This window comes from Mycobacterium sp. PSTR-4-N, assembly GCF_022348085.1.
Classification (GTDB): Bacteria; Actinomycetota; Actinomycetes; order Mycobacteriales; family Mycobacteriaceae; genus Mycobacterium.
The window spans coordinates 1-49,436 of sequence record NZ_JAKRFN010000033.1 but is presented as its reverse complement, the minus strand read 5'-3'; the positions used below and the strand labels follow the sequence as shown (position 1 = coordinate 49,436).

Sequence of the window (49,436 nt, the reverse complement as noted above, 5' to 3'; positions counted from 1 at the left end):
CCCGCCGCATCGAGGTGGCCTCGGCGGCGGTGGTCGCGCTCGCGCTGCCGGGCGGCACGCCGCTGCCGGAGCAGTCCGGTGTGCTGGTCGCGGGTCGCAGCCGTCTGCACACCAAGGCGGTGACGCTGTCCTCGCGCAAGTGGGGCCGGCGCGGCAGCGTCGAGATGGTGCGGCTGTCCTACGGCCGGTTCGGTGACGATCTGGCCCGGCGGGCCGGCGACGAGGAGTTGCTCACGTGGGCCGAGCAGGACCTGGCGACCCTGTTCGGCATCACCGTGACCCCGGAGGACAGCAAGGTGGTGCGGTGGCTCGACGCGATGCCGCAGTACGGACCGCGGCACGCCGACCTGGTCGCCGAGTTGCGTGCCGGGTTGCCTCCGGGGCTCGTTCTGGCCGGTGCCTATCTCGACGGAATCGGGGTGCCGGCCTGCGTGGCAGCGGCGACCAGGGCGGTGGCTGCCATCGCAGCACGATAGACACCCCGTGGCACCATAGGTGACATGGCCAAGCTCGACTTCGACGCGATCAACTCCACCGTCCGCTACCTGATGTTTTCTGTGTACGCCGTCACGCCCGGGGTGCTGGCCGACGGTGACGACGCGCGGGCGGCCGTCGTGGACGAGACCGAGGCGTTCCTCAAGCAGCAGCAGGACAACGGCGTCGTCGTCCGGGGCATCTACGACGTCGCCGGCATGCGGGCCGACGCCGACTTCATGATCTGGACGCACGCCGACAACGTGGAGGCATTGCAGGCCACCTACTCCGACTTCCGTCGCACCACCACGCTGGGCCGAGCCTCGACGCCTGTGTGGAGCAATGTCGCGCTGCACCGGCCTGCGGAGTTCAACAAAAGCCACATTCCGGCGTTCATGGCCGGAGAAGAACCGGGCGCCTACATCTGCGTCTATCCGTTCGTCCGGTCTCTGGAGTGGTACCTGCTGCCCGACGAGGAGCGCCGGCGGATGCTCGCCGAGCACGGCATGGCCGCCCGCGGCTACAAGGACGTGCGGGCCAACACGGTGCCGGCCTTCGCGTTGGGTGACTACGAGTGGCTGTTGGCTTTCGAGGCCCCGGAGCTGCACCGCATCGTCGACCTGATGCGTGACCTGCGGGCCACCGACGCCCGGCGCCACGTCCGGGAGGAGACCCCGTTCTACACCGGGCCCCGTGTGTCGGTCGAGCGCCTTGTCACTTCTTTGCCATGATTGTTGCTGGCGATGAGAAATTCGCACGAAGCCACAGGAATTCTGCAAATTATTGACAGTAGCGTCGATCGACGTCGAAGGGCCATAAGACCTTTATTTGTCGGGAAAGTGCCGTGTCAGCAAACGACTGTTGACCCGTACATCTTGTTTTGCCACAGGCCGTCGATTGCTAGTGTCCCTGCATGCCGAAAACCAGGGGGGTGGCGGCGGGCGCTCTGATCGCCGGCGCCGCCTACGGCGCATGGTTGTGGTTTGGGTGGGGCGGCCCGACGCTCATCCGCGTCGTCGACGACGTTGGTCTCGCGGTGTTCGCTGCGATCGCCGCAGGCTGCGCCGCATGGGCCGCGATCTCCCTGCGTGGTTCTGACCGCGCGGCGTGGGCCTCCATGGCGGCCGGTCTGACCGGGTGGGCCGCCGGTGAGGTGGTGTGGTCGTACCTCGACCTCGTCGTCGGTACCGATTCCTCGCCGTCCTGGGCCGATGCGGGTTATCTGTCGTTCCTGGCCGGTGCCGGGTTGTGTCTGATCGCGATGCTGACCGCGGCCCCACCCAGCACCCAGCTGCGGGTGGCGATCGACGGGGTCATCGTCGCTGCCGCGATCTTCGGCGCCGTCTGGGTGATCTGGCTGGGGACGGTCTACGCCGCGCAGCGCAATGATGTCCTGGCCGTCGCCGTGGCCCTGTCCTATCCGGTGACCGACATCGCACTGGTGACCATCGCAGGAGTGATGCTGCTGCGGACACCCGCGGTGCGGCGCGGACAGATGGCCCTGCTGACCGCAGGCCTGGTCGGTATCTCGTTCTCCGATGTGGCGTTCGCCTATCTGACTGCGACGGACTCCTACAGCGGCCAGCGCCATCTGTCGTGTGGCTGGGCGACGGGCTTCCTGCTGATCGCCGCCGCAGCGCTACGCGCCCGGCAGGTCGGCTCCGAGGGGTCGAGCGCACAGCCGCCGGCGGTGTCGGGCTGGCTGCCGTACGTACCGGTGCTGCTGTCGGCGGTGCTGTGCACCCCGGTGCTGATCGCCGGGTTGGGACCGGTGTTCGTGGCCGTCGCCGTGATCGTGATCGCGGTGACCGTCCGGCAGTTCGTCATCCTCGGGGAGAACCGAAGGCTGCGCGCCGACCTCGCCGACAGGCGCGACGCCGGCCCACCACCGATTCTGGGTGAGCTGCAGCGTGCGATCGACCACGGCGAGCTCCGTGTCGTGTACCAGCCGCAGTACGACCTGTTCACCGGAGAGATCATCGGCGCCGAGGCGCTCGTCCGCTGGCCGCATCCGCGCCGAGGGCTGCTCAACCCCGACCAGTTCCTGCCGCTGGTGAATCAATGCGATCTGATGATCTCGCTGACCACGGCGGTGCTGGAGCTGGCCCTCGGAGACGCGGCGATGTGGCACCGCAGGGGCTTCCGAATCCCCGTCGCGGTGAACGTGTTCGCACCCGTCATCAGCGATCCCGCGCTGAGTGCGGGCATCGCCGACGCGCTGCGCCGACACCGGCTCTCACCGGATGCGCTCACCGTGGAGATCACCGAGGACAGGTTGCTGGCCGACATGCCGGGCACACGGTCGGCTCTCAATCGACTGCGCGCCAGCGGCGTTCAGGTCGCGCTCGACGATTTCGGCAGCGGATACTCGGCGCTGTGGTACCTGCGTGACTTCCCCGTCGACCAGGTCAAGCTGGACCGAGAGTTCATCGCACCGATCCTGACGCACGGGCCGTCGGCGACCATCGTGCGCGCCGTGATAGAGATGACGCATGCGCTCGGCCACACCCCGGTGGCCGAGGGAGTGGAAAGCGCCGAGATCGCCGACCGGTTGCGGCAGTACGGTTGCCGGGTGGCGCAGGGGTTCTACTTCAGCCGGCCGATGCCGGCCGACGAGATGCTGGCGTTGCTCGAGGCGCAGCGCCGCGAACCGACGCTGACGCCAGAACCTCACTGAGCGGTGGGCACCAGCCGCAGCGAGATCGAGTTGATGCAGTACCGCTGATCGGTCGGGGTCGGGTACCCCTCGCCCTCGAACACGTGCCCGAGATGGCTGTGGCAGTTGGCGCACAGCACCTCGACGCGGTGCATGCCCAGCGAATCGTCGGACCGCAGGATCACCGCGTCGGAATCGGCGGGATCGAAGAACGACGGCCAGCCGCAATGGGATTCGAACTTCTCGGTGCTGCGGAACAGTTCGGCGCCGCAGGCCCGGCACTGGTAGACCCCTTCGGTCTTCGTGTCGGTGTACTCGCCGGTGAACGGACGCTCGGTGCCGGCACGGCGCAGCACGGCGAACTCGTCGGCGCTCAGCCTCTCGCGCCACTGGTCGTCGGTCAGCTGCAGCTTGGGACCTGTCATGACGCCAGGCTACTCGGCGGCACGGCTGACGGGTCGGCTGTCGCCGGCCATCCAGGGCGGGTCGATCCCGTCGGCCAGCCGGCCCTCGCGGCGGGCGTCGAGGTAGCGGAACAGCAGCACGCAGAACACCACGATCACCATCAGCGACCAGCCGTAGGTGATCTTGAGGTACTCCAGGGCGCGTCCGGTCGACGGGAGCTGCCACAGCAGCCAGCGGTCCATGGTCAAGAACCCGTACGTGGCCAGCCAGGCGACCCAGTTGCGCAGCACCGAGTTCGGCAGCACGACCGTCATCAAGAACGGGAACAGCGCGATCGAGTAGTAGCCCTGACCGAGCGAGAGCACCAGCCACGAGGTGACCAGCAGGACGCCCGAGGACGTCAGCATCCAGAAGAACTGGTCCCGGGTGCGGTAGTACCGGTACAGCAGCCACAGCGCCGCCGCGCCGAGTGCGGCGAACACGATGCGCAGCGCCAAGATCAGCCACGTCGGCAGACCGAAGTAGAGACCGTTACCCAAAATGGAGCTGTTGAAATAGTCGCGGGTGGAGAAGATGTAGGGCACCGTGCGGGTGATGAAGCTCATCGGGTCCGAGATCAGCGGCCAGGCAGCGAGATTGAACACCACCGGCACAGCGATCGCGGTCACCAGGACCCGCCACTGCCGGTTGAGCACCGGCAGCAGCAGCAACGGGGCGAGCAGGGGTTTGACCACCAGCGTGAGCCCGATGCTCACCCCGGCCCACCACTCGTGGCTGCGGTTGCCGTCCAGCAGCCAGCGGAAGAACAGCACCTCGAGCAGCAGCATGACGCCGTTGATGTTCCCGAACACCAGGGTGTTGGTCACGGACTCGGTGCAGAACATCGCCAGCAGCAGCGCGGGTGCGGCTACAGAGCTCAACGTGAAGCCGAACAGGCGCAGCAGGAAATAGCCGGCCAGGATGATGGCCACGGTGTTGAAGAAGATGAACCAGTTGCGCGAGGCCACCTCGGGCAGATAGCCGAAGGGCGCCATGATCAGCGTGCCGCCGGGCGGGTACAGGTAGTGCGGATCGACGTAGTCGAAGTGCTCGTTGTAGATGTCCCAGCCGAACTTGAAGTTGATGACGGCGCGGTAGACCGGGGCGAAATCGTCGGTGATGTAGCGGTTGAACACCAGCACGTAGCTGCGATGGATGACCGACAGGATCGCCAGCGGCCACAGGACCGAACGCACGACGGCGGCGGTGGTGGGCGGGGAGGTGCGGGGCCTGAACGCTTTCATCACAAGATCACGCACGTCAGGCACCGTACCGTAGCGGCAGGTAGCCGAGTCGTCAGGCCGGGCAGTACGTGTCGGTGGCGGGTAGCGCGCCGCTGTCGAGATAACCGAGCACCGGGGGCAGCGCACACGCCGAATAGATCGTCGCGCCGTGGCCGACGCCCTGCCACATGACCCGCTTGTTCGTCGACCCGGCGTTGATCGCGGTCGCCGCGACGGCGGCGACGCCCTCGTTGCCGACGATGGGGTCGTTCTGCACTCCCAGCAGCAGCGTCGGCGTGGTCAGACCCTGCGGTTCCTTGGGCGCGGTGCCACTGGGCCAGTTCAGGCACTTGACCATGTCCAGCGCGCCGACGGTGCCGAACTGCGGGTAGCGCTTGCCCCATTCGACGACGAGTTCGCGGACCCGGTCGGGGGTGGGACGGTTCAACGCGTCGCTGCAGGAGTTGACGAACTGTCCGTCGGTCTGGCGCAGCGTCTCGGCGGTGTTGATCAGGTTGTTGATCCGGTTGGTGTCGCCGGCGTTGGCGTCGGCGATCGCCTGCGCGAGGTCCCGGCCCGCGTCCACGCGATTGCCCTGCGGGAAGGCCAACGCGGTGGAGATCGCGGCGGCGACCGCGGCCACCGACGCCCCTCCCGGCCCGTTCCCGGCACGCGCCGCGTCCAACAGGGTGTCGACGGCGCTCTTGGGATCGGGCAGCGGGCAGTCACTGGCCGCACACTGGGCGGCCCACGCGTCCAGCGCGGCCTGCTCGCCCTTGACGCGCTGTTCGGTCGCGGCTTCGGCGCCGATGCCCAGCGGCAGGGGCGAATCCAGGATCAGGCGGGCGACCTTGTTGGGATGCGAACCGGCGTAGGCGAGTGCGACCTGCGCGCCGTTGCCGACGCCGAGAAGGGCGAGCGCGGGCACGTCCCACGTGGTGCGCAGGCGCTCGAGGTCCTCGGCGGCGTGGGCGTTGTCGTAGGCCGAATCGCCGGGGGCGATCGTGTCGGTGCAGCTGGTGGTCGCGGTCATCGTGATCGCGCCGAGGTTGGCGACCGGGTCATCGCCCGACTGGAACTGGGCCTGCTCGAACATCTCCTGGCGGTCGAACACGTCCCGGCAGTCCAGGGCGCCCGACATGCCGATGCCGCGCCGGTCGACCGCGACGACGGGGTGTTTGGCCAGCACGTCGGTGCCCGCGCCTGCCAGCCACGCCGGCAGTTGCACCGAGGACGGCAGATCGGAGCCGGTCGTCATCACCAGCGGACCCGCATCGGCGGGCGTCTGCGCCGAACGGGCGCGCACCACGCCGATGCTGACCGAACCGGTGGCCCCGGCGATCGGGTCGAGGTCGGCGTCGTAGCTCGCGCAGTCCAGCGTCACACCGGCCGGCGGTGCGACCGCGGCGGCGCTGAACACCCGCGACGTGCAGTCCCGCCACGACAGCTCGTTCTTGGGCACCTCGATGGCGGGCGGCCCGGACGGCTTCTCGCTGGTCGTGACGGCCCCCTGCGGGCGGGCACCGGAATCGGTGGCGTACCGCGGGTTGGCGGCCAGCCCGGGGGAGCACGCGGTGAGCAACGACACCGTCACCGCAAGAACTGCCGGCACCGATCGACGCATGCCGACCACAGTACTGATGGCGCTCACCGGTCCCGGGTTGCGCGGGCGTACCGCAGGAACAGGTACCCGTCGTCGTCGCCGAGCACCTGCTGCAGGCGCAACCGGGTCCGGTCGTCGTCCTCTCCGGTGACGATGCGCCCCGCCGCGCCACCGACGAGCACGGGTGCGACGGTCAGACACAACTCGTCGAGCAGGTCGTCGGAGATCAGCCGGCCGAGGATCCCGGGTCCGCCTTCGGCGAGCACCCGGCCCAGTCCGCGGTCGGCCAGCACGCTCACCGCCCGCGCCAGCTCCAGAGATTCCGGATCCGGGCCGGACACGTCGATCACCTCGGCCTTGTCACCGAGCGCGCGCCGCGTCTGGGGTGCGGCGGCTGCGCTGGTGAACACGATGGGCGGCACCTCGGTGTGACCGAACACGGCCGCGTCGGGGTCGACCGAGCCGGATCGGGTGAGCATGGCGATCGGCGGGACGGCGGCCTGCCCGCGGGCTTCCCGGGCGGCGCGCTGCTCGGTGGTGGGTGAGGCCCCGGAATAGTCCTCGGCACGCACCGTCGCCGCGCCGACGAGGATCACGTCGGCCAGCTCGCGCAGCACCGAGAACAGGGCCTTGTCACCGTCGCCGCCGAGGCCCCCGGACTTTCCTGCGGTGGTGGCTCCGCCGTCGGCGGAGGCGATCATGTTGGCTCGCACCCAGCGTTCGGCGGGGTAGGCGTACCGGTCGCTCAGCTGCGCACGGTCGATCGTCTCGGCCGTGCCGAGCACCGTGAACTGCGTCCCGTCCGCGTGGTCGCCCATACGCAGAATCTCAACACGCCGATAGGGTGCCTGCATGCACGGGTCCAGCATCAGGTCCAACCTCGAATCCGGTGAGGTCGCGCACCTGACCGATCGGCGTCCCAGCGTCACTCCGGAGAGGTTGGTCGCTCAGCTGGTCCCGCCGCCCACGTTCGCCGATGTCAGCTTCGACACGTATCGGCCCGATCCGAGCGAGCCGACGCAGGCGGCCGCGGTGCAGACCTGCCGTCAGTTCTGCGAGCAGGCGGTGCAGCGGCGTGCGGGCAAGAAGAAGCTGTTCGGCAAGCGGGAGGTGCTCCCCGGCGTGGGCGTGTATCTCGACGGCGGCTTCGGCGTCGGCAAGACCCACCTGCTGGCGTCGTCGTACTACGCGGTCGAGGGCCAGAAGGCGTTCGCGACGTTCGGCGAGTTGACCCAGCTGGCAGGGGTTTTCGGGTTCGTCGAATGCATCGATCTGCTCGCCGACTACACCCTGCTGTGCATCGACGAGTTCGAGCTCGATGATCCGGGCAACACCACGCTGATCTCTCGGCTGCTCTCCGCGCTGGTCGAGAAAGGGGTGTCGGTGGCGGCGACATCGAACACGCTGCCCGAGCAGCTCGGCGAGGGACGGTTCGCCGCGCAGGACTTCCTGCGCGAAATCAACACGCTCGCAGCGATGTTCACGACGGTGCGGATCGAGGGCCCGGACTACCGGCACCGCGATCTGCCGCCTGCACCCGAGCCGCCCGGCGACGCGGAGGTGGCCGAGCGCGCCGCGGCGGTGCCGGGTGCGACGCTCGACGACTTCGATGCGCTGTGCGCGCATCTGGCGACCATGCATCCCTCGCGCTACCTGACGCTGATCGAGGGCGTGACCGAGGTGTTCCTGACGGGCGTGCATCCGTTGGACGACCAGAACGTGGCGCTGCGGTTGGTGTCGCTGACCGACCGCCTGTACGACGCCGGGGTTCCGGTGGTCGCATCCGGGGCCAAGCTCGACACCGTGTTCAGCGAGGAGATGCTGGCCGGCGGTTTCCGCAAGAAGTACCTGCGCGCGACGTCGCGGCTGCTCGCGCTGACCGCGGCGGGTCAGACGGGGCGCACCATCACGTAGTCCTCTTCGAGGTGTCCGCCCACCCGGAACGTCTTCGTGCCGGTGACCTCGAAGCCGTGCTTGCGGTAAAAGCGTTGTGCGCGAACATTCTTCTGATTGACACCGAGCCACACCGAGGCCGCGGACACGGTGGCGGCGTGCTGCAGCGCGGCCGACATCAGCGCCGCCGACGCGCCGGCGCCATGCGCGTCGGGCAGCACGTACATCTTCGACAGTTCCACCGTGGGGCGGGCGGTCACCGCGGCGGCCACATCGGGATCCTCGGGCAACCCGGCGATCAGCATCGCGTAGCCGATCATCTGGTCGCCCTCGAGCGCGGTGAACACCGCGCGGTCAGGGTCGCGCAGGTAGCCGGCGAATCGGTCGGCGGTCAGGTTCTCGGCGACGAAGGCGGCCACGTCATCCGGTGTGCACGACGGGGGACAAGCGAGCGGAAAGGTGCGCGCTGCGACGTCGGCGAGTTCGTCGACCCGGGCGGCGTCGGCGGGCGTTATCCGCAGGCTCAGCTGACGTTCCACTGAGCCAGGCGGACGCCGGTGATCCTGTCGATCAGCACGACGTTGGACACCAGGTCGCGGTAGCAGTCCCACCACACGCCGCCGGTGAAGGTGCGACCGACCTGAGCGTCCTGCATGCCGTACTGCAGCGCGTCGGGGGCGTCGCTGTTGCGGGGCTCATACGCGTCACCGGTCGGGGTCACGCCGCGGAATCCGTAGGTGATGGCCATCGCGTAGGGCGTGGGCAGCTTGACCGGGGTGATCGTGACGTCGGCCCGGTACACCTGGTAGCGCGGGGCGCGCGGCGGATAGCCGAATCCGGGCGGCACCGGAGAGGGGTTGACCCCGAGGACCGCGACGTCGGCGACGAGGCCCTTGAACTCGACGCGCAGCGTCTCGCCCAGCCGTCCGATCGGGATCACGGCGGCACTCGCGGGTGGCGCGAGGACGCCGCCCAGCATGGCCATGGTGGCGGCGAGCACGATGACGAGCCAGCGTCGCATGTCCGGTCCCCTCGTAGACGTCCTGGCATGATCGCACACCGGCCGAGGCCGTCGGCCGGATACGCCGCTCACTGCTGGGTGAACGCCTCCAGCGCCGCGCGCAGGTCGCCCTCGAACCGCCCGATGTCGACGCCGAGACGGTGCAGCACGCCGTCGTCGTCCTCCTCGTCGTAGAGCGCGAGCAGGAGGTGTTCGGTCCCGATGTAGTTGTGGCCGAGACGCAGTGCCTGCCGGAACGTGAGCTCGAGTGCCTTCCTGGCGCGGGCGTCGAACGGGATCAGCGCCGGTACCGCGTCGACGGGTGCGGGCAGGGTGATCGCCGTGGCGGCCGTCTTGCCGTCGACCCCCTGGTCGGCGAGGAGGCGGGCAGCGAGCCCGGTCGGGTCGGCGAAGAGTCCGAGGACGAGGTGTGCGGGATTGATCTCGGCATTGCGGGCGGAGTGCGCACGGTTCTGCGCTTCCACGATCACGGCGCGGGCGCGCGGGGTGAAGCGCTGGAAGCCGGCGTTCGGGTCCATCGCCGCGGCGTCGGTCGGGGTCTTGGGCACGAACCGCTTCTGGGCCGCCTGCTTGGTGACGCCCATGCATTTGCCGATGTCGGTCCAGGAGGCACCCGACCGGCGCGCCTGGTCCACGAAGTGACCGATCAGATGGTCGGCGACCTCGCCGAGCGCCTCGGCGGCAAGCACCGCGTCGGTCAGCTGATCGAGCGGCTGATCGTGGACACGAGTGATCGCGTCGATGAGGTCGTCGAGGCGGACGGGGTGGGTGATGCGGGCGTCGGGCGCGTCGGACATGCGTCAACCGTAGGTTGACGAACGGGATGCGTCAACCCTGGGTTGACCGTGGGTATCCGCGCCGGACTGTGCGGTCGAGGATGCCGAGCGTGCCCCGCAGCGCCAGTTCCGACACCACGGGGAAGATCCCGGCCTCGCGCCACTGCTGATCGATCCCCGACCAGTCGTAGAACGAGGTGACCAGCGTGTCCGTCCCGCTCGGCTCCAACCGATAGCCGTAGACGTGGCCGATCTGGGGGCGGATCTGACCGAGGATGGTCCAGGCGATGAGCCTGTCCTGCTCGTACTCGGTGATCTCCACGGTGACGTCGTAGCGGCCCATGGGGAAGTCGTTGAGCGCCTCCCGGTCCATGTGAACGACGAAGGAGTCACCGACGGCCCGCACGGGTTCGCCGTCCGCGTCCTGCAGCATTCCGGTGGCGTCGATGGCCACGTGGCCTTGAGGGTCACACAGCACGGCGAAAACGGCGTCGGGAGCTGCGGCGATGGTGCGGGTCACTTCGATGCGATCGGTCATGGGTCGATCGTGGCATGCAGTGGTGTGAATCACTGAGAAGTTTCGTTTCAGCGGAAGTCCGGGAAACCGAACGGATGCGCCCTGATGAGAAGACCAAGACCCAGCACCCGCGGATGCTGCGCCGTGCGCTGGACTTCATCCACGAGAACGCGCAGTACGACATCACCATCCGCGACATCTCGGCGGCAGCCGATGTGACTCCGCGAGCGATCCAGTACGCGTTCCGCGAGCATGTGGGCGTCACGCCGCTGGAGTACCTGCGCAGGATTCGTCTGGAACGGGCGCACCTGGAGCTCAAATCCGCCGATCCGGCGCGCGACACCGTCACCTCGATCGCCGGCCGGTGCGGCTTCACCCATCCCGGCCGATTCAGCAGCGCCTACAAAGAGATCTTCGGCACCGAGCCGAGTCGGACGCTGCGCAGCTCCGCTAGTTGATCGGTGTGAAACCTTCACGGTTGTAGATGCCGGCCTGCCACCCCTGGTCGCCCATGCACACCAGTGGGCGCCCATCGGGTGCTTGAGCGGCCGATTGCGGGTTGGGGCACGGCGCGCCGATGTCCTGCACACCCTTGAGGTCATAGGTGATCTGCCAGAAACCGGTGTAGACCGGCGGCCATTGATTCGGTATCCACCGGCACTGCAGCGCTTCGCCGCCGGGGCCGCGCCCGAAGGTGAACCGTTCCATGTTCGTGCACGGCGCGGTCAGGTGGGCGTCGTAGAGCATGCCTGGAACGTCGTTGGCGTAATGGCCCGGTTCATCGAAGTAGATGGGGCCGGGTTCGGCTGCGGCCACAGGAGCCATGCCCACCGCGGCCAGGCTGATCAGCGTCGACGCCGCCATCTCGCGAATCATGTCCCACCCTCTGGTCGCCGGTTCGTTGCTGGAGCGCCAACCTTAGCCGGTGGCGCCGCGACGACGCGGGGTTTCGCACTGCCCCGACATGATCTCGGCCCGCCACCTGAGGGGGGTTGGTGGCGGGCCGAGCGTATCGGGGATGTCTTGTCGCAACGTGTTGGTCTCGACGGTAAGAGCCGAACCTGAGAGCGACCTAATAGCAAGGTAGATCTCTGCTACAAAATCGATAACGATCAGGGTGTCAGGAGCCGAGACGGCTCAGTTCCGCATGGGCGTTGCGTTCGACGAACAGCGGGATGAAATCCCGGATGGGGCGGCCCGTGAACCGCGCGTACTCCTGGTGCACCACTGCGGCCACGCGGTCGGGTGCCACGGAGGCGTGGGCATCGGCCAGGCGCTGAGCCAGCTGGTCGATGATCTGCTGCTCACTCAACTCGATCACGAGCCCAGCTTCGTCGGGCGGATAGTCGTCGTCAATCAGCCAGTGCCACTCTCCGGTGGCTGTGCAGGGACAACGGCGCGAACATGTGGTGAACATCAAAGAGCTACTTCATCTTCAGCACCCAGGCGGGCACCCAGTGGGTCACGGCCTGTTTGTCTCCGCCGAAGCTCACGTCGTAGGACACCAGCCCCCACCAGCCGCCCTGTTCGCCGAGACCCCAGCAGGACAGCCGGCCTTCGACGATGGTGTCCATCTGTAATCCGTGCGGGTGGTAGCGGCCGGCGCTGTGGGGTTCGCGGGGGAACATCGCGACGAGGTCGACCAGAACGGCGATCGGCGGGTGCACCCTGCGGAACACCGTCCGCAGGGGCTGCCCGCCGTGGCCGATCTGTTGGAGACCCACAGTTCGATCATATGTTCGAACAGTGGGTTGGAAGAAGGGGCGCTCAGCCCTCGTTGTTGGACTTCGTGATGCCCGGCGTGAAGTTGGGACCGCACGGCATCTTGATGCCGTGCTGGCTGCACAGGGCGACGCCGCCTTGGACGCCGTCGTAGCTGCTGGCTTTGGGATACGTGCCCTGCTGGTCGACGCCGCTGGAGGCTTGGGAGATGGCTGCACCGCTCAGCGAGGCGGTGAGCATGGCGGCTCCGGTGAGCAGTCCGGCGGTTGCGGTGATGAGGCGGTTGGACATGTCGATCTCCTGGGGTGGTGTCAGCCGGGAGACGGAGACCCGGCAGGTGTGGCGTCGATGATGAGGAGCCAACTTGCGGAGAACCACCCGCATCTGCTGTTGATCGACTGACCGCCGGAACGGGCTTTGGCAAGTTCACAGCGGGGTGTCAGAAATGGCCGGCACAGTGCCGAGCCGGCGTGAAGCCGACGACGAAATGTGGTGCGCGATACTGGGATTGAACCAGTCTCACCAGGACTCCGCTATATTGTTGCTGAGCAGCGTCAAAAGGTCTCTGACCTGCCGACACGCGAAACAGTAGCATTCACCCGAGATGACCACAAGTGCCCACAAATACCCTCTAATGTGGTGCATATGTGGTGCAAAAGGCGGCAACAGTGACCAAACCACGGCGCAGCTTCGGCCGATTGCGGCAGTTCCGCTCCGGCCGCTGGAAGGCTTCCTACACAGGCCCTGACGGAATGCTGTACGAGGCTCCGACGACGTTCGCGCTGAAGCAGGACGGCGAAGCATGGCTCACCGATCGGCGCCGCGAGATCGACCGGGAACTCTGGTCTCCGTCGAGCGGACAGGATGAACGCCCCACCGCCGTGTTCGCCGACTACGCCGCGGAGTGGGTCCGGCGCCGCACCGTCAAGGGGCGGCCGCTGAAGGATCGCACCAGAGAGCACTACGGGAAGCTGCTGCGCGATCACATCTTGCCGACGTTCGGGAAGGGCACCGTCCGGTCGATCACCCCGGACGCAGTACGGAAGTGGTACGCGACGTGCGCGGTCGGCTCGCCGGTGATCCGCGCGCATTCCTACTCCCTGCTCTCGACGATCATGGCCACCGCGGCATCGGAGGGAATGGCCGACCAGAACCCCTGCACGATCTCTGGCGCCGGGAACACGGAACGGCGTGTGAAGATCAAACCGGCAACGCTGGCCGAGCTCGAGACGATCGCGAACGCGATGCCCGAGCGGCTGCGCCTGATGGTGGTACTGGCGGCCTGGTGTGCGATGCGCTTTGGCGAGTTGTCGGAGCTGAGACGCAGGGACATCGACGGCAACGTGATCCGGGTCCGGCGCGCCGTCGTCCGCGTCGCCGGCGAAATGGTGGTCACCACGCCGAAGTCCGCGGCCGGATCCCGCGACGTCGCGATCCCGCCCCATCTGCTGCCCCTGGTCGAGCAGCACCTCACGCAACACACCGGCGCCGGCCGCGACGCGCTGCTCTTCCCCGCGGTGAACGGTGGCCACATGCAGCCCTCGTCGCTGTACCGGTACTTCTATCCGGCGCGAGAGGCGGCCCGGCGCCCGGACCTTCGGTTCCACGACCTTCGGCACACCGGGGCCACGCTGGCGGCCCAGACCGGCGCAACGCTCGCCGAACTCATGGGTCGGCTCGGCCACAGCACCGTCAGCGCCGCCCTGCGGTACCAGCACGTCGCCGCCGACCGTGATGCGCAGATCGCCGCGGCGTTGTCCCGGATGGCCAGCGAAGAACACGCCGCCGGCACGGGGCTCTGATGAAGGACGCCCGGGATATGTCCGCCGAAGAGTTCGACCGCGCGCGGAGCGAAGAGTTCGACTACGTCCGCAGACAGATCGCGGCAATCAGAAAGCAGCCCGCGACGAAGAGAGCCAAGCTGACCGTGCACGAGATTTTCTGCAGGGGCCGGTGCAACGCGCCGGTAGTGCAGGTGCTCGAGGTCCGCCTATCTGACGGATCGCCGGCGAAAGCCGTCTGCTATCGCAGGATGAAACCGAGCAATCAGGAACTGCCACACGACGCAGGTCCGCAACACCTTGCCCGTGCTATGCGCGATCGGAAACGTTCGCTGCAGCTTGTATGATTGGGAATTCACCCTCATTAGAGACGACGCGGACCCAGGCGCGGAAAACCGTGCAATCGGCGGGCACCGACAGATGTTATTCGCTGCCTGCGAGTGCAGCGGTGAGCGGACTTTCACCGTCGCCGGCATCCTTAATCGCGAGGGCCGACGAAGCACCGTCGACCCATTGAACCGGACTTAAAGGCCCACAAGCGGACTCAAGTGTTATCGTGAAGACGGTCTATGCGGCAGTGACCGCGGACGCTCGCACATCTTGACGGGCCAGCGAGCCAGTTCCCGAAGGGGACGGCTCCCACATGCCCGACACATCGACGACAGCAGCACCTCGCCGCAAATCGACGCACTCTAACCGCTCTCAGCGGCGAAACCCCGCACCGGCATACTTCGGAATCCCCGACGCCGCAGCCTATCTCGGCGTCGAACATAAGACGGTGCGCCGCCTAATAACCAGCGGTGAACTACCGGCCTACCGGCTCGGTAAGCGACTCATCAAGATCAAGGTCGCTGACCTCGACGCCCTCCTCACCCCCATGCGGGGAGGCGCCGCATCATGATCCGGGAACGAAGAAACCGCCCCGCGGGCAACGAGGCGGCTCCCAACAAGCTCACGGCGACGAGCTGCCCACAGTCTACCGTCCGCTGCACCCAGTGTCGCCGACCGCTGCGCGCCCACCTGTCAGTCGTGCGCACCTGTGGCCCGGTCTGTCTACGACGCCTGCAGACGGGGGTGAGCGCGTGACGACCGAGCACCTCACAGCCCCGCTGTGCACACGGGCCGCGACATCACACGACATCCCCCGCCAGCTCGAACGCCGCAGATCCGCAGCCCAACGACTGGCCCCCCTCGAATGCGGATGCGCCGACCCCTGGCTCTGCGACTGCGACGACCTGCCCACGCTCACCGACGCCACACTCGACGGGTACCGCGAAGCTGCCCTGCACATCCTCCAGAGCGGCCAAACCCCGCTCCTGTCAATGGAAGTCCGCCGCGGTCTGTGGCGACGCGGGGGAGAAGACCGAGCACTCGCCGAGAAGCTTCACAGCCTCACCGTTGGAGGAGTCGCATGACCGACAACCTCTCCGCGCGCGGCAGGGCGATCGCCGAGAGCGGCAAGTACCAGACCACGATCCTCGACGAGGTCGAGCGGTTCACCGGCCCATTCCTGGCATTCCCGACGCCGCACCACCTGACGGTCATCGTCCTGTGGATCACCCACACCTGGACCACCACCGCGTTCTACGTGACACCGCGCCTGGTCATCGACTCCGCGGAGCCGGGCAGCGGCAAGACCCGGGTGTTGGAAATCCTCGCCCTGCTGTGCCGGTCAGCCAAACTCACGTTATCGACCACGACAGCGGCGCTGTATCGGCGGATCTCAGACGCCGGCCCCGAGTCGCTGACGGTGCTGCAGGACGAAGCCGACGCACTCTTCGGCAAGACCACCAACCCACAGGCCGAAGATCTACGCGCGTTGTACAACGCCGGCTACAAACGCGGCGCGACAGTCGACCGGTGCGAGACCGACGGCAAGGGTGGCATCAAGGTCCGGGAGTTCCCGGTGTACGCGGCCGTCGCGCTGGCCGGCCTGGCGGGGAAGATGCCGGCGACGATCACCGACCGCGCTGTGGTCCTGCACATGCGCCGCCGCGCGCCGGACGAAACAGTCAGAGAATTCCGGGAACGGGACGCAGCCCTGTCAGCGACCCCGATTCGCGATCGCCTCGAGGCATGGGCAGCCGAGAACCTCGCAGCACTCGAGCAGTGCCGGCCCCCGATGCCGGCGGGCGTGCGTGACCGCAAGGCAGAGGTCTGGGAGGCGCTGCTGGCTATCGCGGACGTGGCTGGCGGGCAATGGCCAACCCGCGCTCGAGAGGCATGCACCCACTTCGTCCTGCAGACCGATCCGGACGCCTTATCGTTCGGGCTCCGGCTGCTGCGCGATGTCCGCGACGCCTTCGCCGACAACGACCGCATGTTCTCCGAAGACCTGGTCAAGAAACTCATCGAGGACGACGAATCGGAGTGGTCCAACCTGTGGGGCAAGCCGATCGACAAGAACCGGCTAGCAAAGGAACTGAAGCGGTACGGAGTGCGGTCATCCACCCTCCGCATCGGGGAGGGTCGCGCGAAGGGATATCTCGTCGCGGGAGAGGACGGACTAGCCCAAGCGTGGCACCGCTACCTGCCCCCCACAGGTACGCGTGACAGCCGTGCCAGTGGTGACATTGCAGGTCAGCCCGTCACGCCTTGTCACGGCACGCGTGACAGCCGTGACACAGGCGTGACACCGAAAATGGCATCTGATCAGCACTTATTCTCCGAGGTCACGGCTGTCACGCGTGTCACGCCACACCCCGGGGCGCCTGAAGGCCCGCCGGCGGACCGCCAGTCATTCACCCCGCCGGACGGCCCCGGCCGGTGTCCGGAATGCGGCTGGCACATCGCATCGCAAGGGCACACCCCCACCTGCCCAGCAAACACCGAAGGGGCGGCATGACCACCTGGATCAGACTGTCCGACCACCTCGGGGCCATACCCCACCTCGAAGACGCCAAGTGCAAGGGCCGCGGCGACCAGTTCGACCTCCCCGAACCCTTCGCGCCCGGAGATCCCGCCACGGAGAGCCGGCTGGCCGACGCCGTAGCGGTGTGCCACCAATGTCCGGCACTCATCACCTGCAACCGGTGGGTGGACAGCCTCACACCGAAGCAGCGGCCAGCCGGCGTCGTCGCCGGCCGCGTCTTCGTCCGCCCAATCCGCAGCACCTCAACCCTCGAACGGAACACACCATGAGACTCCGCCGCCGCCTGTTCCAACCGCAGGTGCACACAACCGCTGAAGTACGGCGGCCCATCACCGTGACCCTGGCCGGATTGGAATTCGACCTCACCACACACGACGCCCTGCGACTCGTCGCCGAACTCACCTACGCCATCAACGAAGTCACCGAAGGAGAACCATCATGACCGCCACCCGACCCAGCCCGTGCGGCCTCAACGGATGCACCAACCCCTCCGACCCCGACAGCGCCATCGGCAGGTGCGGGGACTGCACCTTGTCCTGGTCCGTCACGTTCATGCGCATCCAACAGGCTCAACAGCAGCGCGCCGCGGCCGCTACCGAGCGGGCCGCCGTCGACGCCGTCCTCTTGCTGCAATCCTGGTACCGCGAAGACACCGCCGCCGGCCAGATCATCGCCGAGAACTGCGACGTCTGGTCCGTTCTCGTCCAAACCTTCGGATTCCTGTTCGCCACCCTGCGCCACTTCGACGTCGACATCGACGAACGCCTCGACATCTGGCTCCAAGAGACCCGCGCACAGATCGGTGAAAAAGCATGACCGACAACACCATCGGGCCGCACCGCCCAGACGACCACCGCGGCTGGCTCGTCTTCGAACACCTACCCGACGAGCTGCAGCGCGCCGAAGACGCCACGCAGGCCGCCGACTTCGCGGCCGCCAGCAGCTTCTCGATGAAGTGGTCGCGGACCGTCGACCCCGACACCGGACGGGTCGTGCGCTACTTCACCCGTCCCGCAACAGCCGCCGAGCGTACCTTGCTCGCCCACTTGGGCTACACGTTGCCTGAGGCGCTGGACTGCAGCGTCTCCTACGTCACTGAGACCCTGCGCCGCAGACGGTGGCCAGCACTGGAATCACAAACACCACAAGGAGGAAACACACCATGACCGCACCCAACACCCCGGCAGCCAACGACGACACTTCGCCGGACACGACAGACGCCCAGCCAGCGACCGAGTCACCCGCAGAAGAGCAACAGGCACCCGGCCCTGCGGGCGGCGATGAGCCCGAGACGGAACCCGCGCCGAACAGCGAAGCGGCCCGGTACCGGGTGCAGCGCAACGAAGCCCGCACCGAACGCGACGCCCTAGCCGAACGCGTCGCCGGCTACCAGCGCCGCGAATGTGAGCGCATCATCGCCGACGTTCTGGAAGTGCCCGGCGACCTGTGGGACATCGCCCGCGCCGATGTCGCGTCGTTCATCAACGAGGACGGCACCGTCGACGAAGACGAACTACGCGCCTCAGCCGAAGCCCTGATCAACTCGCGGCCCGGCCTCGCCAAATCCGCCCCGAGACCGGCGCCGCAATGGGGCCAGCACAGCGGACCCGCCGCGGGCCAAGCAGCATGGGCATCCGTTCTCAACGCCTCACGCTAGAATCGTGCTCGACGTTGGACAGACGGCAGGACCGGGCCAACGTCGAGCACGACAGCGTCGAACGGGACACCGAGCCCGATCCGCAGTCGCCGGCCAGGTGCCAACCCGCCTCCATGGTGAGCGCGAGAAACCCCCGTAACTTTTTGCGCTGCAAGCGCATTCACTCAACGGAGCAATTCTCATGGCATCAACCACATCCACCTTCGGCCCCATCCTCCGCCCCGAGCAGGTTGGCGACCTCGTCATCCAGCCCCTGATCCAACAGTCGATCGCCGGCCAGGTACTCACCTCCGTCATGACGGCCAGTCACGACTACCGGGTGCCGGTCGTCGCGGCCGACCCCTCGGCCTCGTGGGTCGCCGAAGGCGCCGAAATTCCCGTCACTGACGGCGACGTCGACGAAGTCCTCGTCACCCCGTCCAAGCTTGCCGGCTTGACCGTCGTCAGTCGCGAACTGGCCAACGACAGCAGCCCGGCCGCCGCCGACGTGATCGGGCAGGGCCTGACCCGCGATCTGATCAGGAAGACCGACCAGGCGCTGTTCACCGCCACCACCACCAACGGGCCCGGCGGAATCCCGGGTGTCAGCGGTGTGTCCACCGTCAGCGCCGGCGCCTCCTACGCCAACGTCGACGCCTTCTCGGATGCTCTCTACACCGCCGAGCAGTTCAACGCGACGATCACCGCGTGGGTCACCAACCCGGCCACCGCCAAGACGCTGGCCAAGGTGAAGGAGGGCAGCGGCTCGAATAAGCCACTGTTGCAGCCTGATCCGACGCAGCCCGGCCGACGGCAGATTCTCGGTGTACCGCTGCTCACCAGCCCGTACGTGACGACCACCGGCAGCGTGGTGTGGGGTATCTCCGCGCAGTACTCCTACCTCGTCGTCCGGGAACAGGCCGAAGTCGAATCGGACCGCAGCGTCTTCTTCACGTCCGACAGGGTGGCGGTGCGCGCCATCCTCCGACTCGGCTTCGCCTTCCCGCACCCGGCCAGCCTCGTCAAGATCGCGACGTCGTGATGACCACGCGCAGCATCGGCCGCAGAGCCACACCACCGAGCAACGGTGGGCGGGTCTCGGTAGAGATCGCCGAGCCCTTCGCGGTGTTCCACGACGGGGAGCAACGCACCGGCACCGTAGACAACGTGCCGGTCGCCGTCGCGCGTTACTGGCTGCGCCGCGGCTGGGCCAGCTACGCCTTCGGCGACGCCCTCGCCGAGAACGGCGCCTAAACCGTGGCGGCGGCCGGCGTCAATCCCGTTGGACACACGGGGCAAGGACTCTCCACGACCGGCGCCTCCTATGCCGAGAGCGAGCACCTGCGCCGCGCCGCCACCCGCACACCAACGCGGGACCGAACGACACTCCCGCCCGACCACCCCCACCGGTTCGGCTGGCGCTTCTGGATCATGCTTCCCGAGCACGCCCGACTACTGACCCCCCACGGCCACCCCGGCGGAGCGATGAGCACCCACTCACTGGCGGAAGCGACATGCACGCACGGCAACACACCCCCAGCGCAGGACTGCCCCTGCGGCATCTACTACATGCCCAATCTCTCCATGTTCCGCGCGTTCTGCGGAAGCATCCTCAACCGCACCGAACCCGCCCGCCTCGACCCCGATCGCTGGCTCGACCTCGGTCTCTCGATTCCGTTTCTGGCTGCCCTGCAAGGAACGTTCGACGACGAGCCACCCGGACCGCTCGAAGTGTCCTACGCGCTCACGTTCGGAGCCGCCGTCGGCGACGTCGCACTCGGATACCACCACCACTACGAACCCGGCACCCTCCGAGCGCACCGCTACCGCACGCTCGCCATCGTCGTCCCCCTCGCAAATGCCGAACTTCATAGCCGACTCAAGGCGCAATACCGCTGCCCGGTCCTCGCCGACGTCAACACCTGCGACGCCATCGAGCACGCCATCACCGCAGACCCCACGGTGAGAGCCGACCTAGACGCTCTCGCCGACGAGACCGCGTCACCGCCGGACGCGCTCGCGACACGATGGAACGCCCGCCTTGTCGAGAAAGCATTGACGCCGCTCAACGTCCCACCAGCACTACTGCCCGAACACGTCCGCGGAATGCTCCACACACGTTTCGCGGCCCAACACGCCGACTGGCGCCCACCCGCGGAGCTCTGCTGATGCCGCGCGCACCACGCCGCTGTCCGGGCGACGACTACGACTGCCCGAACATCATCACATCGGGCCGCTACTGTCCCGAGCACACGATCGCCTGGCGCGGCGAACGCACAGCCAGCTCCCGCGCCACGACCACCCCGGCCTGGCGGCGACTACGACAGTTCGTCCTCGAGCGCGACGGCTTCACCTGCCAACTCCAACTCGCCGGCATCTGCACCGGACACGCCACCGTCGTCGACAAGATCATCCCCGCAGCCCGCCGGCCTGACCTCGCGCTCGATCCCGCGAACGCACGCGCATCATGTCAGCCTTGTAACGCCGCGAAGGCACGCACCACCGACCGGTCCGCTCATGGCTGACCCTCAGAAGGGGATGGGTGGGAGTCCCCGCCCGGGGCTCCGTGCAACGCCGCAACGCTCGGCGAAATTCTGTCTGTACGGGTCTGGGAACTTTCGGCCAGTGCTGGCGAATATCGAAAGATAATGCAAGACAGACGATTTCGATTCAACGGAGGCTTGCAGCATGCGGAATTGCGGGTGGTTACTGACGGGTAGCGTTCGGCGGTGCGCGTCGTGACGGTCGCCTCGGCCGGTGGCGATGCAGTCGTGACGGTTCTCCCACCGCTTCCGGCAACGTGCATTGCGGATCGTGAGAGGTATTGGGTGTCGCTGGCGGCGCTGGGCCCGGTGCTCCTGGTCCGCGATGACGACGTCTTCGGCATGGGCTACCCCGCCGGCGACTCGTATTACTTGACCCAGCGGACCGACATACTCGCCGCACTGAAAAACGCCGGTGCCCTCACTCGCCGGGATGGCGCCTACGTCACGATGCCTGCCCCGCTCCGAAAGATCACGGGTAACGCGATGAGCCCGGGTGTGGTCAAGGCACTGCAACCCGAACTCCGCCGACGAGCCGCCCTCTTGATCGGCGCCGCCCGCAGGACCGCCTGGACGAGTCAAGCTTTCATCGACCTCACCGACACCTTCGCCTGCGAGGTGTTCCTGGCGCTCATCGGCATTCCCTTGGGAGGTGCACCCGTCGAACTTGAGCACGTAATCTCTGAGCGGCGCACCGCGTTCTCAGCAGCACTGCTCGACGTCGTCACGGTCACCGAAGCCGTCGCCGTGTACGTCGGACTGCTCTCTGACGGCAGGCCCATCCACTCAATCGCGGCCTCGCTTCGCAACGCGCTGATCGAGCTCGACCGCAACCCGCGGCGCGCCGCGGACCTCGAGCAGTTCGCCGACGACGTCTTCCGGCATCACACGCCACTGCCGGTGATGGTCCGGCACACCACACAGCCTCTCGCCGTGGCCGGACTCGTGATCCCACCAGACTCGCGCGTCGTGCTCTGCATCGAAGGTGCATCGGCCGGACGCACCGAAGCTCACGGCCACCTGGCGTTCGGTACGGCCGCCGGCGGATGCGTCGGACACCACCTCTCGAAACTCGCACTCGTCGAGTTCGTCCGCGCGTGGCTGGTTCAGGGTTGACCCTGAAAAGGTCCGGACCCTTTTTACTGCCGCTAGTAAGACCAGCGTGATTCAGTCGACGAGCCCGTAGTCGCGCCGCTCGGCGTAGTCGCGGTGCTCGGGGTCGCAGGAGTCGCGGAGTATCGCGTGAACGGTGGGCTGAGCGCACTCGCCGCAGCGGAGAGTGCCCGTCATGCGCCAACCCCGCTCGGGATAGTCGCGGTCGCCGCCGTCAAGCGTCGTCGCGGGATCGTCCCAACGGAAGGTGTGCTTCGCAGAGACGGTGCGAAGTTGGCCGCATCGGCAGCACAGCGCGCGGTTCTCGCGCCGGTATCGCGGGTTGTACGCGGCGATGCGCTGGGCATGAGGCTTCTCGGCTTTCCGGCCGCTGCTCACGGTTCGGCATGGCTGGCCAGTCTCTGCGGCACAGAAGGGGCATCGCACAGCCAGCGCGGGGTGCTCGTCGGCGGTCACTGGTCTGTCCCGTCGATGTGCGCCAGACGCATACCCTCCGGACCGTGGAGTGTGGCGTCGTGCCGGAGATCATCTCGGTAGTCGGACAGGGCGACGACGGAGCCACCTACACCGCTGTCGGGCATGCGCTCAGGTGTCCTCGATGAGGACAACTCGCGGCTTTCGGAGATGAGCGACAGCACGGTGAGGATGCGTCCCAGCTCGCTCTCGTCCCACGTTTCTGGGGGCGCCTGGCGGAGGTGATGTCGGATGCGAGCGCGAAGGGCGTGAGTACTACCGCTGAGCATCGACGGCTGCTGTCCGGGCGAGGTGCGGGGTGACGGTGCGGACCCAGCCGCGGACGGCATCTTGACACGGTTCGCCGGCTGCTACGCCGCATAGGGGACAGGTGACGGCCAGAGTTTCCGGCGATGATCCGGGGGTGGTATCCCCGCGCGGTGCTTGGCGGGATGTGGTGCGGTTACGCATTCGCTGCAGACTCCTTACGGATACTGTGCGGAGTCCTGACCTGCAGCTACGTAGTGGTGCATATGTGGTGCAAATCGTATCTGACTTGACCATAACTGCACGTAGAACGTGGTGCGCGATACTGGGATTGAACCAGTGACCTCTTCCGTGTCAGGGAAGCGCTCTCCCGCTGAGCTAATCGCGCCGGGAACACCTTGGAGGTGGAGACGGGAATCGAACCCGTGTGCACGGCTTTGCAGGCCGTTGCCTCACCACTCGGCCACTCCACCGCTGGGCTTTGATGCCAGTGCACCTTCGAGCGGATGACGGGATTCGAACCCGCGACCCTCACCTTGGCAAGGTGATGCGCTACCAACTGCGCTACATCCGCGCGCTACGGCCGACTTCGTCGCCCGTTGCGATGCACGACGATAGTCCACGCAGTTGGGCGTACACAAATCCCCTCCCGTTCCACGAGCTTCCGGGCTCAGAACAGCGTGTATGCCTGGCGGGACAACGTGAATCCGTGCCCGTCGGAGTTCGAGCACCGCATGCCGGACGGTTCGCTCCGGCAACTCATCCCGCCGCCGGCCTGGAACTGGCCGTAGGGGAGGGCGGCGCCACCGCCGAACGTGGTGTCGCCCGCGCAGACGAAGGACGCCGATCCGGTCGCGCGCATCGAGATGCCCTGGCCGTAGCCGGTCATGTCGGGGCAGTCGGCGGGCCGCGACGGAGGCGACCAGTCCCGCGTCTGGATGTCGCAGCGCAGCAGATCGTCGACGATCATGCAGGCGATGTTGCCGCTGGGGGAGGTGAACGACACGTCGTCGGCTGCGGCGGCCGGCGCCAGGGCCACAGCTGTCGTGCTGACGGCGGCGGTCGTCAGCAGAACCCGTCCCCACGACGTCATGCGGCGACACTACCTGTGAACTACCTGGCAGAAGGCCCGAATTCCGGAAGGGGAGGGTGTGCGTGTAATCTTCTGCCTCGTCCGACTCCGTCGGAAAACTCCCGGTCTCGTAGCTCAGTGGGAGAGCGTCCGCCTCACACGCGGAAGGTCGCTGGTTCGAACCCAGCCGGGACCACCACCCTTATTGCGTTCGGGCCGATGCCCCGTGCGTCGGGTTTGCGTGACACCTCCTCGGGTAGCGCCCTCATGTCATCCGTTGACAGAAGGGTGGCTCGACATCCGATACGAGGAGCATTCATGCACCACAAAGCACTGTTCGCCGCCTGCGCCGCAGCGGCACTCCCGCTGGCCGGCGCGTCCCCTGCCGCGGCCCAGCCCCCGCCGCCGCCGGTTCCCACGGTCATCCCGGTGCTGCCGCTCAACGGCACCGCTGCCACCGGTACCGTCACCCTGACCCCGAACGCCGATGGCAGCCTTCGGATGCAGGTCAACGTGTCCGGGCTCATTCCGAATCAGCCGCACGCCCAACACATCCACGGTGACGCAAGCGGGCGCGATTTCGTGTGCCCCGGCCCGGCGGCCGATGTCGCCCCTGACACGAACGGCGACGGCTTGCTGTCGGCGGTCGAGGCAAAGCCGGCCTACGGTCCCATCTTCATCGCGCTGACGACCTCCGGCGCCACCGACGCGGGCAGTGGTCTCGCACTCGATCGCTTCCCGGTGGCCGACCAGTCGGGCCGAGTGGTCTACGACCGCACCCTGTCGGCACAGGAACTGCCCGAGGGCACGATCGCGCATCTGGCGGATCTGACGTTCGTCGAACATGGCATCGACGTCGACGGCAACGGCAAGTACAACCTGGACACCCGTATCGGTGAGTCACCCTTCGCTCAGGCACAGGGCGTGCAGGGAGTGCCCGCCGAAGCCACGTATCCGGCGGGCTGCGGCGCTACCGCGGGGGCGACGAACCCCGCGCCGGCCTCGCGCTGACCGGACCGCGGCCGGTCGCCGCTACTGCTCGAGCGCGCTGCCTTTCATCCACTCGGACCACGGCAGCGTCCAGTCGCCGTTCTGCTCGAGCTTCAGCGGCGGCCCGCCGGTGTGGCGCACCTCGACCACGTCACCGGGCCGGGAGAACTCGTAGAACCACTGCGCGTTGTCGCTGTTGAGGTTCAGGCAGCCGTGACTGGTGTCGGTGTTGCCCTGCGCCCACACCGTCGAATTCAGCTGGTGCAGATAGATCCCGTCGGAGCTGATCTTCGTCGCCCACGGGATCGTCTCGCGGTAGCCCAGCCGGCTGTTGACCGGCAGCCCGAACGTCGAGGAGTCCATGATCACCGGGTTGGCCTTGTCGATCACCGTGTAGACCCCCGGCGGCGTCCAGAACGACAGCGTGTTGCCGCCGATGGTCTCGGTGCCGCCCATCCCCATCGATGTCGGCATGGTGCGCACCAGCTTGCCGTTGTCGTACACGCTGACCTGTTTGGTGGTGTCGTCGGCGATCGAGACGTGCGCATCGCCGATCACGAACCCGACCTTCTGATCCTCGGCGCCGTAGAGGTCGTCGCCCAGTTCGTCGCCGTAGATGTTCGCCTCGACGCTGACCTTCGTGCCGGGCGCGTAGTACCGCTGGGGGCGCCAGTGCGCGGTCTGGTCGTCCACCCAGTACCAGCTGCCCTGCACGGGCGGATCGGTACGCACGCGCAGTTGCCGCTCGGCGGCCGCCTTGTCGACACTCTCGTCGAAGTGGGCCACGATCACCATCCCGACCCCGTAGGTGCCGCCGTCCTGGATCGGCGCGTAGCCCACGGTGTTCAGGTACACCGAGGTCTGCTCACTCGGTTCCACCGTGGTGAAGCTGGACGTCTGCCGCGTCGGCATGCCGCCGGGCCCGTGCCCGCTGATGGTCATCGTGTACGTGCGGCCGTAGCCGAGCTGCACCGTCGGCTTCCACGCCTTCGCATCCGGGGTCAGCACTCCCGGAATCTCGCGATCCGCGTCGTTGACCATCGTGACGTTCTCGAGCGTTCCGCTGACCGCCGCCACGAGCACCCGGGCATCCGGCTTGACGTCCTCCGCGCCGGCGCCCGGCGTCACGATCAGCCGCGCCGGCTCGGTCGGCGACGGGGGAGCGGGCGGTGCGAACGCCGACGAGCGGCCGGCGGCCAATGCCTGGCACCCGTCACTGCAGCGCTGCGAGCTCGACGAGACGACGCCGAAGGCCGCGACGACCGCGAGGAGGGTCGCCAAGCAGGCGATGCGGGCACGACGATCAGACCTCAAGCGTTCTCCAGTGTGTATATCGGCGAATGGCCAGGCGATCCCACGTCGGATCGATGGCCCGATCCTACTGGGCCAGCGGCGCTTTGCGCGCAGCGCGCCCCGATCGTTACCCCCTGTGCCGCGCTCTGTGATCTCCGGTCTCGGAACCGGGTGTTTGGCTGCCGATCAGGGCGGGCACCTCTGCCTCGCGCGGTAGGCTGCGGCTGATCGCAGCAGCGCGGAAAGGTGACGACAATGGCACTCGATGACGACGACATCACGACTGAGTCCGGTGGCGAGGGTCCGGCCGACGGTGGCTCGAACCCCGGTGGTCACGACGGCGGCGCCGATGGCACCGCGGGCGGTGAGGGTCCGGCCGACGGTGGCTCGAACCCCGGTGGTCACGACGGCGGCGCCGATGGCACCGCGGGCGGCGAAGGCCCGGCCGACGGCGGCTCGAACCCCGGCGGTCACGACGGCGGCGCGGACGGCACCGCCTAGGACGTTTGCGTGCTGACTCGCTGCGTAGCAGTCGACACCGACGTCTTCGCGGCGCAGTACTGGGGGCGACGGCCCCTGCTGAGTCGGTCCGACGCGCTACCCCGTGACTTCACCGACCTGCTGTCTCCGGCGGCGGTCGACGAGCTCATCACCAGTCGCGGGGTACGCGCGCCGTTCCTCCGGATGGCCAAGGAAGGCTCCCTGCTCGCGCGGGAGTGCTACGTCGATGCGGCCGGTTTCGGCGCCGAGATGCCCGACCAGGTCGACTCAGCCCGGGTACTCGGGCAGCTCGCGGCCGGTGCCACCCTGGTGCTCCAGGGACTGCACCGCCTGTGGCCGCCGCTGATCGACTTCGTCCGCGACGCCGTGGACGATCTCGGCCACGCCGTGCAGGCCAACGCGTACATCACCCCGCCCGGCAACCGCGGCTTCGACGCTCACTACGACGTGCACGACGTGTTCGTGCTTCAGGTCAGCGGGGCCAAACGCTGGATCGTCCACGAGCCGGTCCACGCAGATCCGCTGCCGAGCCAACCGTGGACCGATCACCGCGAGGCCATCGCCGCCCGCGTGAAGGACGCCCCGGTGATCGACACGACGCTGACCCCCGGAGATGCGTTGTACCTCCCGCGCGGCTGGCTGCACTCCGCGGTGTCCGAGGACGCCACATCGATCCACTTGACGATCGGGGTGTCGGCGACCACGGGCGTCGACGTGCTCAGAGCCCTGGTCGACACCCTGGCCGACACCGCCGAGTTCCGTGCTTCGCTGCCGATGGGCGTGCACACTGCCGACCCCGACGAGACGGCCGCGCTGGCGGCCAAGGTGCTGGCCGCGCTCACGGCCACAGTCGGGGATCGCGCCGAGGAACTCAGCGACGGAGTCGCCACTCGGTTGACCCGTCGGCACGCCGACCGCACCCGACCGGTGGCGGTCCCTCCGCTGGCCACACTGGAAGCGACGCAGGCCGCGGACACCACACCGGTGCGATGGCGCCGCGGATTGTGGGCCACACTCGCCGAGGTCGACGGGCGGGTGCGGTTGCGGTTGCCTGACCGGACGATGTCTTTCCCCGCGTTCTGCCGGCCGGCGCTCGAGGCGGCCATGTCCGGGACAGTGCTCGACGCGAGCACACTGCCCGGACTCGACGCCCACGACGGAACGGTGCTGGTGCGCAGGTTGCTGCGCGAGGCCGTCGTCGTTGTCGCCTGACCCGATGACCCCGGCCAAACGGGTGCCGTGCAGCGACCAGTCCCTGGTGCGCGGTGACCCCATGTACGCAACGGCGAGCGCGGGCCACGCCTGGGCGCTGTTGGAGCTCAGCGGTGGGTGGGGTCCGTCGGCGTTCCTGAACTCGCCGTCGATCATCGACCCCGCACTCGGCCGCGCCGTGGCCCGTCGCTTCGAGGCGGCCGGGATGCGAGTCGCCGCGATCCGCAAGCCGGGCCGACGTGTCTCACCGCCGCGGTGGCGCTGGTATCTGGCCTTTTCCGACGAAGGTGCCGAAAAGCTGTACCAAGGTGAGGTCACCGACCCCAGCGGTTATCTCGATCTCGCGCTCGACGGTGCTGACGGCACGCGGTGCGCCGAGCCCGTCGTCGTGGTGTGCGCGCACGGCCGCCACGACCAGTGCTGCGCCGTGCGCGGCCGCAGTGCAGTCGCGGCGATCGCCGCCCGCTACCCGGAGATCACCTGGGAGTGTTCGCATCTCGGCGGCGACCGGTTCGCGGCAACGATGTTGGTGCTACCCGAAGGGCTGTGCTACGGCCGTATCGATCAGACCGACGCGGCCGGTCTCATCGACAGGTACTACGCCGGCACCCTGGATCACAGGTTCTTGCGCGGCCGCACCTCGCTACCGCACGCCGTGCAGGCCGCACAGCATTTCGCTCGGGCCGCCTTCGGTGACGAGCGCATCCGGGCGCTGTCGCCGGTGTCGGTCGACCATCGAGACGCCTCGATCCGGGTGGTACTCGACGGGGGCACGAAACCCATCGAGGTCATGCTGGTCGAAGAACTCTCAGAACCACTGATCTCGATGTGCCGGTCCACGGTGGCCGGTCGGGTTCGCACGTTCGCCCTTCAATCGATCAGCTCCCCGTGACCGTCATCCGTATCGCGTGAACCCGTATACACTGATCATGACGCGCCCCATCGTTTTGGTTCAGACTCAGCAGCCCGTGAGACGCAGCGCTTCAGCACCAGCGATCGGGAGTTGTCATGTCGTCCATTCCAGCCATGCCGGATCCGGCGCAGTCGCCGTCTCCGTGCATCGTCACCGATTCCTGGCACGATTCGGTCGTCGTGATCCGCTGCGTCGGTGACCTCGACATGCTGACCGTCGGCACGCTCGAACGTCAGATCGACACCGCCTTGAAGAAGAAGCCGTCGGCGATGATCATCGACCTCGCTGCGCTGGACTTCCTCGCCTCGGTCGGCATGGGACTGCTGGTCGACGCGCACGACAGATGCGGCGACACAACACAATTCATGGTCGTTGCCGACGGGCCTGCCACGAGCAGGCCGATGCGGCTGATCGGGCTGAGCGAGCTTTTCACGTTGCACGCCACCCTCGAGGACGCTGTCGACGCGGTCAGGCGCTGACAGGGCTTCCGCGAAAGCGGTTGACCGGCAACCTATTCGAGACGGAAATCGGTGACCTGCTGCCGCGTTCGCGGCAGCAGGTCACCGCTGTCAGCTGGCCTTCTCGCGGATGCTCGACAATGCGCGCGAGAGCAGTCGCGACACGTGCATCTGGGAGACGCCGATCTCGTCGGCGATCTGCGATTGCGTCTTGTTGTCGAAGAACCGCATCTTCAGCACGAGGCGGTCGCGCTCCGGCAGGCCGGCGATGAGCGGGCGCACCGTGTTGATGTCGACCACCTTCTGCAGGTTGGGGTCCGGGCCGCCAAGGGTTTCCATCATCGTCAACCCGTCGCCGTCGGAGGTGATCTCCTGCTCGGTGGAGCGGGTCGAATACGCGTCGGCGGCGATCAGCCCCTCGATGACCTGTTCACGGTCGAGGCCCAGATGCTCGGCCAACTCGCTGGGTGACGGCGCGCGATTGAGGTCGTGGGTCAATTCCGCCCGCGCGTTCTTGAGGCGGATGTTGAGTTCCTTGAGTCGACGCGGAACCTTCAGCGCCCACCCGTGGTCGCGGAAGTAGCGGCGTACTTCGCCCATCATCGTCGGCACGGCGAAGGCGAGGAAATCGTCAGCCGTGTCGATATCGAATCGGTTCACCGCATTGAGCAAGCCGACCCGGGCCACCTGGACCAGATCGTCGTGCGTTTCGCCACGCCCGCGGAATCGGCGGGCGATGTGGTCGGCCAGTGGTAGGCAACGCTCGATGATCGCTTCTCGGTGGCGTTGGTACACAGCGGAGCCCTCGTCGAGGAGGGCCAATTCTCGGAACATGTCCGCGACGTCGGCATAACCGCCGGATTCGGTCGTCTTGCGGCTGGGGGCAACAGTCTTTTCGAGAGTAGGCATGAGGAATCACGCCTTTCCTTCATGACGGGACGCGTCCGGTGTCCGGGAACAACTCGCTGGCTTCTTCAGGGGAGCTGAGAACCCAGGACACCGGCGTCAGGTCTTGCGGACCGCCGGTAAGCGATTGGCACAGGACCAACGAGGTCACGCCGGATTCTCGACATGCGCTTACTGCGGTAGGTACGTCACCGCGGCGCCAGTTTGCTTCCGGCTGTACTACTGATTGCGGTGACATCACACGTTTAGCACGTACGTACGACAATACGGCGCGAGTGCAGAACTGCAAGCCAATTCGTCTGAGAATGTCCGTTAGAAAAGCTCAAGGGCAGCTCACGAGGTTGTGACGCCGGTGTCAGGACTCGCCGACACCCGCATCGATCACCCGCTGCGCGATGTCGACGAGCTTGGTGTTGCCCTCCTGGGACAGTCGGCGCAGCAACTCGAAGGCCCGGACGGCGTCGATGGCGAAGCGTTCCATCAGGATGCCCTTCGCTTGGCCGATGAGGTCGCGGGTGGCCAGGGCGTTGCGGAACTGTTGCTGACGGCGCAACAGGTTCCACGTGACGGTGGTATGAGCGGCGAAAATCAACGCTTGCTCGAGCGATTCGTCGTCGAAGACGCCGGGGGAGGGCGCGTAGAGATTGAGCGCGGCCAGCCGATTGCCGTCGTTGTGCAGCCGGATCGACAGAATGGAGCGCACCGGCGAGAGTTCGCACGCGCTGCGTTGATAGCGAGGCCAGCGGGTCTCTGCGGCCAAGTCGTCGACGTGGATGGTGTCGCTGGTCCACGCCGCCGAGAGGCAGGGACCCTCGCCGTGCTCGTTCTGGATCTCGTCCAGCAACGTGGCGTCATCACTGGTCGCCCCGAGGGTGCTGACGTGTCGATCGTCGTCGACCAGGGACAATCCGGCCGCGTGGGCTCCGGGCACGGCAGTCACGGTGGCCACGTTGACCTCGCGCAACACGGCGTCGATCTCTCCACCGCCGCTGCGCTGGACATCATCGAGTTGGTTCAGGAACTCATAGATCCGCTGCCGGTCCGGCGAGAGCTTGGCGTTCGAGCCGTCGGATGAAACCACTGAGCTCCTCCGCTCCGGGGACAAGATCTCTTCAGGCGTACCCGATCAGTGGCGACCCATCGCTGCGGGACGGAGAGCACTTCGTTTTCCGGCTCCGCGGGCCGTTGTACGAAGGGGTTCAGCCCACCGCGTCGTGGGGCGCGATGCTGAACCTGAGCCCGTCGTCGGTCTCCTCGGGTTCTACGGGCGTCTCCCGCCCGCAGACCGGGCAGGTCGCCGCCTGGGCGGAGGGTTGATCCTCGGGCACGTACCGGCCCGTTCCTTCGCATGCGCTCACCGCGTGCGAGTACCCGCTCATCGGTCAGGCATGTGTGCCGGATGCGGCCCTGGCAGCGATGGCGGCCGCCCCGACGGGCCTGCCGAACAGATAGCCCTGACCGATGTCGCACGCGTGTTCGCGCAGCCACTCCGCGGTCTGCTCGTCCTCGATGCCCTCGGCGACCACGGTGATGCCGAGGTCGTGCGTCAGGTCGATCACCGCGCGGACGACGGCGGCCGCCCGGGCGTCGGTGGTCACCGGCGCGACGAAGTGACGATCGAGCTTCACCTCGTCGATCGGGAGGTCACGCAGGTACGACAGCGACGAGTAACCGCTGCCGAAGTCGTCGATCGCCACGCGGATGCCGTGGGCGCGCAGGCGCCGCAGCACCGCGGTCACCGTTTTCATGTCGCTGAGCACGACGTCTTCGGTGATCTCGACGGTCAGCAGGTCGGCGGGCAGTCCGCGGCCGTCCAGCGCTTCGCAGAAGAGTTCGGGAAGGTCTGTCTCGCGCAGACAGGGGGCGAACAGGTTGACCGCGATCGGCATGCGCAGCCCGTTGGCGTGCCAGCGCGCCGCGTCGTCGAGGGCGAGGTCCACCACGATGCGGGTCACGCGCTGGATCAGTCCGCGCTCCCGGACGAGGGCGATGAACGCGTCCGGTAACAGCATGCCCAACCGGGGATGCGGCCACCGCAGCAGCGCCTCCACCCCGACCATCTCGCCCGTCGGCAGGGCGAATTTGGGCTGGTAGACGACCCCGAGCCCGTTGTGGTCGATAGCGTTGCGCAGTTCGCCGAGCAATTGGAGTTCCGCGGCGCCGCCCGTGCCCTGGCGGCGCTCGGCCAGCTGTTCGACCAAGTCACCGTCAGCGGCCAGCATGTCGGCAGTGAAGGTGTGCACCTCACGCGAACGCGCCCGCTTGGCCGCGTGCATGGCGATGACCGCGCGCCTCTGTACGGTGTCGGCCACCAGGTCGGGCTCTGTCATCGAGGCGACCGTGACCCCGATGCTGGGCCGCAGCAGGATGTCCTGGCCGTCCACGGTGAACGGGACGTCGAATGCGGCGCTGACCTTCTGGGCCACCTCGGCGGACGCGTCGTACGGACCTTCGAGCAGGATTGCGAACTCGTCGCCGGCGATGCGGGCCACGGTGTCGCCCGGGCGCACGGCGGCGGTGAGTCGCCGGCCCACGTCCACCAGCAACCTGTCGGCGGTGTCGTGGCCGAGGTTCTCGTTGATCAAGCGGAAGTCGTCGAGATCGAGGGCCAGCACGGCGACCGAGCGGTCGATACGCGCCCGCAGCAGCATCGCGTGGGCCAGCCGTTCGCCGAACATCGTCGGGTTGGCCAGGCCGGTCAGCGGGTCCTGGAGCGCGTGGTCCACCGCGGCCGTTATCAGCCGGCGGTTCTCCCAGGCGGCGATGGACTGGCGCACGCACACCGCCGCCACGATGGCCGGCACCAGAAAGCGCTCGAGACCCGACATGATGAGCATCGGCCCGATGGTTCCGGCCAACAGCAGCGGGATGAAGGGCAGCCAGACAGCCGCCTTCGACGGCGACGGTAGGCCCGGTGCCCGGGCGGACGGCGCGGCACGGCTGATCACCGCCGCCGCCGCGAACAGAGCCGCGGCCCATGCCCACGCGGCATCGATCAGGTCACCGGATCGGTAGGTGTCCTGGGCCACCATGCCGGCGTAGGCGCTGTCGGCGACCGCCATCACGGTGATGGCTGCGGCGAGCAGGCTGATCGCGACGCGTTGGCCCCCGGTCGTGCGCATCAGGGTCACCACCGCGATGGTCAGCATCACGATGTCGGCGGCGGGGTAGAGGAACGCCACGATGATGGCGGCCCGGTCGTCCCGGTAGGCGCTGTAGACGTCGTCGAGCACGAGAATCCACGCCAACAGGAACAGGCACAGCGTCACCGTGATGCTGTCGAGCACGATGCGCAGTCGCGATTGCCGCAGCGGTTCGGCCACGAACTGCGTCATCGCGACAGTGGCCAGCGCGGCGAAGACCACGTAGAAGCCGTCGGCGAGCGAGGGTACGGGCACCTCCTGGCGCAGGATGACCTCGTAGACGAACCAGGTCGCGTCGCCCAGCGTCCACGCCGCCAGGGCTGCGGTCATCAGGCTCCAGGCCCGGCGGAGGCGCCCCGACGCCGAGTGGGCGGCCAGACCTGCGCAGGCGGCCGCATACATCAACAGCGCCAGGTTGATCAGGTCGTCCGCGATCCGCGCACCCGGCAGGTCGGCTCCCACGACGAGGAGCGCCGTGAGGATGAGGACCCCCACCAGCGGCGCGATGACCAGCGCGATTACCCGCCGGGAGTACCGGCCCATGTCCACAACGCTCCCATACTGCCTACTATCGCGTGCTCGACGGGCTTTGTCAGCAAATGTCGACGTGCCGAGCGCGGTAATTGACGCTAGCGCATACTCCCTTACCGGCCGGCCGGGGCCGGAGGTGTGCGATGCGGGGCGGGGTGTAGCCCGACCTCCTGCGCTTTCACGGCGAAGAAGACCTCCCGTCCGGGTTCCAGACCGAGATCCATCACGGCGGCCGGCGTGACGTCGGCGGCCAGCCCGGGGCTGCCGTCGGGCAGGTCGGCTCCCCGGATGCGCACTGCGTGACCACGCAACACCACGTCGACGATGGTGGTCGGGATGACGTTGCGTGGGCTGGCCTGTGGCGATTCGGTGTGCACGGCGACCGCGGCCGGCGAGAACAGGGCGACCGCAGCCGAACCGGGTTCCACCTCGCCTACGCCTGCGAGCTCGAGACCCCACGGCGTACGCAGCGCTCCAGCGCCGGCGACCCCGGACACCAGATTCATGCCCGCGATGCCTGCGGCGAAATCGCTGCGAGGAGCGGTCAACACAGATCGGACGGGACCCTGTTCGACGACGTGGCCGCCGTCGATGACCACCGCCGTGTCCGCGAGCGCCAACGCGTCGAGGATGTCGTGGGTGACGATGAGCGCGGTGCGGGCGTGCAGGCGTAGTTGAGCGCGGACCGTGCGTCGCAGCGCCGCCGCGGCCCCGACATCGAGGGCCGCGAACGGCTCGTCGAGCAATAAAACCCGGGGTTCGGCGGCCAGGGCGCGGGCCAGCGCGATGCGCTGAGCCTGCCCGCCCGACAGCTGCGCGGGACGGCGCTCGGCCAGCGGTTCTGCGTCGACGGCGGCGAGCCAGTGGCGTGCTCGTTCGCGCGCGGCCCGGCGGGACAGGCCGCGACAGCGCGGCGCGTAGGCGACGTTGGCGGCGGCGTCCAGATGGGGGAACAGCAGAGGTCGCTGGGCCAACAGCGCGACCCCGCGCCGATGTGCGGGCACGAAGGCGTCGGCCTGCACGTCGGTGACGACGTCGTCGCCGATCCGGACGTGACCACTGTCCGGCCGCACGAGGCCGGCGATCGCGTGCAGGAGGGTGGATTTCCCCGCCCCGTTCGGACCGAGCACGGCCACCACCTCGCCGTCGGCGACCGAGACGTTCAGGTCTATCCCGCGCTGTGCGAGCACGATGCGGGCCTGCACCCCGCTCACGGCAGGGACCCTGCCGTCGGGCGACCGGCGGTGACCACGACGATCCCCGCCGCGACGGCGATGAGCAGCAGCGAGAGTGCCACCGCGGCATCGGCATCGGTTTCGCGCTGCAGGTAGATCTCCAGCGGCAGGGTCCGGGTGACTCCCTGCAGAGACCCCGCGAACGTCAGCGTCGCGCCGAACTCGCCCAGCGACCGCGCGAACGCGAGCACCGCCCCCGAGATCAGACCGGGCCACACCAACGGCCCCGTGACGGTGCGTAACACCCGGGTGGGGCCGGCACCCAGAGTCGCTGCCACCTGTTCGTAACCCTGTCCTGCAGTGCGAAGCGCGCCCTCGAGACTGAGGACCAGGAACGGCAGCGAGACGAAGGTCTGTGCCAGGACCACCGCGGTGGTGGAGAACGCCACCTGCACCCCGAGCAGTTCCAGGTGATGACCCAGCAGACCCTGTCTGCCGAAGGTGTAGAGCAGCGCGAGTCCGCCGACCACCGGTGGCAGCACCAGCGGCAGCAGGATCAAAGCGCGCACCACCGATCGGCCGGGCAGGCGGCTGCGCGCCAGCGTGAGAGCCATCGGCGCGCCCAGGAGTACACACAGTGCCGTGCTGGCCGCGGCAGTCTGGATGCTCAACAGCAATGCTGCGCGGGCGGAGTCCGAGGTGATCAGGGGGATGAAGTGCGCCCAGTCGACCCGTGTGACGATCGCCAGCAGCGGGACGACCAAGAACGCGGCGCCCACCGAAGCCGGGAGGTAGATCCAGCCGGGGAGATCCACGGGCACCGCGCCCCCGACCCGTGCTCGCGCGGTCACGGTGCTGCGAAGCCGGCGGCCGTCAGTGTCTCGCGGCCACGTGGACCGGTGACCAGATCGACGAATTGTCGTGCCGCGCCGGCGTTTTCCGCGGTGGTCAGAACGGCGATCGGGTAGGTGTTGACGGCGCGGGCGGAGTCGGGGATGGCGATCGCGTCGACTCCGGCGCCGGCCGACCGCGCGTCGGTGGTGTACACCAAACCCGCGTCGGCCTGCCCTGAGGTGACCTTGCCGAGGACGTCGGTGACCGACGATTCCTCACTCACCGGCGTCAGCGACACGCCGGTGATCTGCTCGAGCCGCTGCGTGGCCGCGCCGCAGGGGACCTGCGGCGCGCACACCACCACCTGCGTTCCCGGCCGGGCCAGATCAGCGAACGAGCCGATCCGGGAGGGATTTCCGGGCGGGGTCACGATGATCAACTGATTGGTCGCGAAGTCCACCGGCTCGCCCGACACCAACCCCGCGGACACCGCCTTGGTCATGTTGGCGGTGTCGGCGGAGGCGAACACCTCGGCTCTGGCTCCCTGTGTCAGCTGGGTCACCAGAGCAGACGAGCCGGCGAAGTTGAACGTCACGGTGGTGCCGGGATGGTCCTTCTCGAATTCTGTGCCCAGTTCGGTGAACACCGCCGTCAAGGAGGCGGCGGCGAACACGGTGATGCCCGCGCCCTCCGGTGGCGACGAGCAACCGGAACCAGCGACCACCGTCGCGAGCACCGCGGCCGTCAACACTTTTCTCATCGATCGCCCGCCGTCTCGACGATCACCGTGGTGGCCTTCACCGCGGCGACCGCGACCACGCCCGGCTCCAGGCCCAGCTGGGTGACCGATTCGGTGCTCATCAAAGACACCACCGTGAACGGTCCGCACTGCAGCTGGACCTCGCTCATCACCCGGTCGGAGGTCACCTTGGTCACCAGTCCGACGAAGCGGTTACGCGCCGAGCTGGCGACACCGACGGGATCAGGAGGCGGTGCGGCGTGGCGGACGGCGAAGGCGGCCAGGTCTGCACCGGCGATGACCTTGCGCCCGACCTCGTCGGTGGTTGCCGCCAGCGCACCGCTGTCGACCCATCGCCGTACCGTGTCGTCGCTGACGCCGAGGAGGGTCGCGGCCTCCTTGATCCGGATCGCCAGCATCGGCTCGCCCCTTCGCAGATGCGGACAGATTTGGTGTATTGAACCATATCTGCGGATCAAATGCGGCCGCTGGGGCCGCGCGAGCTAATCGTCGTCGAGCACGGAGAACGGCTCGGTCGGGACCTCCACCACCGCCAACTGCGCCGCAGACTCCGACGGCACGACCTTGCCGGCCAAGGCCTGCAACGCCCGTTCCGTGCCGACGTCGTGGCCGGCCCGCTCGGACAGCAGCCAGCGCACTTCGAGCAGATCGCAGTACGCCTGGATCGGGGTGCCGGTGCGGCCGACGGCGGCGTGCGCGCGGTGCATCGTCGGCGTGGCCACCTCCATGACCCAGAGTTGACCCGCGGTGCGCTCGTCGACGTCGTGGCCGGCTTCCTGGCACAGCTGCCCCTGATAAGCGTGCAGATCACCGAGCAGGATGCGGGCCTGTCCCTCGCCGACATCCAGGCCGGTGAGGCGCTGCAGCTGCGTGGCGTGGTAGCGACGGTCGCCGACGGCGACGTGTAGGCGCAGTTCGTCGGCGCCGGAGGTGACCGGCTGCAGCGACACCTCATCGACGGCGAAGCCGAGCTCGTTGAGCTTGCGGATCGTGCCTTCCACCCGGTAGCGGTCGGCGAAGCCGAATGTCGGTGCGGCATGGAGCAATTCCCACAGCTGCTCGTACCGCTCGCGGATCGCCAGCGCCTCGGCGATGAAGCCCGGCTCCAGTTCCGGTCGACCCAGCCACGCGGCGACGTCGAGCAAACCCGCGGCGACGTTCTCGACAGTGATGTCGATGTCCTGCGCGCGTTGGCCGTTCGACAGAGTCGGATGGATCTCGCTGGTCTCGGCGTCGACCAGGAAGGCTTGCAGCACTTGCCCGTCACGGGAGAACAGCGTGTTCGCCAGTGAGCAGTCACCCCAGAACACGCCGTGGCGGTGCAGTTCCACCAGGAGCGTGGCCATCGCGTCGAACAGCCGGGCCCGGTGTTTGGGGGCGTCAGGCGGTAGCCGCATGAACATGCGGCGGTACTGCCACGATCCGGTGAGGTAGCGGGTCAGCAGGATCGCGGTGTCGAAATCGGGCTGGAACACCAGCCCGGCGGGGCGAACGGCGTTGAGCCCCATGTCTTCCAGTTCCCGCAACGCGTCGTACTCGCGCCCCGCGATCCGTGGGGGCAGCTCCTTGAGCGCCCACAGCTCACCGTCGCACTCGACGAAGCGAACCAGGTGCCGGCTGGGTCCGACCGGCAGTTCGCGCAGCGGGATCTGCGGCGCGGCCCAGTCGGCCAATGGCCGCTCCCACGGCAGCGCCAGTAGCTCCGCGCGAGCGGCGCGCAGCCGCAGCTCAGGAGCGGCCATGAGCGGGTGGACTCGTCGGCTCAGCCGGCGGACGCCGCGTGCCGACCACTGGATTGGCTTGACCGCGTGAGGTTCTCACCACTCTGCGGATCGAACAGATGTAACCGCTCGGCGTCCAGCCACAGCGTTGCCTTGTCCCCGGTGCGGACCCGACTCAGCGGATCGAGTTCCACACACAGTTGGGTACGCAACTGCTCGGTGTCCAGGTCCTTGGCCAACTCCGACAGCTGGTCCTTGATCTCCGGGGTCGCATCGAACGGCACGAAGGCGTATTGCTCGTTGCCCAGCCATTCGACCATGTCCACGGTGACGTCGAATGTGACCCCGCGGGAGCGCTTGTCGTCGTCGACGAACTCGGCGTCTTCGAATGCGCCGGGGCGGATTCCGGCGATGTAGAGCGTGCCGTCGGAGACCGCGCCGCGCCACTGCTCACGCAGCGGGATCGTCACGAACGGCAACTCGAGCTGATCGCCTCGAACCCGCGCGGGCACGAAGTTCATCGGCGGGGAACCGATGAAGCCGGCGACGAAGAGATTCACCGGCTGGTCGTAGAGCTCCCGTGGGCTGGCGACCTGCTGCAGTACACCCTTCTTCAGCACCGCCACCCGGTCACCGAGAGTCATGGCCTCGGTCTGGTCGTGCGTCACATAGACCGTCGTGACGCCGAGTTTGCGCTGCAGCCGCAGGATCTCGGAACGCATCTGACCGCGCAACTTCGCATCGAGGTTCGACAGCGGTTCGTCGAACAGGAACGCGTCGGCTTCCCGCACGATCGCCCGGCCCATCGCGACGCGCTGCCGCTGACCACCGGACAGGTTGGCCGGCTTGCGCTCCAGGTGTTCACCCAGTTCCAGCGTGTTGGCGGCCTCGTTGACCCGCTTGCGGATCTCGTCGTCGGAGAGTTTGCCGGACAACCGCAGGGGGAAGGCGATGTTCTCGAATACCGTCAGGTGCGGGTAGAGCGCGTAGTTCTGGAACACCATCGACAGGTTGCGATCCCGTGGCGCCTTGTCGTTGACCCGCGTGTCGCCGATCATCATGTCGCCCGACGAGATGTCCTCGAGGCCGACGATCATCCGCAGCAGGGTGGACTTGCCGCACCCCGAGGGGCCCACCAGGATCATGAACTCGCCGTCGGCGATGTCGAGGCTGACGTCGTTGACGGCCGGATATCCGTCGCCGTACTTCTTGACGATGTTGCGCATCGTGATTGCTGCCATGGGGTTATCCCTTCACTGCTCCGGAGGTCAGGCCGGCGACGATGCGCCGCTGGAAGATGAGAACGAGGATGACGACGGGGATCGTCACGATCACCGACGCGGCCATGATGTAGGGGACCGGCGATTCGAAGTACGAGGCACCCTGGAAGAACGCCAGCGCCGCGGGCACCGTGCGTGCGCTGTCGGTCGACGTCAGCGAGATCGCGAACAGGAAGTCGTTCCAGCAGAAGAAGAACGTCAGGATCGCGGTGGTGAACACCCCCGGCGCGGCCAGCGGCACGATCACCTTCCGAAACGCCTGCCATTGCGTGGCACCGTCGACCTGCGCGGCATGCTCCATCTCCCAAGGGATCTGGCGGAAGAACGCCGACATCGTCCAGATGGACAGCGGCAGCGCGAACGTCAGGTAGGGGATGATCAGGCCCAGCCAGGTGTCGTAGATGCCCAGCCCGCGCCACATGTCGAACAGCGGCCCCACCAAGGCGGCCTGCGGGAACATCGCGATGCCCAGCGCAAGGGACAGCAGCAACTTCTTACCCGGGAACTCCAGGCGCGCAATGGCATACGCGGCGAACATGGCGATGATCACCGAGATGATCGTCGCGACGACCGCGATGCCGATCGAGTTGATCAGCGCCCGCGTGAACAACTGGTTGCTGAAGATCTGCGCGAAATTGTCCAGCGTGAACGAACTGGGCAGGAACGTCGGATCGCCCGAGACAATGTCGGACGGCGGTTTGAACGCCAGGCTGATCATCCACAGCATCGGCACGAAGCTGTAGATCACGATGACGATCCCGGCGATCGTCCACCACTTGGTGCTCTTGGTCACTGGTCACCCCTGACTTGCGACAGGTCGGTTTTGAAGACCTTGATGAAGATCCACGCGATCGCCACCACCGACAGGAACAACAGCACCGACACCGCCGACCCCATACCGAGGTTCACCAGCGTCACGTTCTGCCGGTAGGCCAGGAACGAGATCGTCTCGGTGTTGTTGGCGCCCGCCGTCATCACGTAGGGGTTGTCGAAGATGCGCCACGCGTCGAGGGTGCGGAACAGCAGCGCGACCATGATCGCGGCCTTCATGTTGGGAAGCGTCACCTTCCACAGTCGTTGCCAGGCAGTCGCACCGTCGACCTTGGCGGCTTCCTGCATGTCCTCGGGCACCTGCACCAGCCCGGCGAGCAGCAGCAGCGAGATGAACGGGGTCGTCTTCCAGATCTCCGACAGGCAGATGACGAAAATAGCCGACCAGCGATCGCCGAACCAGTCGAAATCGGTGAGGTTCAGCCATTGGTTGACGAAGCCCGAGTCGATGGCGAACGCGTAGCGCCAGATGAACGCCGACACCACGGTGACGATGCCGTAGGGGATGAGGATCGCCGTGCGCAGCGGTCCACGCCCGCGCTCGATGCGCAGCATCACGAAAGCCAACCAGAAGCCGAGCACCAATTCGACCGCCACGGTGACGACGGTGATCGCCAGCGTGGTGACGAAGTCGTTCCACCACACCGGATCGGTGAGGATGACGCCGTAGTTGCTCAGTCCGACGAAGCTCCGCCCCTGCGGATCGGTGAGCCGGAAGTTGTACAGCGACAAGACGAGTGCGTACCCGAGGGGGTAGGCGGTGACGAGGAGCATCACGATGTAGGAGGGCAGCGTGAGGTACAGGCCGAGCCGGCGTTCACCCTTGGCGCGCTCGCTGACCGACGGTTGGCCCGGCTCTTTCTGCAGCGGCGGATCCTGGAGCGTCGTCACAGCAGGCGCCTGCCCGCCAGCACATCAGCCATGAATTCATCTGTCCTTTCCGGAGTGTCGCCGTTGACTGACGACGGCGGATGCCATGTCTGTTGGATCGCGCCCGAGATGTCTGTGTAGAAGGGAGTCGGCGGTCGGGGACCGCCGTCGCCGATCGATTCGCGGATCAGATCGGCGTTCGCGTATTCCTCGCGGATCTTCGGGTCGTCGTACGACGCGGCGTAGGGCGAGGGTTCGCTCTCGTCGAGCATGTACTTGGTGGCCTTCGGTTCGGCGTTGATGCACTCGACCAGGGCCACCGCTTGGTCGGGATGCTTGGTGTAGGCGCCGATGCCGAGGTTGGCACCACCCAGCGGCGGGGCGCTGGGTCTGTCGGCCGACACCCGGGGGTAGCGGGCCCAGCCGATGTCGTCGACGACCGACTGGGCGAGCGTGCCGTCTTCGGCCGCGCTACGCGCCGCGGCGAGGACGTAGGGCCAGTTCACCATGAACATTCCCTCGTCCGATTGGAAGTTGGCGCGGGCCTGTTCTTCGGAGGCGTTGGACAGATCCGTCGGTGCGGCGGGGGAGCGCCCGAGGGAGCCGACGATCTCGGCGGCCTTTTCGCCTGCCGGGCTGGCCAGCGAGGGCTTGGCGTTGCGGCCGGCCTCGACGTCCTGCAGCAGCGCACCTCCGCCCGAGAGCACCAGCGCATTGATCCACACGGTATAACCCTCGTAGCGCTGCGCCTGGACGGCGACCTTCTTCTGTTGTCCGACAGCCGCTTTGATCATCTCGTCCCACGTGAAGTTGGGACTCGTCGGGTCGACACCGGCCGCGGCGGCCGCCGACTTGCGATACCACAGCAGCTGGGCGTTCGACTTGTACGGTGCGCCGTAGAGCTTGTCGTCCCACATCCCGGTCTTCGTCGGGGCGGGCAGCATGCCGGCGGTCAGCCGCTGGGCCTCCTGCTCGGTGTAGGGCCGCAAGAAGCCGGCGTTCGCGAACTCGGCGGTGAACACCACATCCATGCTGACCAAATCGATGGAGGCGTCTCCGGCGGCCAGGCGGCGCACCATCTGCTCACGCTGCGCGGTGGCCGTCGAGGGCAGCGATTCGATCTGCACCCGGTAGGCGCCGCCCGAGGAGGCCTCGCATTCCTGAGCGCGCGCGGCGGAGCCGCCGTTGTCCGGAAGGATGTACCACGTGAGCGTCGGAGGCCCGCCGTCACTGCCGCATCCGGACAACAACGTGGCGGCGAGCAGAGGTGCGCTTGCCAGCGCGATTGCCCGACGTCGTCGCCCGCGGGCGAACTGAATTCGTTTCATCTCGTCCTCGTCCTATGACGTCGCGGTTCCCGAGATCCTGCGCACGAGGGCCACGACCAGCACATTCGGTACAGCGACGAGTGTGTCATAGTTCACAGGAACTCCGGTGGTGTGGGGCCGTATCGGCGCGGCACCGGCCGGCGGCCACCCCGAAAGTGCCTCAGCTGTCGCGACATCGTCGGTGTTCACTACCGTGGACGCACGTTCGTCGAATGTGCGTAAAGGAGTGCCGTGGCCCGCGCCGAGTCCTCGTGGTGGCAGACCGCCGTCGTGTACCAGGTCTACATTCGCAGCTTCGCCGACGGCAACGGCGATGGCGTCGGCGACGTCGCAGGGTTGCGGAGCCGTTTGCCCTATCTCGCGCAGCTGGGTGTCGACGCGATCTGGATCAACCCCTGGTACCCGTCACCGATGGCCGACGCGGGCTACGACGTGGCCGACTACCGCGAAATCGAACCGGCCTACGGCACCCTGGCTGATGCACAGGCATTGATCGCCGAGGCTCACGATCAGGGCATCCGCGTGCTGCTCGACATCGTCCCCAACCACACGTCCGACCAGCACGCATGGTTCCAGGCCGCTGTCTCCGACGAACCGGGCGCGAGGCAGCGCTACCACTTCCGGCCAGGCCGCGGACCCGACGGTGCGCAGCCCCCCAACAACTGGCAGAGCGTGTTCGGGGGACCTGCGTGGACGCGACTCGCCGACGGGCAGTGGTATCTCCATCTGTTCGCTCCCGAGCAGCCGGATCTCAACTGGGACAACGCCGAGGTGCGGGCCGAGTTCGAGGACATCCTGGCGTTCTGGTTCGACCGTGGCGTGGACGGCTTCCGCATCGACGTGGCGCACGGGCTGATCAAGGCCGACGGTCTGCCCGACACCGCCGACCCCGACGATGCGGCGCAGAGCCTGGTGCAGTCGCGCGCCGGCCATCCCGCGTGGGATCAGGACGGCGTGCACGAGATCTACCGCGGGTGGCGGGCAGTCGCGCAGCGCTACACGCCGGAGCGGATCTTCATCGCCGAGGCGTGGGTGCCGAGCAACGAACGGTTGGCCCGCTACCTGCGACCAGACGAACTGCACACCGCTTTCCAGTTCGATTTCCTGCGCGCCCCCTGGCGTGCCGAGGTGTTGCGCACTGTCGTCGACGACGCGATCAGTGCCGCCGCCACGGTCGGCGCGCCCCCGACGTGGGTGCTGTCCAATCACGACGTCACCCGCACCGTCACCCGGTTCTCCCGCTCCCAACCAGGGCACTTGATCGAGACCGATTGGGAGCGGGGCCGCTGGGCTGATGAGGACCCCGACCACGTGATCGGTCGGCGGCGCGCACGTGCCGCAGCGCTTGTCCAGCTTGCCCTGCCCGGGACCGCGTATGTCTACCAGGGGGAGGAGCTGGCGCTCGAGGAGGTGGAGGATCTGCCCGACGAGGTACGTCAGGATCCGACGTGGGTGCAATCCGAATTCACCGACGTTGGTCGCGACGGCTGTCGAATTCCTCTGCCCTGGAACGCGACTGATGTGCCCTACGGCTTCGCCGCAGACCCTGCCGCCGTCACGTGGTTGCCCCAGCCCGGGCACTGGGCGGAGCGCAGCGTGGAGGCGCAGGACGGCGACGCCGATTCCACCTTGAACCTGTATCGGCGCGCGATTGGTCTGCGCGCGCAGTTGTGGTGCGATGCCGGCGATCTCACGTGGCTGGCCACGCCCACCGGCACTATCGCGTTCGAACGCGGTGCCGCGCAGTGCTGGGTCAACACCGGCGATACCGAGGTGCCGCTGCCCGGATCGGCGACGGTGATGCTTGCTTCGGCGCCCGACGTGCAGACGGTTCTGCCGCCGGATACCGCGGTCTGGCTGCGCGCCCGTTGACCGCGGCTCACCCCAGCGGGTCGTCGCCGGGATGAGCGCGCTGCTGATCGAGTTTGGAGATGAACACCGCGGCCTGCGTGCGCCGCTCCATCCCGAGTTTGGCCAGCAGCCGTGACACATAGTTCTTGATCGTCTTCTCGGCCAAGAACATTCGCGCAGCGATCTGCCGATTGGTCAACCCCTCGCCGAGGAGATCGAGTAGGACCCGCTCTTGATCGGTGAGGCTTGACAGGGGATCGTGTCCGCGCCCTTCGCCGCGAACCGTCGCCATCAGTGCCGCCGCGGCGCGGTTGTCCAACAGCGAGCGTCCCGCTCCCACGTCCTTGATGGCGCGCGCGAGCTCCATGCCCTTGATGTCCTTGACCACGTACCCGCTGGCGCCGGCGAGGATCGCGTCGAGCATGGCCTCATCGGAGGTATACGAGGTCAGCATCAGGCAGCGCAGATCCGGCATGCGAGACAACAGGTCCCGGCACAGCTCGATCCCGTTGCCGTCGGGCAACCGGACGTCGAGGACAGCGACATCGGGCTGCATCGCCGGAATCCGCGCCAACGCCTCGGACACCGAGCCGGCCTCACCGATCACGTCGAGATCGCCGTCCGCGCTGAGCAGTTCGATCAGGCCGCGGCGGACCACCTCGTGGTCGTCGACGAGGAACACTTTCACCTTGGTCGCGACGTCGTCGTCGTCGTCGTTCAGCGGTCGGCCCTCCATGGTCACAGTGCGGTCTGCGGACCGCAGATCAGGATCGAACAGTCGGTGTCCCGTAAAGCGGCGTTACCGGGCGCCCCCACGAGTTCTGTCAGGCCTCCCCGGCGGGTTCGGCTGGTCACCATCAGCGCGACATCGTCGGCGTTGGCCGCCAGGTAGCCGAGGGCATCCGAGTCGCCACCCACCGAGATGTCGAGTTGCGGGTACCTGCGCCGTGATTCGGCGAGGCGACGCTCCCACTGCGCTGCAACGTCGGCGGTGTTCGGCGATGAGGCCAGTATCCGCACCGCCGCGTTGCGACGCTGTGCCTCCACCAAACCCCTGTCGAGCACGGCGCCCGCCGCTGCGCGGTCGGCGAGCTCGACGACGACGGATCGTTGCTGCTGCCCATGCGCGCGGTGAGAACGCACGATCGCGACCGGACACTGTGCGGCCGCGGACAGTGCCGCCGCGGTCGAGCCGATGCGACCCTGGGTCGCATGTCGCACTCCGCGGGCCCCCACACACAGCAGTATCGCTGATCGCGACGCCCGCAACAGGGTCTCGACCGGGCGTCCGTGCACGATGCTGACATCGACCTGAACTGGTCGTCCGGTCGATTCGACCGCGTTCACAACGTCTTTCACGGCCGTCTGAGCGCACGCCATTCGCTGCGCTCGACCTCGCTGATCGTCGGGGTCGGCGTCGATGACGTAGATGAGGCGCAGTGGAACGTCGCGGTGTTCGGCTTCGTCGATGGCCCACAGAGCGGCCTCCAGCGCGGCGGCGGATCCGTCGATACCCACCACGACCGATGGTGTGGATTCGGAGTTCACGTCGGCTCCGGGCAGATGTGCAGCACGTCGTGAACATCTCGTCGGGGGGTGGGCGGCGGCGGTGACTCGAGAGCAGGTGCTCTTCCGACGCGGATCAACGCCTGCGGGATCGCGCGATTGCCGATCAGTGACGCCACGACGTCTCGCCCGCCGGTGAGTTCGGTCACGTGCGTCACGACGCATGTCGCCAGACCCGAGATCGTCGCGTCGAGCAGGACAGCGGAAAGCATTTCACCGCAACGCAATACGCTCTCCGCGGAGTCGTCGACGGAGGACACGACGAGTATGCGTGCGTGGTCCTCGTCGACGTCTTTGCGGCGTTCCGGACGACTGGTGACGGGGAAGTTGCGTCCGACCGCGACACGGTCACTCTCCGGCGCCGAAATGAGAGCGGTGGCCGGGATGCCGACATCGGATGCGAAAAGATCTGTCCACCAATCCAACTCCGCATGATATTCGGCGTCGTACAACCGCAGAACGTCGGTGACCTGGGAGAGCTCGGCCACCGTCGCGCGGTGCTCGTCAGCGAGGGCGCAGAGCCGAACTGCGCCGGCATGCTCCGAGGCGATCGATGCGTCGACCAGGTCGCCGGCCCCGTCGGGAGGTGCGAGGAACGCCAAGCGATCGGTGCGACGCGCCATGATCGCGTCGGCACGGTGGCGCTGCTGTGGGCTCACGCCCGGCGCAGGGGTGAGCTCGATGCTGGCGACGTGGAGGGAATTCTCCGGATCGGGGAAGCGGGTGACCACGCCGTGCCATCCCGCCGCCGCGACGGCGACTCGGAAATGGTCCAACACGGCGCCGCAACTGAGTAACGCCTGGCGTCCACTGCTGTCGGCACTCTCGGCGCGTCGGGACGGATCGAGGTACAGGTCGACGGTGTTTCCGGTCAGCGTCCAGCGCCAGGGCTGCGTGTTGTGGAGTGATGGTGCGCGGCAAGCCACCTGCAACACATCGACGATCAGCTCGCATCCGATTTGCGGCGTGGTCATCGCACCTCCACTTCGTCTGCTGCCAGACTGCGCGGTGCTCGAGCGCTGGGACAGGGCCAATGGTCCCTTGCGGGTGTGACGTGCGCCAGGAAGCCGCAGCAACGCGGGCGCAAACGCGTGCCTGGCATGACCGACCGCGCCAATCCGGAAGTGCAAACCTTTTCGGTGCCGTCGCGGCGAGCCATCGCCGAAGCGGATATCGCATGCGATGAGGCGCTCGCGCAACGGTGGCAGACGGGTTTGCGGAGGAGGGTCGGCGTGGTGGCGCACGAAGCGCTGGCTCATGCAGCCCGTGGTGGACGAAAACTCACAGCGCCTTCAGAGGTTGGCGTTTCCGGCAGTGCCGGCATGGCATAACCGCAGCTCAGTCGGATGTGTCCGCAACGGGATTGCTTCTCCTTGGCAACGGTTGCATAACGCAGCTTTTGTCGCGTCGGCGTTTCTCCAAATTGTCGGTTCAGTAAGCCCAGTAACTGATCGGAATTGCAGCACGACGCAGAAGGACTGGGAGCGCATGTCACGGACCAAGAAGGGCATCGTCGTTGTCATGATGGGCAGCGCGGGGATGTTCTTGAGCGCGCCGCTGTTGACGCCGCTTGCCGCCGCGGACCCCGGCCGGGGTGGCGTGCAGTGCCTGGGCATCCTCCAGCAAATCGCGAGTCGCCCCGCTGACATCCCGCAGGCTCTGCACGATGCCGCGTCGTCGTTCACAGCCGGGCCGGGTCAGCCCACTCCTCCCGTTGTGGTTCCGCCGGCCAGTTCCGCATCGGCTGGACTGCCGCCGACACCGCCGCGTCCGCCGGCTTCGGTATCCGCGTCGTCGTCGGGTGCCACGCCGCCCGCGCCGGGGACTCCCGGAGTGCCGGTGACCGTGACGGGCACAGGAGCAACACCTCCTGTTCCGCCGGCACCTCCGGGCGCTGCGGTCACTCCTGCTGCGGGCGTGACGCCGCCCGCACCGCCGGCGCCGGGCGGACCCGTCGCGACTCCTGTTGTCAACGCGGGCCCGCCGCTGCCAGGGGTCCCCGGGGCGCCGATTGTCGGTGACGCCGGGGCTGTGCTGCCGCCGGTTCCGGGTGTGCCGGGTGCGCCGGTGGGTGGTCCGGTGGGCGCGGGTGCGCCGCCGGCTCCGGGTGCGCCGGGCGCGCCGGTCATTGGTGACGCAGGTGGGGTGGCGCCGGCCGGTGTACCGGGTGTCGGTGCGCCGGTTGAGGGTGCCGGTGGTGCGGTGGCGCCAGCCGGGGGCGCTGCCCCGGGCGCGCCAATCGCCGCTGCCGGAGGCGATTTCGCGCCCCCGGCGCCCGGCGTTCCGGGAGCTCCGGTTGTGGGTGAGTCGGGTGCGGTGGCGCCGCCGGCGCCGGGTGCGCCGGGCGCCCCGCTGGGTGCTCCGGTGGGCGCTGGTGCTCCTCCTGCTCCGGGTGTGCCGGGTGCTCCGGTGGTGGGTGAGTCGGGTGTTGTGGCGCCGCCGGCGCCGGGTGTGCCTGCGGTTCCGGTGGGGTCCTCGGTTGAGGGTGTGACGCCTCCTGCTCCGGGTGTGCCGGGTGCTCCGGTGGTGGGTGAGTCGGGTGTTGTGGCGCCGCCCGCGCCGGGTGTGCCGGGTGCCCCGCTGGGTGCTCCGGTGGGCGCTGGTGCTCCTCCTGCTCCGGGTGTGCCGGGTGCTCCGGTGGTGGGTGAGTCGGGTGTTTTGGCGCCGCCGGCGCCGGGTGTGCCTGCGGTTCCGGTGGGGTCCTCGGTTGAGGGTGCGGCACCTCCTGCTCCGGGTGTCCCCGCGACCCCGGTCGCCAGTTCGGTAGAGACCTTCTCTCCGCCCGCACCTCCGACGCCAGCGACGCCGTCGGTCAGTTCCATCGAGACCTTTTCGCCGCCGGCTCCTCCCGCGCCTGCAGTGCCGGCGGGTTCGTCGGTGGAGGTTGCGACGCCTCCTGCGCCGGGTGTGCCTGCGGTGCCGGCGGGTTCGTCGGTGGAGGTTGCGACGCCTCCTGCGCCGGGTGTGCCTGCGGTGCCGGCGGGTTCGTCGGTGGAGGTTGCGACGCCTCCTGCGCCGGGTGTGCCTGCAGTGCCGGCGGGTTCGTCGGTGGAAGTTGCGACGCCTCCTGCGCCGGGTGTGCCTGCAGTGCCGGCGGGTTCGTCGGTGGAAGTTGCGACGCCTCCTGCGCCGGGTGTGCCTGCGGTGCCGGCGGGTTCGTCGGTGGAGGTCGCGACGTCTCCTGCGCCGGGTGTGCCTGCAGTGCCG

Annotated in this window: 60 protein-coding genes, 4 tRNA genes and 2 pseudogenes; 29 read left to right on the top strand and 37 right to left on the bottom strand. The window is 67.7% G+C overall.

The window, feature by feature from the left end; translation table 11 throughout:
• The 3 genes and pseudogenes from MHN84_RS28090 to MHN84_RS28080 form a co-directional block, all read left to right on the top strand.
• Positions 1–476 (top strand): annotated as a pseudogene (locus MHN84_RS28090) (FAD-dependent oxidoreductase); the annotation flags it as partial.
• Between the two features lie 24 nt (positions 477–500).
• On the top strand, positions 501–1,205 hold the full coding sequence (hemQ, locus tag MHN84_RS28085) for a hydrogen peroxide-dependent heme synthase (protein ID WP_241207747.1): 705 nt from the start codon (positions 501–503) through the stop codon (positions 1,203–1,205).
• Positions 1,206–1,387: 182 nt separating this feature from the next.
• Positions 1,388–3,151 (top strand): bifunctional diguanylate cyclase/phosphodiesterase, encoded by a 1,764-nt coding sequence (locus MHN84_RS28080; RefSeq protein ID WP_241207746.1) that lies wholly within the window; start codon positions 1,388–1,390, stop codon positions 3,149–3,151.
• Here MHN84_RS28080 and msrB read toward each other — a convergent pair.
• From msrB to MHN84_RS28060, 4 genes are read right to left on the bottom strand one after another with little or no spacing between them, the layout of a single operon-like run.
• A complete protein-coding gene (gene msrB / locus MHN84_RS28075) occupies positions 3,145–3,555 on the bottom strand; it encodes a peptide-methionine (R)-S-oxide reductase MsrB (protein ID WP_241207745.1) in 411 nt (136 codons plus the stop codon). The genes MHN84_RS28080 and msrB overlap by 7 nt on opposite strands.
• A 9-nt stretch (positions 3,556–3,564) precedes the next feature.
• Positions 3,565–4,818, bottom strand: a complete 1,254-nt coding sequence (gene aftC, locus MHN84_RS28070; RefSeq protein ID WP_241207749.1) for an arabinofuranan 3-O-arabinosyltransferase — start codon at positions 4,816–4,818, stop codon at positions 3,565–3,567.
• 52 nt (positions 4,819–4,870) lie between these two features.
• Entirely contained in the window at positions 4,871–6,421 is a 1,551-nt protein-coding gene (locus tag MHN84_RS28065) for an alpha/beta fold hydrolase (protein ID WP_241207744.1), read from the bottom strand.
• A gap of 23 nt (positions 6,422–6,444) precedes the next feature.
• Complete coding sequence (locus MHN84_RS28060; RefSeq protein ID WP_241207743.1) at positions 6,445–7,218, bottom strand: pyrimidine reductase family protein; 774 nt, start codon at positions 7,216–7,218, stop codon at positions 6,445–6,447.
• A gap of 34 nt (positions 7,219–7,252) precedes the next feature.
• Between MHN84_RS28060 and zapE the strand changes: the two genes are divergently transcribed.
• The gene (gene zapE / locus MHN84_RS28055) at positions 7,253–8,314 is read left to right on the top strand and encodes a cell division protein ZapE (RefSeq protein WP_241207742.1); all 1,062 of its coding nucleotides are present in this window, start codon (positions 7,253–7,255) and stop codon (positions 8,312–8,314) included.
• Here zapE and MHN84_RS28050 read toward each other — a convergent pair.
• From MHN84_RS28050 to MHN84_RS28035, 4 genes are all read right to left on the bottom strand, one after another.
• Positions 8,290–8,832, bottom strand: coding sequence for an N-acetyltransferase (locus MHN84_RS28050; protein ID WP_241207741.1), 543 nt, complete (start codon positions 8,830–8,832; stop codon positions 8,290–8,292). The genes zapE and MHN84_RS28050 overlap by 25 nt on opposite strands.
• Positions 8,817–9,314 (bottom strand): hypothetical protein, encoded by a 498-nt coding sequence (locus MHN84_RS28045; protein WP_241207740.1) that lies wholly within the window; start codon positions 9,312–9,314, stop codon positions 8,817–8,819. Before MHN84_RS28045 ends, MHN84_RS28050 begins: the two co-directional genes overlap by 16 nt.
• A gap of 68 nt (positions 9,315–9,382) precedes the next feature.
• Positions 9,383–10,111 carry a Clp protease N-terminal domain-containing protein gene (locus tag MHN84_RS28040; RefSeq protein ID WP_241207739.1) on the bottom strand — a complete coding sequence of 243 codons (729 nt, stop codon included), beginning with the start codon at positions 10,109–10,111 and terminating at the stop codon, positions 9,383–9,385.
• Positions 10,112–10,142: 31 nt separating this feature from the next.
• Positions 10,143–10,628: an SRPBCC family protein gene (locus tag MHN84_RS28035; RefSeq protein WP_241207738.1), complete on the bottom strand. Its 486-nt coding sequence runs from the start codon at positions 10,626–10,628 to the stop codon at positions 10,143–10,145.
• A 74-nt stretch (positions 10,629–10,702) separates the two neighbouring features.
• Here MHN84_RS28035 and MHN84_RS28030 point away from each other — a divergent pair, with 74 nt between their 5' ends.
• Positions 10,703–11,065: a helix-turn-helix transcriptional regulator gene (locus tag MHN84_RS28030; RefSeq protein WP_241207737.1), complete on the top strand. Its 363-nt coding sequence runs from the start codon at positions 10,703–10,705 to the stop codon at positions 11,063–11,065.
• Here MHN84_RS28030 and MHN84_RS28025 read toward each other — a convergent pair.
• The 4 genes from MHN84_RS28025 to MHN84_RS28010 all read right to left on the bottom strand — a co-directional run bounded on the left by MHN84_RS28025 (position 11,058) and on the right by MHN84_RS28010 (position 12,620).
• Positions 11,058–11,483 carry a hypothetical protein gene (locus MHN84_RS28025; RefSeq protein WP_241207736.1) on the bottom strand — a complete coding sequence of 142 codons (426 nt, stop codon included), beginning with the start codon at positions 11,481–11,483 and terminating at the stop codon, positions 11,058–11,060. The two genes, MHN84_RS28030 and MHN84_RS28025, sit on opposite strands and share 8 nt — an antisense overlap.
• Positions 11,484–11,727: 244 nt before the next feature.
• Entirely contained in the window at positions 11,728–11,928 is a 201-nt protein-coding gene (locus MHN84_RS28020) for a three-helix bundle dimerization domain-containing protein (RefSeq protein ID WP_241207735.1), read from the bottom strand.
• A 103-nt stretch (positions 11,929–12,031) separates the two neighbouring features.
• Positions 12,032–12,331, bottom strand: a complete 300-nt coding sequence (locus MHN84_RS28015; protein WP_241207734.1) for a hypothetical protein — start codon at positions 12,329–12,331, stop codon at positions 12,032–12,034.
• A 43-nt stretch (positions 12,332–12,374) separates the two neighbouring features.
• Positions 12,375–12,620, bottom strand: coding sequence for a hypothetical protein (locus MHN84_RS28010; protein WP_241207733.1), 246 nt, complete (start codon positions 12,618–12,620; stop codon positions 12,375–12,377).
• A 377-nt stretch (positions 12,621–12,997) separates the two neighbouring features.
• Between MHN84_RS28010 and MHN84_RS28005 the strand changes: the two genes are divergently transcribed.
• The 4 genes from MHN84_RS28005 (at position 12,998) to MHN84_RS30055 (ending at position 15,196) form a co-directional block, all read left to right on the top strand.
• Positions 12,998–14,131: a tyrosine-type recombinase/integrase gene (locus MHN84_RS28005; RefSeq protein WP_241207732.1), complete on the top strand. Its 1,134-nt coding sequence runs from the start codon at positions 12,998–13,000 to the stop codon at positions 14,129–14,131.
• Entirely contained in the window at positions 14,131–14,457 is a 327-nt protein-coding gene (locus MHN84_RS28000; RefSeq protein WP_241207731.1) for a hypothetical protein, read from the top strand. Before MHN84_RS28005 ends, MHN84_RS28000 begins: the two co-directional genes overlap by 1 nt.
• Positions 14,458–14,753: 296 nt before the next feature.
• Positions 14,754–15,011: a helix-turn-helix domain-containing protein gene (locus tag MHN84_RS27995; protein ID WP_241207730.1), complete on the top strand. Its 258-nt coding sequence runs from the start codon at positions 14,754–14,756 to the stop codon at positions 15,009–15,011.
• Complete coding sequence (locus tag MHN84_RS30055) at positions 15,008–15,196, top strand: DUF6011 domain-containing protein (RefSeq protein ID WP_374238438.1); 189 nt, start codon at positions 15,008–15,010, stop codon at positions 15,194–15,196. The genes MHN84_RS27995 and MHN84_RS30055 overlap by 4 nt, the downstream gene beginning before the upstream one ends.
• Positions 15,197–15,240: 44 nt before the next feature.
• Here the strand turns inward: MHN84_RS30055 and MHN84_RS27990 are convergent, their stop codons facing one another.
• Positions 15,241–15,417: a hypothetical protein gene (locus tag MHN84_RS27990; RefSeq protein ID WP_241207729.1), complete on the bottom strand. Its 177-nt coding sequence runs from the start codon at positions 15,415–15,417 to the stop codon at positions 15,241–15,243.
• 104 nt (positions 15,418–15,521) lie between these two features.
• Here MHN84_RS27990 and MHN84_RS27985 point away from each other — a divergent pair, with 104 nt between their 5' ends.
• From MHN84_RS27985 to MHN84_RS27935, 11 genes are all read left to right on the top strand, one after another.
• Positions 15,522–16,955 carry a DUF3631 domain-containing protein gene (locus tag MHN84_RS27985; protein WP_241207728.1) on the top strand — a complete coding sequence of 478 codons (1,434 nt, stop codon included), beginning with the start codon at positions 15,522–15,524 and terminating at the stop codon, positions 16,953–16,955.
• Positions 16,952–17,251: a hypothetical protein gene (locus MHN84_RS27980; protein WP_241207727.1), complete on the top strand. Its 300-nt coding sequence runs from the start codon at positions 16,952–16,954 to the stop codon at positions 17,249–17,251. The genes MHN84_RS27985 and MHN84_RS27980 overlap by 4 nt, the downstream gene beginning before the upstream one ends.
• Complete coding sequence (locus MHN84_RS27975; RefSeq protein ID WP_241207726.1) at positions 17,248–17,424, top strand: hypothetical protein; 177 nt, start codon at positions 17,248–17,250, stop codon at positions 17,422–17,424. The genes MHN84_RS27980 and MHN84_RS27975 overlap by 4 nt, the downstream gene beginning before the upstream one ends.
• Positions 17,421–17,798, top strand: a complete 378-nt coding sequence (locus tag MHN84_RS27970) for a hypothetical protein (protein ID WP_241207725.1) — start codon at positions 17,421–17,423, stop codon at positions 17,796–17,798. The genes MHN84_RS27975 and MHN84_RS27970 overlap by 4 nt, the downstream gene beginning before the upstream one ends.
• The gene (locus tag MHN84_RS27965) at positions 17,795–18,148 is read left to right on the top strand and encodes a hypothetical protein (protein WP_241207724.1); all 354 of its coding nucleotides are present in this window, start codon (positions 17,795–17,797) and stop codon (positions 18,146–18,148) included. Before MHN84_RS27970 ends, MHN84_RS27965 begins: the two co-directional genes overlap by 4 nt.
• Positions 18,145–18,639 carry a hypothetical protein gene (locus tag MHN84_RS27960; protein ID WP_241207723.1) on the top strand — a complete coding sequence of 165 codons (495 nt, stop codon included), beginning with the start codon at positions 18,145–18,147 and terminating at the stop codon, positions 18,637–18,639. The genes MHN84_RS27965 and MHN84_RS27960 overlap by 4 nt, the downstream gene beginning before the upstream one ends.
• A gap of 181 nt (positions 18,640–18,820) precedes the next feature.
• Positions 18,821–19,660: a phage major capsid protein gene (locus MHN84_RS27955; protein WP_241207722.1), complete on the top strand. Its 840-nt coding sequence runs from the start codon at positions 18,821–18,823 to the stop codon at positions 19,658–19,660.
• Complete coding sequence (locus MHN84_RS27950; RefSeq protein ID WP_241207721.1) at positions 19,660–19,872, top strand: hypothetical protein; 213 nt, start codon at positions 19,660–19,662, stop codon at positions 19,870–19,872. Before MHN84_RS27955 ends, MHN84_RS27950 begins: the two co-directional genes overlap by 1 nt.
• Before the next feature lie 3 nt (positions 19,873–19,875).
• Positions 19,876–20,787, top strand: coding sequence for a hypothetical protein (locus tag MHN84_RS27945; protein ID WP_241207720.1), 912 nt, complete (start codon positions 19,876–19,878; stop codon positions 20,785–20,787).
• Entirely contained in the window at positions 20,787–21,143 is a 357-nt protein-coding gene (locus MHN84_RS27940) for an HNH endonuclease (protein WP_241207719.1), read from the top strand. The genes MHN84_RS27945 and MHN84_RS27940 overlap by 1 nt, the downstream gene beginning before the upstream one ends.
• A gap of 204 nt (positions 21,144–21,347) precedes the next feature.
• Positions 21,348–22,277, top strand: coding sequence for a cytochrome P450 (locus MHN84_RS27935; protein ID WP_241207718.1), 930 nt, complete (start codon positions 21,348–21,350; stop codon positions 22,275–22,277).
• 51 nt (positions 22,278–22,328) lie between these two features.
• On the opposite strand, the gene MHN84_RS27930 is transcribed toward MHN84_RS27935, so the two are convergent.
• The 5 genes from MHN84_RS27930 to MHN84_RS27910 all read right to left on the bottom strand — a co-directional run bounded on the left by MHN84_RS27930 (position 22,329) and on the right by MHN84_RS27910 (position 24,087).
• Positions 22,329–22,652 (bottom strand): hypothetical protein, encoded by a 324-nt coding sequence (locus MHN84_RS27930; protein WP_241207717.1) that lies wholly within the window; start codon positions 22,650–22,652, stop codon positions 22,329–22,331.
• A 655-nt stretch (positions 22,653–23,307) separates the two neighbouring features.
• Positions 23,308–23,382: transfer RNA gene (locus MHN84_RS27925), tRNA-Val, on the bottom strand.
• An 11-nt stretch (positions 23,383–23,393) separates the two neighbouring features.
• Positions 23,394–23,467, bottom strand: a tRNA-Cys gene (locus MHN84_RS27920).
• 28 nt (positions 23,468–23,495) lie between these two features.
• A tRNA-Gly gene (locus MHN84_RS27915) sits at positions 23,496–23,568 on the bottom strand.
• A 96-nt stretch (positions 23,569–23,664) separates the two neighbouring features.
• The gene (locus MHN84_RS27910; RefSeq protein ID WP_241207716.1) at positions 23,665–24,087 is read right to left on the bottom strand and encodes a DUF6636 domain-containing protein; all 423 of its coding nucleotides are present in this window, start codon (positions 24,085–24,087) and stop codon (positions 23,665–23,667) included.
• Between the two features lie 103 nt (positions 24,088–24,190).
• Here MHN84_RS27910 and MHN84_RS27905 point away from each other — a divergent pair.
• Together MHN84_RS27905 and MHN84_RS27900 are read left to right on the top strand one after the other, a co-directional pair.
• A tRNA-Val gene (locus MHN84_RS27905) sits at positions 24,191–24,265 on the top strand.
• A 119-nt stretch (positions 24,266–24,384) separates the two neighbouring features.
• Positions 24,385–25,077 (top strand): superoxide dismutase family protein, encoded by a 693-nt coding sequence (locus MHN84_RS27900; RefSeq protein ID WP_241207715.1) that lies wholly within the window; start codon positions 24,385–24,387, stop codon positions 25,075–25,077.
• Between the two features lie 21 nt (positions 25,078–25,098).
• Here MHN84_RS27900 and MHN84_RS27895 read toward each other — a convergent pair whose 3' ends face one another.
• Complete coding sequence (locus MHN84_RS27895) at positions 25,099–26,346, bottom strand: Ig-like domain-containing protein (RefSeq protein ID WP_374238439.1); 1,248 nt, start codon at positions 26,344–26,346, stop codon at positions 25,099–25,101.
• 258 nt (positions 26,347–26,604) lie between these two features.
• Between MHN84_RS27895 and MHN84_RS27890 the strand changes: the two genes are divergently transcribed.
• From MHN84_RS27890 to MHN84_RS27875, 4 genes are all read left to right on the top strand, one after another.
• Positions 26,605–26,850 (top strand): hypothetical protein, encoded by a 246-nt coding sequence (locus tag MHN84_RS27890; RefSeq protein ID WP_048423115.1) that lies wholly within the window; start codon positions 26,605–26,607, stop codon positions 26,848–26,850.
• Positions 26,851–26,859: 9 nt separating this feature from the next.
• Positions 26,860–28,062, top strand: coding sequence for a JmjC domain-containing protein (locus tag MHN84_RS27885; protein WP_241207713.1), 1,203 nt, complete (start codon positions 26,860–26,862; stop codon positions 28,060–28,062).
• 4 nt (positions 28,063–28,066) lie between these two features.
• Positions 28,067–28,954: a sucrase ferredoxin gene (locus tag MHN84_RS27880; protein ID WP_241207712.1), complete on the top strand. Its 888-nt coding sequence runs from the start codon at positions 28,067–28,069 to the stop codon at positions 28,952–28,954.
• A 116-nt stretch (positions 28,955–29,070) separates the two neighbouring features.
• Positions 29,071–29,454 carry an STAS domain-containing protein gene (locus MHN84_RS27875; RefSeq protein ID WP_241207711.1) on the top strand — a complete coding sequence of 128 codons (384 nt, stop codon included), beginning with the start codon at positions 29,071–29,073 and terminating at the stop codon, positions 29,452–29,454.
• Between the two features lie 90 nt (positions 29,455–29,544).
• On the opposite strand, the gene MHN84_RS27870 is transcribed toward MHN84_RS27875, so the two are convergent.
• From MHN84_RS27870 to MHN84_RS27810, 13 genes are all read right to left on the bottom strand, one after another.
• Complete coding sequence (locus MHN84_RS27870; RefSeq protein WP_241207710.1) at positions 29,545–30,342, bottom strand: SigB/SigF/SigG family RNA polymerase sigma factor; 798 nt, start codon at positions 30,340–30,342, stop codon at positions 29,545–29,547.
• 352 nt (positions 30,343–30,694) lie between these two features.
• Positions 30,695–31,420 (bottom strand): ANTAR domain-containing protein, encoded by a 726-nt coding sequence (locus MHN84_RS27865; RefSeq protein WP_241207709.1) that lies wholly within the window; start codon positions 31,418–31,420, stop codon positions 30,695–30,697.
• A 118-nt stretch (positions 31,421–31,538) separates the two neighbouring features.
• Entirely contained in the window at positions 31,539–31,697 is a 159-nt protein-coding gene (locus tag MHN84_RS27860; protein ID WP_241207708.1) for a hypothetical protein, read from the bottom strand.
• 24 nt (positions 31,698–31,721) lie between these two features.
• Positions 31,722–34,025, bottom strand: coding sequence for a bifunctional diguanylate cyclase/phosphodiesterase (locus tag MHN84_RS27855; RefSeq protein ID WP_241207707.1), 2,304 nt, complete (start codon positions 34,023–34,025; stop codon positions 31,722–31,724).
• Between the two features lie 101 nt (positions 34,026–34,126).
• Positions 34,127–35,227: a sulfate/molybdate ABC transporter ATP-binding protein gene (locus MHN84_RS27850; RefSeq protein WP_241207706.1), complete on the bottom strand. Its 1,101-nt coding sequence runs from the start codon at positions 35,225–35,227 to the stop codon at positions 34,127–34,129.
• Positions 35,224–36,039 (bottom strand): ABC transporter permease, encoded by an 816-nt coding sequence (locus MHN84_RS27845; RefSeq protein ID WP_241207705.1) that lies wholly within the window; start codon positions 36,037–36,039, stop codon positions 35,224–35,226. The genes MHN84_RS27850 and MHN84_RS27845 overlap by 4 nt, the downstream gene beginning before the upstream one ends.
• Positions 36,036–36,782: a molybdate ABC transporter substrate-binding protein gene (modA, locus tag MHN84_RS27840; RefSeq protein ID WP_241207704.1), complete on the bottom strand. Its 747-nt coding sequence runs from the start codon at positions 36,780–36,782 to the stop codon at positions 36,036–36,038. The genes MHN84_RS27845 and modA overlap by 4 nt, the downstream gene beginning before the upstream one ends.
• Complete coding sequence (locus MHN84_RS27835) at positions 36,779–37,180, bottom strand: molybdopterin-binding protein (protein WP_241207703.1); 402 nt, start codon at positions 37,178–37,180, stop codon at positions 36,779–36,781. The genes modA and MHN84_RS27835 overlap by 4 nt, the downstream gene beginning before the upstream one ends.
• Positions 37,181–37,264: 84 nt before the next feature.
• A complete protein-coding gene (locus MHN84_RS27830; protein ID WP_241207702.1) occupies positions 37,265–38,524 on the bottom strand; it encodes a DUF4032 domain-containing protein in 1,260 nt (419 codons plus the stop codon).
• A gap of 20 nt (positions 38,525–38,544) precedes the next feature.
• A complete protein-coding gene (locus tag MHN84_RS27825) occupies positions 38,545–39,744 on the bottom strand; it encodes an ABC transporter ATP-binding protein (RefSeq protein WP_241207701.1) in 1,200 nt (399 codons plus the stop codon).
• 4 nt (positions 39,745–39,748) lie between these two features.
• A complete protein-coding gene (locus tag MHN84_RS27820) occupies positions 39,749–40,576 on the bottom strand; it encodes a carbohydrate ABC transporter permease (RefSeq protein WP_241207700.1) in 828 nt (275 codons plus the stop codon).
• The gene (locus tag MHN84_RS27815; RefSeq protein WP_241207699.1) at positions 40,573–41,505 is read right to left on the bottom strand and encodes a carbohydrate ABC transporter permease; all 933 of its coding nucleotides are present in this window, start codon (positions 41,503–41,505) and stop codon (positions 40,573–40,575) included. The genes MHN84_RS27820 and MHN84_RS27815 overlap by 4 nt, the downstream gene beginning before the upstream one ends.
• A complete protein-coding gene (locus tag MHN84_RS27810) occupies positions 41,502–42,812 on the bottom strand; it encodes an extracellular solute-binding protein (protein WP_241207698.1) in 1,311 nt (436 codons plus the stop codon). Before MHN84_RS27810 ends, MHN84_RS27815 begins: the two co-directional genes overlap by 4 nt.
• Before the next feature lie 231 nt (positions 42,813–43,043).
• Here MHN84_RS27810 and MHN84_RS27805 point away from each other — a divergent pair, with 231 nt between their 5' ends.
• On the top strand, positions 43,044–44,684 hold the full coding sequence (locus MHN84_RS27805) for a glycoside hydrolase family 13 protein (RefSeq protein WP_241207697.1): 1,641 nt from the start codon (positions 43,044–43,046) through the stop codon (positions 44,682–44,684).
• 7 nt (positions 44,685–44,691) lie between these two features.
• On the opposite strand, the gene MHN84_RS27800 is transcribed toward MHN84_RS27805, so the two are convergent.
• Genes MHN84_RS27800 through MHN84_RS27790 form a run of 3 tightly spaced genes read right to left on the bottom strand, consistent with a single transcriptional unit; the run spans position 44,692 to position 47,203 of the window.
• Positions 44,692–45,399, bottom strand: a complete 708-nt coding sequence (locus MHN84_RS27800; RefSeq protein WP_241207696.1) for a response regulator transcription factor — start codon at positions 45,397–45,399, stop codon at positions 44,692–44,694.
• A gap of 2 nt (positions 45,400–45,401) precedes the next feature.
• Entirely contained in the window at positions 45,402–46,211 is an 810-nt protein-coding gene (locus tag MHN84_RS27795) for a universal stress protein (protein ID WP_241207695.1), read from the bottom strand.
• Positions 46,208–47,203, bottom strand: a complete 996-nt coding sequence (locus tag MHN84_RS27790; protein WP_241207694.1) for an NAD(P)H nitroreductase — start codon at positions 47,201–47,203, stop codon at positions 46,208–46,210. Before MHN84_RS27790 ends, MHN84_RS27795 begins: the two co-directional genes overlap by 4 nt.
• A 126-nt stretch (positions 47,204–47,329) precedes the next feature.
• Between MHN84_RS27790 and MHN84_RS27785 the strand changes: the two genes are divergently transcribed.
• Positions 47,330–47,560, top strand: coding sequence for a hypothetical protein (locus MHN84_RS27785; RefSeq protein ID WP_241207693.1), 231 nt, complete (start codon positions 47,330–47,332; stop codon positions 47,558–47,560).
• Between the two features lie 366 nt (positions 47,561–47,926).
• On the opposite strand, the gene MHN84_RS27780 is transcribed toward MHN84_RS27785, so the two are convergent.
• The gene (locus tag MHN84_RS27780; protein WP_241207692.1) at positions 47,927–48,085 is read right to left on the bottom strand and encodes a hypothetical protein; all 159 of its coding nucleotides are present in this window, start codon (positions 48,083–48,085) and stop codon (positions 47,927–47,929) included.
• A 161-nt stretch (positions 48,086–48,246) separates the two neighbouring features.
• Between MHN84_RS27780 and MHN84_RS27775 the strand changes: the two genes are divergently transcribed.
• Positions 48,247–48,720 carry a hypothetical protein gene (locus tag MHN84_RS27775; protein WP_241207691.1) on the top strand — a complete coding sequence of 158 codons (474 nt, stop codon included), beginning with the start codon at positions 48,247–48,249 and terminating at the stop codon, positions 48,718–48,720.
• Between the two features lie 321 nt (positions 48,721–49,041).
• Here the strand turns inward: MHN84_RS27775 and MHN84_RS27770 are convergent.
• A pseudogene (locus tag MHN84_RS27770) lies at positions 49,042–49,436 on the bottom strand (hypothetical protein); the annotation flags it as partial.

Bases quoted from the DNA above. Each gene is read 5' to 3' on its own strand.
- MHN84_RS27955 (WP_241207722.1), top strand. From the start codon at position 18,821: ATGGCATCAACCACATCCACCTTCGGCCCCATCCTCCGCCCCGAGCAG.
- MHN84_RS27995 (WP_241207730.1), top strand. From the start codon at position 14,754: ATGCCCGACACATCGACGACAGCAGCACCTCGCCGCAAATCGACGCAC.
- MHN84_RS28040 (WP_241207739.1), bottom strand. From the start codon at position 10,111: ATGTCCGACGCGCCCGACGCCCGCATCACCCACCCCGTCCGCCTCGAC.
- MHN84_RS27810 (WP_241207698.1), bottom strand. From the start codon at position 42,812: ATGAAACGAATTCAGTTCGCCCGCGGGCGACGACGTCGGGCAATCGCG.
- MHN84_RS27835 (WP_241207703.1), bottom strand. From the start codon at position 37,180: ATGCTGGCGATCCGGATCAAGGAGGCCGCGACCCTCCTCGGCGTCAGC.
- MHN84_RS28030 (WP_241207737.1), top strand. From the start codon at position 10,703: ATGCGCCCTGATGAGAAGACCAAGACCCAGCACCCGCGGATGCTGCGC.
- MHN84_RS27790 (WP_241207694.1), bottom strand. From the start codon at position 47,203: ATGACCACGCCGCAAATCGGATGCGAGCTGATCGTCGATGTGTTGCAG.
- msrB (WP_241207745.1), bottom strand. From the start codon at position 3,555: ATGACAGGTCCCAAGCTGCAGCTGACCGACGACCAGTGGCGCGAGAGG.
- MHN84_RS27830 (WP_241207702.1), bottom strand. From the start codon at position 38,524: ATGGCCGCTCCTGAGCTGCGGCTGCGCGCCGCTCGCGCGGAGCTACTG.
- MHN84_RS30055 (WP_374238438.1), top strand. From the start codon at position 15,008: ATGATCCGGGAACGAAGAAACCGCCCCGCGGGCAACGAGGCGGCTCCC.
- zapE (WP_241207742.1), top strand. From the start codon at position 7,253: ATGCACGGGTCCAGCATCAGGTCCAACCTCGAATCCGGTGAGGTCGCG.
- MHN84_RS27965 (WP_241207724.1), top strand. From the start codon at position 17,795: ATGACCGACAACACCATCGGGCCGCACCGCCCAGACGACCACCGCGGC.
- MHN84_RS27950 (WP_241207721.1), top strand. From the start codon at position 19,660: ATGACCACGCGCAGCATCGGCCGCAGAGCCACACCACCGAGCAACGGT.
- hemQ (WP_241207747.1), top strand. From the start codon at position 501: ATGGCCAAGCTCGACTTCGACGCGATCAACTCCACCGTCCGCTACCTG.
- MHN84_RS27980 (WP_241207727.1), top strand. From the start codon at position 16,952: ATGACCACCTGGATCAGACTGTCCGACCACCTCGGGGCCATACCCCAC.
- MHN84_RS28010 (WP_241207733.1), bottom strand. From the start codon at position 12,620: ATGTCCAACCGCCTCATCACCGCAACCGCCGGACTGCTCACCGGAGCC.
- MHN84_RS27900 (WP_241207715.1), top strand. From the start codon at position 24,385: ATGCACCACAAAGCACTGTTCGCCGCCTGCGCCGCAGCGGCACTCCCG.
- MHN84_RS27940 (WP_241207719.1), top strand. From the start codon at position 20,787: ATGCCGCGCGCACCACGCCGCTGTCCGGGCGACGACTACGACTGCCCG.
- MHN84_RS27985 (WP_241207728.1), top strand. From the start codon at position 15,522: ATGACCGACAACCTCTCCGCGCGCGGCAGGGCGATCGCCGAGAGCGGC.
- MHN84_RS27875 (WP_241207711.1), top strand. From the start codon at position 29,071: ATGTCGTCCATTCCAGCCATGCCGGATCCGGCGCAGTCGCCGTCTCCG.
- MHN84_RS28000 (WP_241207731.1), top strand. From the start codon at position 14,131: ATGAAGGACGCCCGGGATATGTCCGCCGAAGAGTTCGACCGCGCGCGG.
- MHN84_RS27910 (WP_241207716.1), bottom strand. From the start codon at position 24,087: ATGACGTCGTGGGGACGGGTTCTGCTGACGACCGCCGCCGTCAGCACG.
- MHN84_RS27785 (WP_241207693.1), top strand. From the start codon at position 47,330: ATGACCGACCGCGCCAATCCGGAAGTGCAAACCTTTTCGGTGCCGTCG.
- MHN84_RS27825 (WP_241207701.1), bottom strand. From the start codon at position 39,744: ATGGCAGCAATCACGATGCGCAACATCGTCAAGAAGTACGGCGACGGA.
- MHN84_RS27960 (WP_241207723.1), top strand. From the start codon at position 18,145: ATGACCGCACCCAACACCCCGGCAGCCAACGACGACACTTCGCCGGAC.
- MHN84_RS28065 (WP_241207744.1), bottom strand. From the start codon at position 6,421: ATGCGTCGATCGGTGCCGGCAGTTCTTGCGGTGACGGTGTCGTTGCTC.
- MHN84_RS28045 (WP_241207740.1), bottom strand. From the start codon at position 9,314: ATGCGACGCTGGCTCGTCATCGTGCTCGCCGCCACCATGGCCATGCTG.
- MHN84_RS28025 (WP_241207736.1), bottom strand. From the start codon at position 11,483: ATGATTCGCGAGATGGCGGCGTCGACGCTGATCAGCCTGGCCGCGGTG.
- MHN84_RS27800 (WP_241207696.1), bottom strand. From the start codon at position 45,399: ATGGAGGGCCGACCGCTGAACGACGACGACGACGACGTCGCGACCAAG.
- MHN84_RS27880 (WP_241207712.1), top strand. From the start codon at position 28,067: ATGACCCCGGCCAAACGGGTGCCGTGCAGCGACCAGTCCCTGGTGCGC.
- MHN84_RS28060 (WP_241207743.1), bottom strand. From the start codon at position 7,218: ATGGGCGACCACGCGGACGGGACGCAGTTCACGGTGCTCGGCACGGCC.
- modA (WP_241207704.1), bottom strand. From the start codon at position 36,782: ATGAGAAAAGTGTTGACGGCCGCGGTGCTCGCGACGGTGGTCGCTGGT.
- MHN84_RS27975 (WP_241207726.1), top strand. From the start codon at position 17,248: ATGAGACTCCGCCGCCGCCTGTTCCAACCGCAGGTGCACACAACCGCT.
- aftC (WP_241207749.1), bottom strand. From the start codon at position 4,818: ATGAAAGCGTTCAGGCCCCGCACCTCCCCGCCCACCACCGCCGCCGTC.
- MHN84_RS28035 (WP_241207738.1), bottom strand. From the start codon at position 10,628: ATGACCGATCGCATCGAAGTGACCCGCACCATCGCCGCAGCTCCCGAC.
- MHN84_RS27870 (WP_241207710.1), bottom strand. From the start codon at position 30,342: ATGCCTACTCTCGAAAAGACTGTTGCCCCCAGCCGCAAGACGACCGAA.
- MHN84_RS27970 (WP_241207725.1), top strand. From the start codon at position 17,421: ATGACCGCCACCCGACCCAGCCCGTGCGGCCTCAACGGATGCACCAAC.
- MHN84_RS27855 (WP_241207707.1), bottom strand. From the start codon at position 34,025: ATGGGCCGGTACTCCCGGCGGGTAATCGCGCTGGTCATCGCGCCGCTG.
- MHN84_RS28080 (WP_241207746.1), top strand. From the start codon at position 1,388: ATGCCGAAAACCAGGGGGGTGGCGGCGGGCGCTCTGATCGCCGGCGCC.
- MHN84_RS27890 (WP_048423115.1), top strand. From the start codon at position 26,605: ATGGCACTCGATGACGACGACATCACGACTGAGTCCGGTGGCGAGGGT.